At 75.7% G+C, this 54,592-nt stretch carries 62 protein-coding genes; 22 read left to right on the forward strand and 40 right to left on the reverse strand.

The features are described 5' to 3' along the window. Positions 1-234: 234 nt before the first annotated feature. The 11 genes from ACI78V_RS04780 to ACI78V_RS04830 all read right to left on the reverse strand — a co-directional run bounded on the left by ACI78V_RS04780 (position 235) and on the right by ACI78V_RS04830 (position 12,764). On the reverse strand, positions 235-537 hold the full coding sequence (locus ACI78V_RS04780; RefSeq protein WP_456849439.1) for a CDGSH iron-sulfur domain-containing protein: 303 nt from the start codon (positions 535-537) through the stop codon (positions 235-237). 60 nt (positions 538-597) lie between these two features. Continuing rightward, complete coding sequence (locus ACI78V_RS04785; protein WP_456849441.1) at positions 598-870, reverse strand: hypothetical protein; 273 nt, start codon at positions 868-870, stop codon at positions 598-600. Positions 871-947: 77 nt separating this feature from the next. Continuing rightward, positions 948-4,049, reverse strand: coding sequence for a bifunctional [glutamine synthetase] adenylyltransferase/[glutamine synthetase]-adenylyl-L-tyrosine phosphorylase (locus tag ACI78V_RS04790; protein WP_456849443.1), 3,102 nt, complete (start codon positions 4,047-4,049; stop codon positions 948-950). A gap of 7 nt (positions 4,050-4,056) precedes the next feature. After that, the gene (locus tag ACI78V_RS04795; protein ID WP_456849445.1) at positions 4,057-4,788 is read right to left on the reverse strand and encodes a type 1 glutamine amidotransferase; all 732 of its coding nucleotides are present in this window, start codon (positions 4,786-4,788) and stop codon (positions 4,057-4,059) included. An 86-nt stretch (positions 4,789-4,874) separates the two neighbouring features. Then, positions 4,875-6,215 (reverse strand): glutamine synthetase family protein, encoded by a 1,341-nt coding sequence (locus tag ACI78V_RS04800; protein ID WP_456849447.1) that lies wholly within the window; start codon positions 6,213-6,215, stop codon positions 4,875-4,877. Positions 6,216-6,326: 111 nt separating this feature from the next. Then, positions 6,327-7,565: an NAD(P)/FAD-dependent oxidoreductase gene (locus ACI78V_RS04805; RefSeq protein WP_456849449.1), complete on the reverse strand. Its 1,239-nt coding sequence runs from the start codon at positions 7,563-7,565 to the stop codon at positions 6,327-6,329. Positions 7,566-7,584: 19 nt separating this feature from the next. Next, positions 7,585-8,211, reverse strand: coding sequence for a GTP cyclohydrolase I FolE (folE, locus tag ACI78V_RS04810; RefSeq protein ID WP_456849451.1), 627 nt, complete (start codon positions 8,209-8,211; stop codon positions 7,585-7,587). Next, positions 8,208-8,387 (reverse strand): hypothetical protein, encoded by a 180-nt coding sequence (locus tag ACI78V_RS04815; RefSeq protein ID WP_456849452.1) that lies wholly within the window; start codon positions 8,385-8,387, stop codon positions 8,208-8,210. Before ACI78V_RS04815 ends, folE begins: the two co-directional genes overlap by 4 nt. A 72-nt stretch (positions 8,388-8,459) precedes the next feature. Next, a complete protein-coding gene (locus ACI78V_RS04820; protein WP_456849454.1) occupies positions 8,460-9,149 on the reverse strand; it encodes a helix-turn-helix transcriptional regulator in 690 nt (229 codons plus the stop codon). Positions 9,150-9,158: 9 nt separating this feature from the next. Continuing rightward, entirely contained in the window at positions 9,159-9,404 is a 246-nt protein-coding gene (locus tag ACI78V_RS04825; RefSeq protein WP_456849456.1) for a DUF488 domain-containing protein, read from the reverse strand. A 132-nt stretch (positions 9,405-9,536) separates the two neighbouring features. Then, entirely contained in the window at positions 9,537-12,764 is a 3,228-nt protein-coding gene (locus ACI78V_RS04830) for a heavy metal translocating P-type ATPase (RefSeq protein WP_456849458.1), read from the reverse strand. A 153-nt stretch (positions 12,765-12,917) separates the two neighbouring features. Here ACI78V_RS04830 and ACI78V_RS04835 point away from each other — a divergent pair, with 153 nt between their 5' ends. From ACI78V_RS04835 to panB, 7 genes are all read left to right on the forward strand, one after another. Next, positions 12,918-13,448 carry a DinB family protein gene (locus ACI78V_RS04835; protein WP_456849460.1) on the forward strand — a complete coding sequence of 177 codons (531 nt, stop codon included), beginning with the start codon at positions 12,918-12,920 and terminating at the stop codon, positions 13,446-13,448. After that, positions 13,445-14,224 carry an SDR family oxidoreductase gene (locus ACI78V_RS04840; RefSeq protein WP_456849462.1) on the forward strand — a complete coding sequence of 260 codons (780 nt, stop codon included), beginning with the start codon at positions 13,445-13,447 and terminating at the stop codon, positions 14,222-14,224. Before ACI78V_RS04835 ends, ACI78V_RS04840 begins: the two co-directional genes overlap by 4 nt. A 149-nt stretch (positions 14,225-14,373) precedes the next feature. Then, complete coding sequence (locus ACI78V_RS04845) at positions 14,374-14,604, forward strand: heavy-metal-associated domain-containing protein (RefSeq protein ID WP_456849464.1); 231 nt, start codon at positions 14,374-14,376, stop codon at positions 14,602-14,604. A 28-nt stretch (positions 14,605-14,632) separates the two neighbouring features. After that, positions 14,633-15,064, forward strand: a complete 432-nt coding sequence (locus ACI78V_RS04850) for a hypothetical protein (RefSeq protein ID WP_456849466.1) — start codon at positions 14,633-14,635, stop codon at positions 15,062-15,064. Between the two features lie 137 nt (positions 15,065-15,201). Continuing rightward, positions 15,202-16,068 carry a slipin family protein gene (locus ACI78V_RS04855; RefSeq protein WP_456849467.1) on the forward strand — a complete coding sequence of 289 codons (867 nt, stop codon included), beginning with the start codon at positions 15,202-15,204 and terminating at the stop codon, positions 16,066-16,068. 58 nt (positions 16,069-16,126) lie between these two features. Continuing rightward, positions 16,127-17,959: an NAD+ synthase gene (locus tag ACI78V_RS04860; RefSeq protein ID WP_456849469.1), complete on the forward strand. Its 1,833-nt coding sequence runs from the start codon at positions 16,127-16,129 to the stop codon at positions 17,957-17,959. Beyond that, positions 17,956-18,786 carry a 3-methyl-2-oxobutanoate hydroxymethyltransferase gene (panB, locus tag ACI78V_RS04865; protein ID WP_456849471.1) on the forward strand — a complete coding sequence of 277 codons (831 nt, stop codon included), beginning with the start codon at positions 17,956-17,958 and terminating at the stop codon, positions 18,784-18,786. The genes ACI78V_RS04860 and panB overlap by 4 nt, the downstream gene beginning before the upstream one ends. Positions 18,787-18,863: 77 nt before the next feature. On the opposite strand, the gene ACI78V_RS04870 is transcribed toward panB, so the two are convergent. From ACI78V_RS04870 to ACI78V_RS04885, 4 genes are all read right to left on the reverse strand, one after another. Further along, complete coding sequence (locus tag ACI78V_RS04870) at positions 18,864-19,790, reverse strand: type IV toxin-antitoxin system AbiEi family antitoxin domain-containing protein (protein ID WP_456849473.1); 927 nt, start codon at positions 19,788-19,790, stop codon at positions 18,864-18,866. A gap of 174 nt (positions 19,791-19,964) precedes the next feature. Then, a complete protein-coding gene (npdG, locus tag ACI78V_RS04875; protein WP_456849475.1) occupies positions 19,965-20,660 on the reverse strand; it encodes an NADPH-dependent F420 reductase in 696 nt (231 codons plus the stop codon). Positions 20,661-20,776: 116 nt separating this feature from the next. Continuing rightward, positions 20,777-20,959 carry a hypothetical protein gene (locus ACI78V_RS04880; protein ID WP_456849477.1) on the reverse strand — a complete coding sequence of 61 codons (183 nt, stop codon included), beginning with the start codon at positions 20,957-20,959 and terminating at the stop codon, positions 20,777-20,779. 59 nt (positions 20,960-21,018) lie between these two features. Beyond that, positions 21,019-21,492: a cupin domain-containing protein gene (locus ACI78V_RS04885; protein ID WP_456849479.1), complete on the reverse strand. Its 474-nt coding sequence runs from the start codon at positions 21,490-21,492 to the stop codon at positions 21,019-21,021. A 117-nt stretch (positions 21,493-21,609) separates the two neighbouring features. On the opposite strand from ACI78V_RS04885, the gene ACI78V_RS04890 reads away from it, so the two are divergent. Together ACI78V_RS04890 and ACI78V_RS04895 are read left to right on the forward strand one after the other, a co-directional pair. Next, entirely contained in the window at positions 21,610-22,737 is a 1,128-nt protein-coding gene (locus tag ACI78V_RS04890) for a diguanylate cyclase domain-containing protein (RefSeq protein ID WP_456849481.1), read from the forward strand. A gap of 80 nt (positions 22,738-22,817) precedes the next feature. Next, on the forward strand, positions 22,818-24,128 hold the full coding sequence (locus ACI78V_RS04895) for a M24 family metallopeptidase (protein WP_456849483.1): 1,311 nt from the start codon (positions 22,818-22,820) through the stop codon (positions 24,126-24,128). Between the two features lie 4 nt (positions 24,129-24,132). Here ACI78V_RS04895 and ACI78V_RS04900 read toward each other — a convergent pair whose 3' ends face one another. From ACI78V_RS04900 to ACI78V_RS04920, 5 genes are all read right to left on the reverse strand, one after another. Then, on the reverse strand, positions 24,133-24,567 hold the full coding sequence (locus tag ACI78V_RS04900) for a ChaB family protein (RefSeq protein WP_456849485.1): 435 nt from the start codon (positions 24,565-24,567) through the stop codon (positions 24,133-24,135). 76 nt (positions 24,568-24,643) lie between these two features. After that, positions 24,644-25,033, reverse strand: a complete 390-nt coding sequence (locus tag ACI78V_RS04905) for an acyl-CoA thioesterase (protein WP_456849767.1) — start codon at positions 25,031-25,033, stop codon at positions 24,644-24,646. Further along, a complete protein-coding gene (locus ACI78V_RS04910) occupies positions 25,030-25,260 on the reverse strand; it encodes a hypothetical protein (protein ID WP_456849487.1) in 231 nt (76 codons plus the stop codon). The genes ACI78V_RS04905 and ACI78V_RS04910 overlap by 4 nt, the downstream gene beginning before the upstream one ends. 1 nt (position 25,261) lies before the next feature. Continuing rightward, on the reverse strand, positions 25,262-25,519 hold the full coding sequence (locus tag ACI78V_RS04915; RefSeq protein ID WP_456849489.1) for a DUF2795 domain-containing protein: 258 nt from the start codon (positions 25,517-25,519) through the stop codon (positions 25,262-25,264). 28 nt (positions 25,520-25,547) lie between these two features. After that, positions 25,548-26,678 (reverse strand): baeRF2 domain-containing protein, encoded by a 1,131-nt coding sequence (locus ACI78V_RS04920; protein ID WP_456849491.1) that lies wholly within the window; start codon positions 26,676-26,678, stop codon positions 25,548-25,550. Between the two features lie 140 nt (positions 26,679-26,818). On the opposite strand from ACI78V_RS04920, the gene ACI78V_RS04925 reads away from it, so the two are divergent. Continuing rightward, positions 26,819-27,181, forward strand: a complete 363-nt coding sequence (locus tag ACI78V_RS04925; RefSeq protein WP_456849493.1) for a hypothetical protein — start codon at positions 26,819-26,821, stop codon at positions 27,179-27,181. A gap of 56 nt (positions 27,182-27,237) precedes the next feature. Here ACI78V_RS04925 and ACI78V_RS04930 read toward each other — a convergent pair whose 3' ends face one another. The 13 genes from ACI78V_RS04930 to ACI78V_RS04990 all read right to left on the reverse strand — a co-directional run bounded on the left by ACI78V_RS04930 (position 27,238) and on the right by ACI78V_RS04990 (position 39,298). Beyond that, a complete protein-coding gene (locus ACI78V_RS04930; RefSeq protein ID WP_456849494.1) occupies positions 27,238-28,125 on the reverse strand; it encodes a type II secretion system F family protein in 888 nt (295 codons plus the stop codon). Beyond that, positions 28,125-29,066, reverse strand: a complete 942-nt coding sequence (locus ACI78V_RS04935) for a type II secretion system F family protein (RefSeq protein ID WP_456849496.1) — start codon at positions 29,064-29,066, stop codon at positions 28,125-28,127. Before ACI78V_RS04935 ends, ACI78V_RS04930 begins: the two co-directional genes overlap by 1 nt. Next, the gene (locus tag ACI78V_RS04940; protein WP_456849498.1) at positions 29,066-30,490 is read right to left on the reverse strand and encodes a CpaF family protein; all 1,425 of its coding nucleotides are present in this window, start codon (positions 30,488-30,490) and stop codon (positions 29,066-29,068) included. The genes ACI78V_RS04935 and ACI78V_RS04940 overlap by 1 nt, the downstream gene beginning before the upstream one ends. Further along, a complete protein-coding gene (locus ACI78V_RS04945; RefSeq protein WP_456849500.1) occupies positions 30,487-31,677 on the reverse strand; it encodes an AAA family ATPase in 1,191 nt (396 codons plus the stop codon). The genes ACI78V_RS04940 and ACI78V_RS04945 overlap by 4 nt, the downstream gene beginning before the upstream one ends. 73 nt (positions 31,678-31,750) lie before the next feature. Continuing rightward, entirely contained in the window at positions 31,751-32,536 is a 786-nt protein-coding gene (cpaB, locus tag ACI78V_RS04950; protein ID WP_456849501.1) for a Flp pilus assembly protein CpaB, read from the reverse strand. A 9-nt stretch (positions 32,537-32,545) separates the two neighbouring features. After that, positions 32,546-33,562: a pilus assembly protein TadG-related protein gene (locus ACI78V_RS04955; protein WP_456849503.1), complete on the reverse strand. Its 1,017-nt coding sequence runs from the start codon at positions 33,560-33,562 to the stop codon at positions 32,546-32,548. Between the two features lie 29 nt (positions 33,563-33,591). After that, entirely contained in the window at positions 33,592-33,987 is a 396-nt protein-coding gene (locus ACI78V_RS04960) for a TadE/TadG family type IV pilus assembly protein (RefSeq protein ID WP_456849505.1), read from the reverse strand. A gap of 95 nt (positions 33,988-34,082) precedes the next feature. Continuing rightward, positions 34,083-34,301, reverse strand: coding sequence for a Flp family type IVb pilin (locus ACI78V_RS04965; RefSeq protein ID WP_456849507.1), 219 nt, complete (start codon positions 34,299-34,301; stop codon positions 34,083-34,085). A 231-nt stretch (positions 34,302-34,532) separates the two neighbouring features. Further along, the gene (locus tag ACI78V_RS04970; RefSeq protein ID WP_456849509.1) at positions 34,533-35,207 is read right to left on the reverse strand and encodes a prepilin peptidase; all 675 of its coding nucleotides are present in this window, start codon (positions 35,205-35,207) and stop codon (positions 34,533-34,535) included. A gap of 81 nt (positions 35,208-35,288) precedes the next feature. Continuing rightward, the gene (locus ACI78V_RS04975; RefSeq protein WP_456849511.1) at positions 35,289-36,251 is read right to left on the reverse strand and encodes an aldo/keto reductase; all 963 of its coding nucleotides are present in this window, start codon (positions 36,249-36,251) and stop codon (positions 35,289-35,291) included. Positions 36,252-36,349: 98 nt separating this feature from the next. Continuing rightward, the gene (locus ACI78V_RS04980) at positions 36,350-37,345 is read right to left on the reverse strand and encodes an ABC transporter substrate-binding protein (RefSeq protein WP_456849513.1); all 996 of its coding nucleotides are present in this window, start codon (positions 37,343-37,345) and stop codon (positions 36,350-36,352) included. 46 nt (positions 37,346-37,391) lie between these two features. Then, positions 37,392-38,588 carry a cytochrome P450 gene (locus ACI78V_RS04985; RefSeq protein ID WP_456849515.1) on the reverse strand — a complete coding sequence of 399 codons (1,197 nt, stop codon included), beginning with the start codon at positions 38,586-38,588 and terminating at the stop codon, positions 37,392-37,394. Between the two features lie 179 nt (positions 38,589-38,767). Further along, positions 38,768-39,298, reverse strand: coding sequence for a MarR family winged helix-turn-helix transcriptional regulator (locus tag ACI78V_RS04990; RefSeq protein ID WP_456849517.1), 531 nt, complete (start codon positions 39,296-39,298; stop codon positions 38,768-38,770). Between the two features lie 65 nt (positions 39,299-39,363). Between ACI78V_RS04990 and dhaL the strand changes: the two genes are divergently transcribed. From dhaL to ACI78V_RS05025, 7 genes are all read left to right on the forward strand, one after another. Next, positions 39,364-41,067 (forward strand): dihydroxyacetone kinase subunit DhaL, encoded by a 1,704-nt coding sequence (gene dhaL, locus ACI78V_RS04995; RefSeq protein WP_456849519.1) that lies wholly within the window; start codon positions 39,364-39,366, stop codon positions 41,065-41,067. A 179-nt stretch (positions 41,068-41,246) separates the two neighbouring features. Next, positions 41,247-42,326 (forward strand): sigma-70 family RNA polymerase sigma factor, encoded by a 1,080-nt coding sequence (locus tag ACI78V_RS05000; RefSeq protein ID WP_456849520.1) that lies wholly within the window; start codon positions 41,247-41,249, stop codon positions 42,324-42,326. Then, complete coding sequence (locus tag ACI78V_RS05005; RefSeq protein ID WP_456849522.1) at positions 42,323-43,228, forward strand: STAS domain-containing protein; 906 nt, start codon at positions 42,323-42,325, stop codon at positions 43,226-43,228. The genes ACI78V_RS05000 and ACI78V_RS05005 overlap by 4 nt, the downstream gene beginning before the upstream one ends. After that, positions 43,225-43,611 (forward strand): STAS domain-containing protein, encoded by a 387-nt coding sequence (locus ACI78V_RS05010; protein ID WP_456849524.1) that lies wholly within the window; start codon positions 43,225-43,227, stop codon positions 43,609-43,611. Before ACI78V_RS05005 ends, ACI78V_RS05010 begins: the two co-directional genes overlap by 4 nt. Then, positions 43,608-43,892, forward strand: a complete 285-nt coding sequence (locus ACI78V_RS05015; protein ID WP_456849525.1) for a phosphatase RsbU N-terminal domain-containing protein — start codon at positions 43,608-43,610, stop codon at positions 43,890-43,892. Before ACI78V_RS05010 ends, ACI78V_RS05015 begins: the two co-directional genes overlap by 4 nt. A 147-nt stretch (positions 43,893-44,039) precedes the next feature. Beyond that, a complete protein-coding gene (locus tag ACI78V_RS05020) occupies positions 44,040-44,312 on the forward strand; it encodes a hypothetical protein (protein ID WP_456849527.1) in 273 nt (90 codons plus the stop codon). Then, positions 44,309-44,452 carry a hypothetical protein gene (locus tag ACI78V_RS05025; RefSeq protein ID WP_456849529.1) on the forward strand — a complete coding sequence of 48 codons (144 nt, stop codon included), beginning with the start codon at positions 44,309-44,311 and terminating at the stop codon, positions 44,450-44,452. The genes ACI78V_RS05020 and ACI78V_RS05025 overlap by 4 nt, the downstream gene beginning before the upstream one ends. A gap of 118 nt (positions 44,453-44,570) precedes the next feature. On the opposite strand, the gene ACI78V_RS05030 is transcribed toward ACI78V_RS05025, so the two are convergent. After that, positions 44,571-45,173, reverse strand: a complete 603-nt coding sequence (locus tag ACI78V_RS05030; RefSeq protein ID WP_456849531.1) for a hypothetical protein — start codon at positions 45,171-45,173, stop codon at positions 44,571-44,573. Between the two features lie 229 nt (positions 45,174-45,402). Next, positions 45,403-45,960 (reverse strand): hypothetical protein, encoded by a 558-nt coding sequence (locus ACI78V_RS05035; protein ID WP_456849533.1) that lies wholly within the window; start codon positions 45,958-45,960, stop codon positions 45,403-45,405. A 196-nt stretch (positions 45,961-46,156) separates the two neighbouring features. On the opposite strand from ACI78V_RS05035, the gene ACI78V_RS05040 reads away from it, so the two are divergent. The 4 genes from ACI78V_RS05040 (at position 46,157) to ACI78V_RS05055 (ending at position 50,277) form a co-directional block, all read left to right on the forward strand. Further along, positions 46,157-48,124: a hypothetical protein gene (locus ACI78V_RS05040; RefSeq protein WP_456849535.1), complete on the forward strand. Its 1,968-nt coding sequence runs from the start codon at positions 46,157-46,159 to the stop codon at positions 48,122-48,124. 101 nt (positions 48,125-48,225) lie between these two features. Further along, entirely contained in the window at positions 48,226-48,789 is a 564-nt protein-coding gene (locus ACI78V_RS05045; RefSeq protein ID WP_456849536.1) for a dihydrofolate reductase family protein, read from the forward strand. Between the two features lie 120 nt (positions 48,790-48,909). Further along, positions 48,910-49,290 (forward strand): hypothetical protein, encoded by a 381-nt coding sequence (locus tag ACI78V_RS05050; protein WP_456849538.1) that lies wholly within the window; start codon positions 48,910-48,912, stop codon positions 49,288-49,290. Between the two features lie 66 nt (positions 49,291-49,356). Next, positions 49,357-50,277, forward strand: a complete 921-nt coding sequence (locus ACI78V_RS05055) for a DUF6910 family protein (RefSeq protein ID WP_456849540.1) — start codon at positions 49,357-49,359, stop codon at positions 50,275-50,277. Positions 50,278-50,312: 35 nt separating this feature from the next. Here ACI78V_RS05055 and ACI78V_RS05060 read toward each other — a convergent pair whose 3' ends face one another. Then, positions 50,313-50,945: a LysE/ArgO family amino acid transporter gene (locus tag ACI78V_RS05060; RefSeq protein WP_456849542.1), complete on the reverse strand. Its 633-nt coding sequence runs from the start codon at positions 50,943-50,945 to the stop codon at positions 50,313-50,315. Positions 50,946-51,018: 73 nt separating this feature from the next. Here ACI78V_RS05060 and ACI78V_RS05065 point away from each other — a divergent pair, with 73 nt between their 5' ends. Beyond that, on the forward strand, positions 51,019-51,924 hold the full coding sequence (locus tag ACI78V_RS05065) for a LysR family transcriptional regulator ArgP (RefSeq protein WP_456849544.1): 906 nt from the start codon (positions 51,019-51,021) through the stop codon (positions 51,922-51,924). A 37-nt stretch (positions 51,925-51,961) separates the two neighbouring features. Here the strand turns inward: ACI78V_RS05065 and ACI78V_RS05070 are convergent, their stop codons facing one another. The 4 genes from ACI78V_RS05070 to ACI78V_RS05085 all read right to left on the reverse strand — a co-directional run bounded on the left by ACI78V_RS05070 (position 51,962) and on the right by ACI78V_RS05085 (position 54,537). After that, positions 51,962-53,161 (reverse strand): RNA polymerase sigma factor, encoded by a 1,200-nt coding sequence (locus ACI78V_RS05070; protein WP_456849546.1) that lies wholly within the window; start codon positions 53,159-53,161, stop codon positions 51,962-51,964. A gap of 7 nt (positions 53,162-53,168) precedes the next feature. After that, positions 53,169-53,579 carry a YciI family protein gene (locus ACI78V_RS05075; RefSeq protein WP_456849548.1) on the reverse strand — a complete coding sequence of 137 codons (411 nt, stop codon included), beginning with the start codon at positions 53,577-53,579 and terminating at the stop codon, positions 53,169-53,171. 149 nt (positions 53,580-53,728) lie between these two features. Continuing rightward, the gene (locus ACI78V_RS05080; protein ID WP_456849550.1) at positions 53,729-54,238 is read right to left on the reverse strand and encodes an SRPBCC domain-containing protein; all 510 of its coding nucleotides are present in this window, start codon (positions 54,236-54,238) and stop codon (positions 53,729-53,731) included. Further along, positions 54,235-54,537, reverse strand: coding sequence for an ArsR/SmtB family transcription factor (locus tag ACI78V_RS05085; RefSeq protein ID WP_456849552.1), 303 nt, complete (start codon positions 54,535-54,537; stop codon positions 54,235-54,237). The genes ACI78V_RS05080 and ACI78V_RS05085 overlap by 4 nt, the downstream gene beginning before the upstream one ends. Positions 54,538-54,592: the final 55 nt, after the last annotated feature.

Raw genomic sequence — 54,592 nt, forward strand, 5'->3', positions numbered from 1 at the left:
CGCCGCCCCCCGCACCCCCCCGCGGACGGCCCCCGCCCCCGCGGCGCCCCCCGCCCGCCCCCCCCGCGGGGGGGCCGCCCGCCCCCCCGCCCCCCCCCGGACCCGACCGGGGACCGCGGCAGCACGCAGCGGGTGGCCGACCAGATCACCGGCATCCAGACCAGCACCGCGTCGGTGTCGGCCGGCCTCCATGCGACCAGCGAAGGCGTTCAATGCCCGGGGCTGAGGGGCGGGTCAGCCCGGTGCGCCCTCGCCCACGATGCGGGCGGCCGGCCGGGGGCGGGCCGGCGCGCTGGGGGCGGTGAACCCGGCGCGCTTGTGCGTGCCGTCGCAGAAGGGCTTGATGCCGGACCTCCCGCACCGGCACAGCGCCACGGTGTCCCGGCCGGGGTCGATGTCCACGCCGTCCTGGTCGACGAGCCGGAAGTCGCCGCGCACGATCAGCGGGCCGTCGCGGTACGGGGTGATCGTGGCGCCCTCCCCGCCGGCCGGGACGTCGTCCGCGGGCAGGTCGGGGTCGGGCCGGGGGTGCGACACGCTCCTCCCCTGCCCCGTCCGGCCGGACGTCACACCCGGGTCACCGGCCCGGGTGGGCGGTCAGCGCCGGTCCTCGCCCCACCGCACCCACGAGGTCAGGAGCGGGTGCTCGGCGGCGAACGCGTCCTCCCGCCGCCTGCGCTCCGCGGCCCGGCGCTCGGGACGCTCGGGGTGGTGCAGCTCCTCCTCGCACCTGCTGTGGCTCAGGTAGTGCTGCAACGCGGCCGCGGGGTCCACCCGCCGGCCCCGGGCGGCCACGTCGTGGCGGGCCTCCCACTCGCACATCAGCTTCTCCGCCGGCGACATGGGGACCGGTTCGCGTGCGACGGTCATCGCGATCTCCTCCCGTTCGCAGAGGCCTGCTCCCATGGTCGGCTCGGCCGTCGGCCCGCGGCAAGTACCGGCCGCGGTCAGCCGCCGGCCGGCCGCCCGTAGAAGACGGTGTCGACGACCGCCCGCGCGTGCCGGGTGGCGCGGCCGTAGTCGTCGAGGAAGCGCCCGGGGTCGGTGTCGGGGCCGTAGCCGCTGGCGCGGGCGACGCCGGCCAGCTCCGTCCCCGGTCGCGGCAGCTGGTCGCTGGGCCGGCCGCGGACGAGGAACACCGCGTTGCGCGCGCGGCTGGCCAGCTCCCACGCCGTCCGCAGCGCCTCGGCGTCGTCGGCGCCGAGCAGGCCGGCCTCCCGCAGCGCGGTGAGCGCGCCGACCGTCGAGGGCACCCGCAGCGCGGGTTCCTCGGCGGCGTGCTGCAGCTGCAGCAGCTGCACGGTCCACTCCACGTCGGCCAGCCCGCCGCGACCGAGCTTGGTGTGCGTGGCCGGGTCGGCGCCCCGGGGTAGCCGCTCCCGCTCCACCCGGGCCTTGATCCGGCGGATCTCGGCCACCTGCTCGGCGGTCAGCCCCTGCGCCGGGTACCGGATCGGGTCGACCAGCTGCACGAACGCCGCCCCCAGGGCCTCGTCGCCGGCGACGGGGACGGCACGCAGCAGCGCCTGCACCTCCCAGACCGACATCCACCGCTCGTAGTACTCGCGGTAGGAGTCCAGGCTGCGCACCAGCGCGCCCTGCCGGCCCTCCGGCCGCAGGTCGGCGTCGACCTCGAAGGCGGGATCGGGCGCCGGTTCGCCGAGCAGCCGGCGCAGGGTGTGCGCGATCGCGTTGCCCGCGGCGGTCGCCTTCGCGTCCTCCGCGCCCGGCCGCGGCCGGTGCACGAACAGGACGTCGGCGTCGGAGCCGTAGCCCATCTCGCCACCGCCGAGCCGGCCCATGCCGATGACCGCGACGTCGGTCGGGAGGTCGGCGGGCCCGACGCCGGCCTCGGCGGCGTGCACGCGGATCGCGGCGTCGAGGCCCACCTGCAGGGTGGCGACGGCGATGTCGGTGAGCGCCCGGCCGACCTCGTGCACGTCCAGCATCCCGAGCAGGTCCGCCGCGGCCACCCGGAGCAGCTCGGAGCGGCGCAGCCCCCGGAGCACCCGGACGCCGTCCTGCGGGTCCGCCGCCCGGGCCGACGCCTGCCGCCACGCCCTGGCCAGGGTCGCGGCGGTGCGCGGCTGCAGCTCGGCGTCGTCGGCGAGGATCCGCAGCGCCTCGGGGGTGCGGGTGAGCAACGAGGCGACGTACTCGCTGGAGCCGAGCAGCTGGGCCAGCCGCTCGGCGACCTGGCCCTCGTCGCGCAGCAGCCGCAGGTACCACTGGTTGCCGCCGAGGGCCTCGCTGACCTTGCGGTAGGCCAGCAGCCCGGCGTCGGGGGCGGCGCTGTCGGCCAGGGTCTGCAGCACCACCGGGAGCAGGTACTTCTGCATCGAGGCCGAGCGGGACACCCCGCCGGTGAGCGCGGACATGTGCCGCAGCGCGCCGTCCGGGTCGGCGAAGCCGAGGGCGCGCAGCCAGTCGGCGGCGGCCCCCGAGCCGAGCTGGGCCGCCTCGGCCGGCACCTTCGCCACCGCCGACAGCAGCGGGCGGTAGAAGAGCTTCTCGTGCAGCCGGCGCACCTCGCGGGTGTGCAGCGTGAGCTCGGCGTCGAGCACGGCGACGGCGTCGCCGCGGGCGTCGGGCTTGTAGCCCAGCGCGCGGGCCAGCCAGCGCAGCTGCTGCTCGTCGGTGGGCAGCAGGTGGGTGCGGCGCAGCCGGAGCAGCTGCAGCCGGTGCTCGACGGTGCGCAGGAAGCGGTAGGAGGCGACCAGGGTGGCGGCGTCGTCCCGGCCGACGTAGCCGCCGGCCGACAGCGCCATCAGCGCCGGCACCGTGCCGCCGACCCGCAGCGAGGGGTCGACCCGGCCGTGCACCAGCTGCAGCAGCTGGACGGCGAACTCGACGTCGCGCAGCCCGCCGCGGCCGAGTTTGAGCTCCCGCTCGGCCTGCGCCGGCGGGATGTTCTCCAGCACGCGGCGGCGCATGGCCTGCACCTCGGCGACGAAGCCGGGCCGGTCGCCGGCCTTCCAGACCAGCGGCCACAGCTCCTCGACGTAGGAGCGCCCGAGGTCGGGGTCGCCGGCGACCGGCCGCATCTTCAGCAGCGCCTGGAACTCCCAGGTGCTCGCCCACTGCTGGTAGTAGGCGGCGTGCCCGGCCAGGGTGCGCACGAGCGCACCCGCCTTGCCCTCCGGGCGCAGCGCGGCGTCGACCTCCCAGGCCGCCTCCCGGCAGATCCGCATGAGGGCGGCGGCCACGCGGGTGGCGCTCCGGATCGCGGCGGTCTCGGCCTCGGAGGGGTCGACCGGCTCGCCGACGAAGACGACGTCGACGTCGCTGACGTAGTTGAGCTCCCGGCCGCCGGTCTTGCCCAGCGCGATGACCGCCAGCCGGCAGGCCGCGGCGTCGGCCGGCTGCTCGGCGACGGCGAGGGCGAGCCCCGCGGTGAGGACGGCGCCGGCGACGTCGGCCAGCTCCGCGGCGACCTCGTCGGCGGTCAGGCCCTCACCGAGGTCCCGCCCCGCGAGGGAGAGGATCGCCCGCCGGTAGGCCAGCCGCAGCTCGCCGATCCGCTGCGGGCTCGCGTCGGGGGCGGCCTTGCCCAGGCGCACGCCCCACGGCGGGTCGTCGGGGTCGGCGCCGACGGCGACGAGCATCTGCCGCTGCAGCGCGTGGGGAGTGGGCCGGGACGGACCGCGACCGTGCTCGTCGAGGACCGTCCAGTCCCCGGGGTGGGCAGCGAGGTGGTCGGCCAGGCCGGAGCTGGCGCCCAGCACCGCGAGCAGCCGGGCCCGCAGCGGCGCCGAGCCCCGCAGCCGGGCCAGCAGCGCGGCGGCCGAACCACCGGCGGGGTCCTCACGGTCCAGGGACTCGACCAGCCGGCGCAGGGACCGGACGGCGAGGTCGGGGTCGCCGGTGCGGGCCAGCGCCGAGACCACCGGCCCGGCCTCGGGGTCGGCCGGCTCGTTGCGCTCGAGGTCCCACAGCCCCATGGCCGGCTCGGACAGCAGCCGGGCGGCCCGCTCGCCGTCGAGGAAGCCGAACCGCACCAGCCGGACCACCGCCCGGCGGGGGACCTCCGTCGCGTCGCTGGTCGTCACGGCGCGCTCAGGCCGCGGCGCGTGCGCGGGCGCGCACGAGGTCGGCGAAGCGGGCGGCGAACGGCGCCCACACCTCTTCCAGGTCCGGGTGCACCGCGGCGGCGCGCTCGGCGACGGTCGCGGCGTCGAACGGCGTGGACGCCACCCCGGCCGGGTCGCTCCCGGCCCAGCGGCGGACGACGTCGGGGTCGGTCTCGATGTGGAACTGCAGCGCGTACCCGTGCCGGCCGAGCCGGAAGGCCTGGTACGGGTAGCGGGGGCTGCTCGCCAGCAGGGTCGCCCCCGCCGGCAGCTGCGCGATCTCGTCGTGGTGCCACTGGACGACGTCCGGGCTCAGCGGCAGCGGGCCGAACAGCGGGTCGCGGTCGGCGGCGTCCCGCTTGGCGACCAGCGACGCCCCCACCTCCGGCCCGTCCACCCCGACCCGCACGGTGCCGCCGCCGGCCTGCGCCATCAGCTGGGCGCCGAGGCAGATGCCCAGGGTGGGGGCGTCGGCCGCGATCGCCTCGCGCAGCAGCGCCCGGACCCCGACCAGCTCGGGGGCGACGTCCTCGGCGTCCAGCGAGGACTGCGGGCCGCCGAGCACCAGCAGCCCGTCGTGCCCGGAGAGGTCCGCCGGCAGGCCGTCGCCGGCGCCCAGGTGGCGCTCGTCGAGCTCCAGGCCGGCGGCGCGCAGCCAGTCGCCGAGCCGGGCGGGTGGAGCGGTCTCGCTGGGGACGACGACGAGCAGGCGGGCCACCCGACGAGCGTAGTTCGCCCGCGCCGCCCGCTCCGGGCACGTCCGCGGATCCGCACCGCGCGGGGTCCACGGACGTGCCCGCGGTGTCACAGGCCGGGGAGGTACCGGGTGAGCTCCCACGGCGTGACGTTCTGCCGGTAGGCGTTGAACTCGGCCCACTTGTTGCGCAGGAAGAACTGGAACACGTGCTCGCCCAGCGTCTCGGCGACCAGCTCGCTGCCCTGCATCGCGGTCAGCGCCTCGCCGAGGGACACCGGGAGGTCCTCGTAGCCGGCCGCGCGCCGCTCGGTGTCGGTGAGCGACCAGACGTCGTCCTCGGCCTCCGGGGGCAGCTCGTAGCCCTTCTCGACGCCCCGCAGCCCGGCGGCCAGCAGGACGGCGAAGGTGAGGTAGGGGTTGCACGCGGAGTCCGGCGAGCGCACCTCGACCCGCGCCGACTGCGCCTTGCTCGGCTTGTACGACGGCAGCCGCACCAGCGCCGAGCGGTTGGCCCGCCCCCAGGTCGCCGCGGTCGGTGCCTCCGTGCCGGCCAGCAGCCGCCGGTAGGAGTTGACCGTCTGGTTGGTGACGGCGGTGTACTCCCGGGCGTGGACGAGCAGGCCGGCGATGAACTGCCTGCCCGTCGTCGACAGCCGCATCGGGTCGGCCGGGTCGTGGAAGGCGTTGCGGTCGCCCTCGAACAGCGACAGGTGGGTGTGCATCGCCGAGCCGGCCAGCTCGGTGAACGGCTTGGGCATGAACGTGGCGTGCACGTCCTGGGCCAGCGCCACCTCCCGGACGACGTGCCGCAGCGTCATGATGTTGTCGGCCATCGACAGCGCGTCGGCGTAGCGCAGGTCGATCTCCTGCTGGCCGGGCGCCACCTCGTGGTGGCTGAACTCGACCGAGATGCCCATCGCCTCCAGCGCGAAGACCGCCTCGCGCCGGAAGTCGTGGGCCACGTTGTGCGTGGACAGGTCGAAGTAGCCGCCGTTGTCGGCCGGCTGCGGCGCGCTGCCGTCGGTGGGGAGGTCCTTGAGCAGGAAGAACTCCACCTCGGGGTGGGTGTAGAAGGTGAAGCCCATGTCGGCGGCCTTCGCCAGGGTCCGGCGCAGGACGTGCCGCGGATCGGCCCAGGACGGCGAGCCGTCGGGGAGCGTGAGGTCGCAGAACATCCGGGCGGTGTCGCTGGGCCGCCCCTTGGTCGCCGGCATCACCTGGAACGTGGCCGGGTCCGGCTTGAGCAGCATGTCGGACTCGTAGACCCGCGCGAACCCCTCGATGGCCGAGCCGTCGAAGCCGATGCCCTCGGCGAACGCCGCCTCGATCTCGGCCGGCGCGACGGCGACCGCCTTCAGGTAGCCCGAGACGTCGGTGAACCACAGCCGCACGAAGCGGATGTCGCGCTCTTCCAGGGTGCGCAGGACGAACTCCTGCTGTCGGTCCATGCTCGGCATGATCGCGTCCAGTCGTTTCCGGGTCGTGACGTCGCCCCCAGCCTGCCCTCTGAGGGCGACGGGCACACCGGTCGGGGCCCCGATTCGTCCCCGTGTCGCGCCTCAGCCGGCCGGGGCGGCCACCTCGGCCAGCGGGACGTCGGGGTCGGCGAGCCGCTCCGGGTCCACAGGACGGCGGGACCGGATCAGCGCCTGCACCGGCTCGGTCAGGTCCCACACGTTCACCGTCATCGCGGCGGTGACCCGGCCGTCGGCGGTCCAGAAGGCGGTGAAGGCGTCGTCCCCGGGGGTGCCCCGGCACACCACGGTGTCGTCGGGCGAGGCGAGCCCGGAGTACTCCATGCCGAGGTCGTACTGGTCGGTGAAGAAGTAGGGCAGCCGGTCGTGGACGACGTCCTGGCCGAGCATGGCCCGCGCGGCGGCCGGGCCGCCGTGGAGCGCGTTGGCCCAGTGCTCGACCCGCACGTGGCGGCCGTAGAACGGGGTGAAGGACCCGGCGACGTCGCCGGCGGCGAACACGTCGGGCGCCGAGGTGTGCAGGGTCTCGTCGGTGAGGACGCCGTCGTCCACCTCGAGCCCGGCCGCGACGGCGAGCTCCGTCCGCGGCGCGGCGCCCACGCCGACGACGACGAGGTCCGCGGGCAGGCCGGCGTGCCCGTCGGTGACCACGGAGGCGACCCGCCCGCCGTCCCCGCGCAGCTCGCGGACCGTGCTGGAGGTGAGCAGCACGACACCGTGGTCGCGGTGCAGCTGGGCGAAGACGGCGCCCAGCCGCCGGCCGAGGGCGCCGGACAGCGGGGCGGGTTGCGGCTCGACGACGACCACCTCGTTGCCCAGGGACCGGGCCGCGGCGGCCACCTCCATGCCGATCCAGCCCGCCCCCACGACCACGACCCGCCGTCCCCCGCCGGTCAGGTCGGCCCGCAGCCGGTCGGCGTCGGCGAGGGTGCGCAGGTACCGGACGCCGTCGAGGTCGGCACCGGGCACCGGCAGCCGCCGGGGAGCCGAGCCGGTGGCGAGGAGCAGCCGGGCGTAGGGCAGCTCCTCCCCCGTGTCCAGCCGGACCCGGTGGCCGGCCGGGTCGAGCCGGGTCACCGTGACGCCGGTGCGCAGCTCGACGTCGTGCCCGGCGTACCAGCCCGCGTCGTGGACGAAGGCCGTGTCGCGCTCGGCGCTCCCGAGCAGGTACTGCTTGGACAGCGGGGGCCGCTCGTAGGGGCGCTCGGGCTCGGCCCCGAGGAGCACGACCGGCCCGTCGTAGCCCTCCTCCCGCAGCGTCTCGGCGGCCTTGGCGCCGGCCAGCCCGGCGCCGACGATCACGAACGGGTTCGGGGTGGACATGGCGACCTCCCGGGGCGGGTCAGGCGGTGGTACCGGTCAGTGCGAAGAACTCGGCGCGGGAGCGGGCGTCGTGCCGGAGGACGCCGTGCAGCGCCGAGGTGACGGTGCGGGCGCCGGGCGCGCGGACGCCGCGCAGGGACATGCACAGGTGCTCGGCCTCGAGCACGACCCCGACGCCGCGCGGGGCCAGGTGCTCCTGCAGCCAGTCGGCCACCTGCTGGGTCAGCCGCTCCTGCACCTGCAGGTCGCGGGCGAACAGCTCCAGGACCCGCACCAGCTTGGACAGCCCGAGGATCCGGCCGGCGGGCAGGTAGCCGATGTGGGCGACGCCGGAGAACGGGAGCAGGTGGTGCTCGCACAGCGACTGGACCGGGATGTCGCGGGCGATGACCAGCTCGTCGTAGCCCTCGTCGTTGGCGAAGGTGGTCAGCTCGAACGGACGCCCGGTCAGCAGCTCGGCGTAGGACTCCGCGACCCGCCGCGGGGTGTCGGCCAGGTGCGGGGACGCGGGGTCCCGGCCCAGGGCACGCAGCAGGTCGGCCACCGCCCGCTCGGCGGCGGGGACGTCGACCGCGGCCGCCGGGCGGACGGCGTGCAGGTGACCCGATCGCCGCGCCGGGGCGGGGACCACCTCGGGCGTGGTCATGCGCCGGCCGCCGTCCCCGGGGCCGGGGCGTGGCCGGGCCGGTCGGTCAGCAGGCCGGCGGACCCGTCCGGGCCGGAGGCGATCGGCGCGACGGTGGAGACCGTCCGCAGGAGCACGAACGCCCGGTGCACCGGGTCGGCCGCGGTGGCCCGGGGCCGGATGAGGTGGACCGGCATGTCGACCCTCCTTCTAAAACCAACAATGACTAGAAGTACAGACCTGCGTCACCGGCCTGTCAACACCCCGCGCTACGGTGCCGCCGCGGGCTCCAGGCGGACGCAGCACCGGTCCGGCCGGGGCGCGAGGCGGGCCGTCCACCCGGTCCCGGGGACCGACTCCAGCAGGCCCTCGAGCAGCCGCAGGTTCATGCCGCACACCAGCTCGGCGTGCTGCTGCGCCAGGGCGTGGAACGGGCAGTTGGCCAGGCCGACCGCGTCGCCCTCCTCCCGGGGTTCGAAGCCGGCCTCCTCCAGGGCCGCCACCACGCTGTCGCGGGCGGGGGCGTCGCCGCGGCCCGCGACCGCGCCGATCCCCCGGCCGCGCGCGCGGGCCCGCCGGCCGAGCACGGCCCTCGGCGGCTCGCCGGACGCGTCGGCCTCCTCCAGCGCACCGGCCAGCAGCTCGCCCGCCAGGTCGTAGCGGCGTTCGGGGAAGGAGACCCCCACGGTGCAGGCCGCCCGCCGGTAGAGCTTGGCGGGACGCCCCGCTCCCGGGCCGGTGCGGCCGGAGCGGCGCTCGAAGGAGACCTCGAGCAGCCCGTCGGCGACCAGCCGGTCGAGGTGGAACGCCGTGGTGGCACGGGGTACGCCGAGGGCGCCGGCCGCCTCGTCGCGGCTCACCGGACCGGGCTGGCGCACCACGTGGTCGTAGAGCCGGCGCCGGGTGGGTTCGGCCAGCGCCGCCACCGCGGCGACCCGCGCACTGCGGTCGGCATCCATGCCGCGATTCTAGGACTCATCCCTGTTCGCGAAAGAGTCCGAGAGCCGGTCGAGCAGGTGCTCCCGCAGCACCACCGCGCTGTCGTGCTCCCGGTCGCGGGCGCTGTAGAGCAGCGTGACGTCGCCGGCGCGGGCGGCGTCCACGGGCAGGTCCTCACGCCGGACGCCGCGCGGCCAGAGCCGTTCCACCAGGAACCGGCGGCCGGCGGTCCCGGCCCCCGGGTCGTGGACGCGTGCGAGCCGGATCGTGCCCACGCCGACCCCCTCGGTCCCGGGGCGCAGCGCGCCCCTCCCCGGACGATCACGGGGTCGTGCCCGCGGGACACGCCAGCGATGGGCGCGTCGCGGGGCACGACCCCCTGACCAGCGGAGGACGGTGCCAGGGGCTCACCGGGCCTCGACGGTGAACGGGACGGTGAGCACCCGCCCGTCGGCGGTCCGGAACTGGCCCCACAGCCGGTACACGCCGGGGGTGGCGAACTCGGCGTGCACGTCCAGCTCGGGGCCGAACTCCTGGCCGGGCAGGGCGAACACCGGGTCGCCGTCGGCGTCCTCGACGTCGGCGTGCTCGTGGGCGAAGGTCGTCCCGTCGCCGCGCATCACCACCACGTGCCCGGCGGCGGCGAGGTAGGGCCGCAGGTCGTCGACCGGTCGGCCGGTGCGGGCGTCGGTGAAGGTGAACGCCAGGTCGCCGGTCTCGCCCGCCACCGCCTCGCCGGTGAGCTCGACCCGGACGCCGTCCACCACCTGGCTGCGCGGTCCCGGCGCGACGGGGGACGGCGCCGGCGCGGTCCCGGCGACGGTCAGGTACGCGACGTCGTGCACGTCGCCCATCTGGCCCTGACGGCGGAACTCGGTGTCGATGCGGTAGGTGCCCGGGGTCGGGAAGGTCAGCTCGACGGCGAGCTCGCCGGGGCGGCCGGTCGGTTCCGGGTGGACGTGGGCGAAGGTGCCGAGGTCGGTGCGGGTGGCGATCAGGTGCGCCCACACCTCGTGGCTGCGGGTCAGGTCGCGCACCGGTCCGCCGGTGCCGACGTCGACCAGCCGGACGACGACCCGCGCCGGCTCACCGGGCCGCAGGTCGGCCGGCACGTCGAGCCGGACGTCGACCGCGGCGTCGACCGAGGAGGTGGGCTCCACCTCGGCGGTCATCATCGTGCTCATCGCCGGCCGCATCGGCATGCCGGTGGACTGGGTCCAGGCGAGAACCCCGTTCATCCCGCGCTGCGCGGCGTCGGTGCGGCTGAGCGCGGTGAGCCCGGCCCCGATCGCCAGCGCCAGGACGGCGACGCCGGTCAGGAAGGCGTACTGCCCGAGCCGGCTGCGCAGTGACGGGCGCAGGACCTCCGCGACACCGGCCGGCCGCCGGAAGCGGCGCAGCCGCAAGGCGTTGGTGACCACGCTGACCGAGCTCATCGCCATCGCGGCCGCGGCGAGCACCGGGTCCAGCAGCAGACCGTCCCACCAGTAGAGGGCGCCGGCGGCGACCGGGACGAGCAGCACGTTGTACCCGAACGCCCAGGCCAGACCCTGGCGGATCGTGGTCACCGTGCGGCGGGACAGCGCGATCGCGGCCACGATGCCCCGCAGGTCCCCGCCGACGAGCGTGACGTCGGAGGAGGCGATCGCGACGTCGGTACCGGTGCCGACGGCGATGCCGAGGTCGGCCCGGGCCAGCGCCGGCGCGTCGTTGATGCCGTCGCCGCACATGGCCACCACGTGCCCGTCGGCCTGCAGCGCGGCGACCGCCCCGGCCTTCTGCGCGGGCCCCACCTCGGCGCGCACGTGCTCGATGCCCACCTGCGCGGCGATCGCCCGGGCGGTGGCCTCGGTGTCGCCGGTCAGCATCCAGACCTGCAGGCCCAGCGCCCGCAGCTGGGCGACGGCCTCGGCCGACTCCGGCTTGACCGGGTCGGCGACGGCCAGCACCGCGACCGGCTCGCCGTCGACGGCGACGTACACCGGGGTCGCGCCGGCACGGGCCGCGGCGTCGGCCGCCGCGGCGAGGCCGGCAGCGTCCCCGACCAGCGCCCGGTTGCCGACGCGCAGCGCCCGCCCACCGACGGTGGCGGTGATCCCCCGGCCGGGCAGCGCCTCGAACGCGGTCACCGCGGGCAGGGCGAGGCCGCGCTCGCGGGCGGCGGTGACCAGGGCCTCGCCCAGCGGGTGCTCGCTGCCGGCCTCGGCGGCCGCGACCAGCGCGAGGACCTCGTCGGACGACCAGCCCCCGCGGGTGGTCACGCCGGTGACGGCGGGCCGGCCGCGGGTGATGGTGCCGGTCTTGTCGAGGACGACGGTGGTCAGCCGGCGGGCCTGCTCGAGGGCCCGACCGTCGCCGACCAGGATGCCGAGCTCGGCGGCCCGCCCGGTGCCGACCATGACGGCGGTCGGCGTGGCCAGCCCCAGCGCGCACGGGCAGGCGATGATCAGGACCGCGATCGTCGTGCCGATCGCCATCGTCAGCCGCCCCGTGTCGGGTCCGAACAGCGCCCACACGGCGAACGTCGTCACCGCCGCGACCAGGACCGCCGGCACGAACACCGCCGACACCCGATCGGCCAGGCGCTGCGCCGGCGCCTTCGACCCCTGCGCCTCGGCGACCAGTCGCACGATCGCGGACAGCGTCGTGTCCGCGCCCACGGCGGTGGCCCGGAGCACCACCGAGCCGGTGCGGTTGAGGGTCGCGCCGATGACCGGGTCGCCCGCGGCCTTCTCCACCGGCACCGGCTCGCCGGTCAGCATGCTCTCGTCGACGGTGGTCGCCCCGGCGGTGACGACGCCGTCCACCGGCACCTTCTCCCCCGGCCGCACGCGGACCAGGTCGCCGACGGCCACCTCCTCCACCGGCACGTCGAGCTCGGCGTCGCCACGCACCACCCGGGCGGTCCGGGGCGCCAGGCCCACCAGCGCGCTGATCGCGGCGGTGGTGCGCTTCCTCGCCCGGGCCTCCAGGTCCCGGCCGAGCAGCACCAGCGCGACGATGACCAGCGAGGTCTCGAAGTAGACGTGCAGCGGCAGCCCCCACCGCTCGGCCGCGGCCGGCCATAGGGTGACGAAGGCGCTGTACCCGTAGGCGACGGCGGTGCCGAGCGCGACGAGGGTGTCCATCGTGGTGGCCCCGTGCCGGGCGGCGGCCCAGGCGGCGGCGTAGACGCTGCGCCCGGACCACCACTGCACGACGGTGGCGACGACCAGGATCGCCGGCATCAGCCAATCCATGGCGTCCAGCGGCAGGGGCACGTACATGAGGACCATCAGGCCGAGCCCCGCGGTGAGGGCGACCTGCCAGCGCCGCCGCAGCCCGCGCCCGCCGTCGTCGGCCTCGTCGGGCTCCGCGGTCGCGGGCCGGGCCGCCGGCCCCTGCGGGGTCGCGGTGTAGCCGGCCGCCGCGACCGCCTCGGTCATCCGGGCCGGCGTGACCGCGGCCGGGTCGAAGTCCACGGCGGCGGTCCCGGTCGCCAGGTTGACCCGCGCGTCGAGGACGCCGTCGAGCCTGCGCAGCGCCTTCTCCACGCGGCCGACGCAGGAGGCGCACGTCATGCCGCCGATGTCGAGGGCGCAGGTCTCCGGGGTCGGCGCGGTCGGCTCCGGCGCCGCCGGCAGGGTCGTCGTCATGGCCCCGACCCTCGGCGACGGGCGCCCGGCTCGCGCCGGGGAAACCACCGGGGTCGTCGCCGGCCCCACCGGCGGGCAGTGACGAGGACCACACTTCCACCGGAGGAGAACGGCCCTGGTCACCGCCGCCCGGGTGGGCCAGGCTCCCGCGCCATGACTGCCGTACGCGACCTCGTGGCCGAGACTGCCGACACCCTCGCGCGCCACCAGGCCCGCGTCGACCTCCTGGTGACCCGCGCGGTCGCCGACGGCGGGTGGGAGGTCCGGCCGTCCGCCGCGGACCGCGCCCGCCTGCTCGGGCTCGGCCACTTCCCCGCCCACGCCGCGGAGCTGGACTGGACACCGCGGGAGGTGGCCGGGCACCTGCGCGACAGCGCGCTGGTCTTCACCGAGCGCATCTACCGGCTGCGCACCGAGTCCGTGCCGCTGCTGCCCGACTTCGTCCCCGACGAGCCCGGCCGCGTCGCCGGCTACCGCACCGTCCCCCCGGTCCAGCTCGCCGAGCAGCTGCGGACCGCGCAGACCGCCCTGTTCGACAGCGTGGCCGGCCTGCGCCCGGCCGACCTCGACCGCGCCGGCGTCCACGAGGTCGACGGCCCGGTCACCCTCGCCGACGTCCTCGCCTTCCTGCCCGCCCACCAGCGGGACCACGCCGACCAGCTGGCCGCCCTGCTGGCCCGGTGAGCCGCCCGCTCGACGGGCGGGTGGCCCTGGTCACCGGTGCCAGCCGCCGGATCGCCATCGGGGCGGCGATCGCGCGACGGCTGGTGGCCGACGGAGCCGCGGTGCTCCTGCACTCGTGGTCCCCGCACGACGCCGAGCAGCCGTGGGGTGCCGACCCCGGCGGCGCGGACGCGCTGGCCGCCGAGCTGGGCGCCGCCGGCGGCCGGGTCGCGCACGTCGCCGCGGACCTCGCCGACCCCGAGGCCCCGGGGCGCCTCGTCGACGCCGCGTGCCGGGAGTTCGGCCACCTCGACGTGCTCGTCGCCAACCACGCCCGCAGCAGCGCGCAGTCCCTCGAGCAGCTCACCGCCGCCGAGGTGGACCTGACCTACGCGGTGAACACGCGGGCCACACTGCTGCTCGTGCAGGCCTTCGCCGCCCAGCACGACGGCCGGCCCGGGGGGCGGGTCCTCACCTTCACCTCCGGGCAGTACGCCGGCGCCATGCCCGGGGAGCTGCCCTACATCGCCTCCAAGGCCGCCCTGCACCAGCTCACCCGGAGCCTCGCGGTCCACCTGATGCCCCGGGGGATCACCGTGAACTGCGTCGACCCGGGCCCGAACGACACCGGCTACGCCGACGCGGAGCTGCGGGCACGGGTCGCGGCGGCCAGTCCCGGCGGGCGGTGGAGCACCCCCCAGGACACCGCCCGACTGGTCGCCTGGCTGGCCGGCGACGAGGCCGGGTGGGTGACCGGTCAGGTCATCGCCTCGGACGGCGGCTGGTCGGCGCGCTGAGGAGGAGGCCGCCCGTGCACGTCCACGCCGGGCGGCGCCGGGAGCGGGGACCCCGGCGGACACCCCGGTGGTCTTCCCGGCGCGAGCACCGGCGTCCCGGCCGGAGGCTCTGGACCGTCCGATCCGCCACTCCCCCGGGAGCCCCCGTGATGACAAGCACCCCCCGCACGTTCGTCGGCACCACCAGCTTCCAGGTCCGCGGCCTGACCTGCGCCCACTGCGAGCGCGCCGTCACCGAGGAGATCGGCCGGGTGGCCGGCGTCCGCACCGTGGCCGTCGACCTCCCCACCGGGACCGTGACCGTCTGCGTGGACGCCGCCGTCGACCGGGCCGACATCGCCGCCGCCGTCGACGAGGCCGGCTACGCCCTCCTCCCCTGACCGCCGCACCGAGCCCCAGGAGCACCCCGTGACCACCACCACGCACACCCCCACCCCCGGCGCCCCGCACCGTTCCCGGCGCGCCCGCAAGCTCGTCCTCCACTACCTCGAGATGGTCGTCGCGATGGCCGTCGGGATGGTCGCCCTGCACCCGGTCTGGGAGCTGGTCCTCGACGCGTTCGGCGTCGGCGCCGTCCTGGACCGCACCGAGCCGATGGCCCTGGTCATGGCCACCAACATGACGATCGGGATGACCCTGGTCATGCGGTGGCGGAGGCACAGCTGGCGGGCCTGCGCCGAGATGGGCGCCGCGATGTACCTGCCGTTCGTCGTCCTGTTCGTCCCGCTGTGGGCCGGGCTCCTCTCCCCCGGCGGCCTGATGCTGTGGGGCCACGTGCTGATGCTGGTCGCGATGGCCGGCGCGATGGCGCTGCGCCCGTCCGAGTACGCCCACTGCTGAGCTCCGGCCGCCGTCCCACGCACGGAGGTCACCGCCTCCCGGCGACCCGGATCTAGCATGTGAGCGCCATCACGAGGGTGCCGCGGCCACGGACGCGACCTGCGCGTCCGGCCGCGGCGCCGGTGGCGGAGGGCGAGATGGACGTCGTTCTCGCGGTGCTCGTCATCGTGGTCCTCGGCCTGGCCGTGCTGGTGGCCTCCAGCGTGCGCGTGGTGACCCAGTACGAGCGCGGGGTGGTCCTGCGGTTCGGCCGGCTGCTGGGCGAGGCCCGTCCGCCGGGGCTCACCCTGATCGCGCCCGGCATGGACCGCATGCACAAGGTGAACATGCAGATCGTCACGATGCCGGTGCCGGCCCAGGAGGGCATCACCCGCGACAACGTCACCGTCAAGGTCGACGCCGTCGTGTACTGGCGGGTCTTCGACCCCGTCCGCGTGGTCGTCGACGTGCAGAACTACCAGGCCGCCATCGGGCAGGTCGCCCAGGCGTCGCTGCGGTCGGTCATCGGCAAGAGCGACCTCGACGACCTGCTGTCCAACCGCGAGCGGCTCAACCAGGGCCTCGAACTCATGATGGACAGCCCGGCCGTCGACTGGGGCGTGCACATCGACCGCGTCGACATCAAGGACGTCGCGCTGCCGGAGTCGATGAAGCGGTCGATGTCCCGCCAGGCGGAGGCCGAGCGGGAACGCCGGTCCCGGGTGATCACCGCCGAGGGCGAGCTGCAGGCCTCCCAGAAACTGGCCCAGGCCGCCGAGGTGATGTCCGCCCAGCCGGCCGCCCTGCAGCTGCGGTTGCTCCAGACCATGGTCGAGGTCGCCGCCGAGAAGAACTCGACGGTGGTGCTGCCGTTCCCGGTCGAGCTGCTGCGGTTCCTCGAGCGGTCCACCCGCGCGGAGGTCGCCGCCCCCGCGGAGGTCGCCGCTCCCGCGGAGGCCGCCGCTCCCGCCGAGGCCGCCGCCCCCGCGGGCGCGACCAACGGGGTGCCCGTCCCGCGGTCGTGATCGTGCGGCCGGCCTCCCCGCCTGGCCGGGGGGACGGGACGACCGCGAGACTGACCGGGTGACTGGACAGCAGGTACAACTCCGGGTGGCCCTGGCCCAGGTCGACACCCGCGTCGGCGACATCCCCGGCAACGTCGACCTGGTGACCCGCTGGACGGCGAAGGCCGCCGAGGCCGGGGCACACCTCGTCGTCTTCCCCGAGATGACCCTCACCGGCTACCCGCCCGAGGACCTCGTGCTCCGGGAGTCCTTCGCCCGCGTCAGCGAGCACGCGCTGGTCGACCTCGCCGCCTCACTGGCCGACCAGGGCCTGGGCGGCATGGCCGTCGTCGTCGGCTACCTGGCCCACACCGAGGGCACGGGCCCGGCGGCGGTGGAGTCCATGCCCGAGGGCGACCGCCCTGCCGACGCCAACCCCCGCCAGGGCGCCCCGCGCAACGCCGCGGCGCTGCTCCACGGCGGCGAGGTCGTCGTCCGCTACTACAAGCGGCACCTGCCGAACTACGGCGTCTTCGACGAGGCCCGCTACTTCGTGCCGGGCACCGAGCTGCCGGTGGTGCGGCTGCACGGCGTCGACGTGGCCCTGACCGTGTGCGAGGACCTCTGGGTCGAGGGCGGGCCGTGCGGCGTCGCCGGGGAGGCAGGAGTCGACCTCGTCGTCTCCCCCAACGCCTCGCCCTACGAGCGGGCCAAGGACGACCTGCGGCTGCCGCTGGTCCGCCGCCGCGCCGCCGAGGCGCGGGCGACGATCCTGTACTGCAACCAGGTGGGCGGCCAGGACGAGCTGGTCTTCGACGGCGACTCGATGGCCGTCGCGCCGGACGGGCAGCTGCTGGGACGGGCTCCGCAGTTCGTCGAGCACCTGCTGACCGCCGACCTCACCGTCGACCCGTCGTCGGTGCCCGAGCGGCGGGACGGCCGGATCGGGCCGATGACGGTCACCCGGCACGTGGTGTCCGAGCAACCGCTGCCGGCCTTCGAGGCCCGACCGCCGTCGGTCGCCGAGCCGCTGGAGGACTGCGAGGAGGTCTGGCGGGCGCTGGTCCTGGGCCTGCGGGACTTCATCGACAAGAACGGGATGCCCTCGGTGGTGCTCGGCCTCTCCGGCGGCATCGACTCCGCCGTCGTCGCCACCCTCGCCGTCGACGCCCTGGGCCCCGACCGGGTGTACGGCGTGGGCCTGCCGTCGAAGTACTCCAGCGAGCACTCCCTCGCCGACGCCGAGGACCTCGCGAAGCGCACCGGGCTGCACTACTCGGTCGTGCCGATCGCGCCGATGGTCGACGCCTACCACGGGTCGGTGGAGCTCACCGGCGTCGCCGCGGAGAACCTGCAGGCGCGGGTGCGCGGCACCCTGCTGATGGGGCTGTCCAACCAGTCCGGGCACCTGCTGCTGACCACGGGCAACAAGAGCGAGGTGGCGGTCGGCTACTCCACCCTCTACGGCGACTCCGCCGGCGGCTTCGCGCCGATCAAGGACGTGCCCAAGACGCTGGTGTGGGAGCTGGCCCGTTGGCGCAACGCGTACGCGCGCGACCGCGGCGAGACCGAGCCGATCCCCCAGAACTCGATCGACAAGCCCCCGTCGGCCGAACTCGCCCCCGGCCAGGTGGACACCGACTCGCTGCCCTCCTACGAGGAGCTCGACGCGGTCATCGCCGACTACGTCGACCGCGACCTCGGGATGGCCGACCTGCTCGAGCGCGGCCACGACCCCGAGGTCGTCGCCCGGGTGCTCCGGCTGGTCGACGCCGCGGAGTTCAAGCGCCGGCAGTCGGCGCCGGGAACGAAGATCAGCCTCAAGGCGTTCGGCCGGGATCGGCGCCTGCCGATCACCAACCGCTGGCGGGAGTCCCTGCCCAGCGTCCGCGAGGGAGCGGCACAGTCATGAGCGAGTCGGTGCTCTACGGCGGAGCCTCCTCCGCCCGGGTGCGCGTGCACCACCTGCAGCAGGCCAAGGAGCGCGGCGAGAAGTGGGCCATGCTCACGGCCTACGACACGGTTAGCGCGTCGGTATTCGAGGAGGCCGGCATCCCGGTGCTCCTGGTCGGTGACTCGGGCGGCAACGTCGTCCTCGGGCTGGACAGCACGGTCCCGGTGACGCTGGAGGACATGCTGCTGATGACCCGGTCGGTCACCCGCTCCACCAGGCGCGCGCTCGTCGTGGCCGACCTGCCCTTCGGCAGCTACGAGGCCGGCCCGCAGCAGGCGCTGGCCAGCGCCGTCCGGCTGATGAAGGAGGGCGGGGCCCAGGCGGTCAAGCTCGAGGGCGGGGTGCGCGTGGCGCCGCAGATCCGGGCGCTGACCGAGGCCGGCATCCCGGTCATGGCGCACATCGGGTTCACGCCGCAGAGCGAGCACGCCCTCGGCGGTTTCCGGGTGCAGGGCCGCGGCGCCGGCGCCGAGCAGCTGCTGGCCGACGCGCACGCCGTCCAGGAGGCCGGGGCGTTCTCGGTCGTCATGGAGATGGTCCCCGCCGAGATCGCCGGCCAGGTCACCAAGGAGCTGGCCATCCCGACCATCGGCATCGGCGCCGGTGCCGACTGCGACGCCCAGGTGCTGGTCTGGCCCGACATGGCCGGGATGACCGGCGGGCGGGTGCCGCGGTTCGTGAAGAAGTACGCCGACCTCCGGGGCGAGCTGCTGCGCGCGGCCCGCGAGTACGCCGACGACGTCCGCTCCGGCACCTTCCCCGGCCCCGAGCACTCCTTCGAGTGACCCTGTGCCGGTGTCCCCGGTGCTCTGCGGGCGGGATGCCGCCCGCAGAGCCCGGAGGGCGCCGGCAGAGCCGGGTCTCAGCCACTCTGCCTCCGCCCTCGGGCCAGGGCCCTGCGCACCCGGGGGCCGAGGACGCCGGGCACGAGGTCGCCCCACGTCCACCGGACCACACCCCAGCCCTCGTCGCGCAGCGCGTCCTCCCGCCGCTTCTCCTCGAACACGACGTCGCCGGGCTGCTGCCCCGGCCGCAGCAACCGCCCGTACTTGACCCGCCCGTCGAACTCGCCGAGCACGCGGTGCTCCTCCCAGCCGAAGTCGGCGCGGCCGACCGGGCGACCGGAGGCGGTCCGGACGTCGAGCTGCAGCGTGGACGGCGGCAGATCGAGCCGGTGCAGCAACACCCGGCTGCGGCTCTCGCCCACGGATCCGCTGCGCCCGTCGGCGAACCCGACCACGCGGGCCGCCACCCGGCTCCCCGGCGTCCCGGTGACGTCCGCGAGCCGGCGCTGCACGTCCACCCGCGGGACGCCACCCGGTCGCATGGCGGCGTCTGCCGCGACCACCGCGGGCTCGAACGGCAGGGTCCGCGCCAGGTCGACCACAGTGCGGGCCGGGTCCGTCACGAGCACCCCCTCCACGGTCACCACCTCCGCGTCGGAGAGCCGGGCGACGTGACAGCGCAGGTGCCGGCCGACCTCACTCGAGGCCGGCGGCTCACGGGTGACGTGCACCCGGTCCAACCGCACCCCCCAGAGCGGCCACCCGTGGAGCACCGCGGCGGACTGGTGGCTGACGACGGCCGGACGGCGCAGTGCGGCGAGCGTGGCGGTGACCAGGTGACGGTGCCGGAGGGCGGGATCGGGCGGTGCCTCGAACAGGTAGGCACCCGGTCGCAACCGGGTCAGGTCGCCACGCCGCAGCCGTCGAACGAGCTCGTCGTCCGACCAGCCCGCGGCCAGGGCGCGGCGACGCAGGACCAGCTCGGGAGGCAGGGATGAGTCCATGCCCGCAACCCCACCGGTCGGCGCCGGGCTCGGCGGTCGACCCGACGGATCGGTGGACGACCGGCCCGGCTGTGGACGCCACCCGCTCCGCCGGCGGAACCGGTGCTCTGCGGGCGGGATGCCGCCCGCAGAGCCCGGAGGGCGCCGGCAGGGCAGCCGACGCCCGCGGCGCGGTCAGACGTCGGTGATGCGGATGCCGGCGTGCGCCTTGTACCGGCGGTTCACCGACACCAGGTTGATGGTGAGCGCCTCCACCTGGCGGGCGTTGCGCAGCCGGCCCGCGTAGACCCCGCGCATCCCCGGCAGCCGGCCGGCCAGCGCCTGCACCGTGTCGGTCGCCTCGCGCACGTCGCCCACGACCATGACGTCGCCGTCCAGGGTGGGCCTGGAGAGGTCCTCCAGCAGCACCGCCGACAGGTGGTGGAACGCGCCGACCACGTGCGAGTCGGGCAGCAGGGCCGCGGCCTGCTGGGCCACCGACCCCTCGGGCACGTCGAGGACGTAGGCGCCCAGCTCGTCGAACGCCATCGGGACGACGCAGTCGACGACGACCTTCCCGGCCAGGGGGGTGGCCAGCTCGGCGAGGGTGTCGGCGTGCCCGGCGAAGGGCACCGCCACGATCACGACGTCAGCGGCCCCGGCGACGTCGACGTTCGACCCGCCCTGCACCGAGACCTCCACGCCCCCCGCCGCGGCGGCCGCCCGGGTGGCGACCTCGGCGGCCACCTGGGTGCACCGCTCCGGGTCCCGGGACCCGAGCAGCACCCGCTGTCCGGCGGCGGCCAGCCGGACGGCGAGCCCGCGTCCCTGGGGGCCGGTACCGCCGAGCACCCCGACGACCAGGTCCTCCACCGAACGTCCGTCTGCCACGTCGCCACCTCCTGGGCACCGGACCGCCCGGCGTCCCGGGGTCGATCATGCCCGGGCGGGCGGGCGGCCCCGCCCCGAGGCCCCGGCGGGGCGTGCGAACGGGGAGGGGCCCTCCCTCAGTCGCCCTCCCAGGCACGGTCCTCGTTGGTCAGCCGCTCCTCGCGCTCGGCCACCGATTGCAGGGCGCGCTCGGCCTCCTCGCGGGTGGCGTACGGGCCGAGCCGGTGCCGCTCCGCGCAGCCGTTCCTGTCCTCGACGGTGTGGTGCTTGAGGCAGTAGAACCACGGTCCCTGCGCCATGTGCGGCCTCCTCACGATCGGCTGGTCGCACCCACCCTGCCACCCGGCGCGGCCTCCGGTCAGACGTCGACCATCACCTGGTCGTGCCGGGCGTAGAACGCGGTCATCTCCTCGGGGGACAGCTGCCGGCCGCTGCGCCGCAGCTCGGCCATCTCCGCGAAGAAGTGCTCCCGGGCGATGCCGGGCGCGAACAGGATGAGGAAGGACACCGGCTCGTCGCCGTCGTTGCGGAAGCCGTGGACGCCGCGCTCGTGGACCAGTGCGAAGTCCCCGGCGGTGTGCGGCCGCCAGGCGCCGCCGGCGTACACCGTGAGCTCCCCGGAGAGGACGAAGAAGGCCTCGGAGAACGTCGAGTGGTAGTGCGGGGCGGCACCCCGGCTGCGCGGCGCGACCGAGTACTCGACCAGGCCGTAGCGACCGGCGGTGACCGACCCGGGCGCGACCATGCGCAGCGCGCTGGTCTCGCCGTTGGCGACCATCGGGTGCTCGGCGAGGGTGCGGACGACGACCAGCCCCGGCTCCGGGTGCGACATGGCGGCCACCCTGGCACCGTGCTCGGGGCGCAGTCCACCGGCCGTCGGCGCACCCGTGGGTGAAACCGGCGACGTCGGGCGATGCGGTCACCACGGCGGGTAGGGCATGCTGGCTGCGTGAGCGGGTGGCGACGCAAGGACACCGACACACCGAGCGGCCTGACCGGTCCCGCGGTGAGCCAGGGTCCGGAGCACCGGGTGGCCGTGATGACCCTCGCCGTCCTCACCTTCCTCGGCGGGCTGGTCGGCTCCGTGGCCCTGCTGGTCGACGGCACGGTGCACCCGGGCACCGCGCGGGTCTGGTACGCCGTCGTGATGCTCACCTGCCTGGGCGTCTCCCTGCCGCTGGCGGTGCGGCAGCGGGCCGGCCCCTGGGCGACCTTCGGCCTGGTGCTCCTGGGCCACGTGGTCTACGTCGTCGCCGTCCTCAGCATCGAGGAGCCCCGGCACGCTCCGCCGCTGCTCCTCCTGTTCCCGTCCTTCGTCGCGGCCTGGTTCCTCGGTCCGTGGATGGTCGGGGTGAGCATGGTGATGACGGTCCTCTCCTGTGCGATCGCGCTGACCCACGCCGGGGACTCCCCGCTGGGGATCGTCCTCCAGCTCGCGATCGCCGCCGGGGTGCTCAACGCCGCGTCGTTCGGCGTCTACGTGCTGCGCCGCCGCGTGCAGCGGCTGCTGGAGGCGACCCAGGCGCTGTCCCACCAGGACCCGCTCACCGGCCTGGCCAACCGCCGGCACCTCGTCGAGCACGCCCCGCGGGTGTGGCGTCAGGCCCGCCGCGAGGGCACCCGGGTGGCGGCCATGGTGCTCGACCTCGACCACTTCAAGCGGCTCAACGACGCCCACGGGCACGCCGCCGGCGACGCCGTGCTGCGCGCGGTCGCCGCCTCGCTGTCGGCCACCGTCCGCCCCACCGACGTGCTGGCCCGCATCGGTGGCGAGGAGCTGGTCGTCCTCGGCCTGGTGAGCGACCCGGCGGAGGCCGGCCAGCTGGCCGAGCGGCTGCGGTCGGCGGTCTCCGCCAGCCGCAGTCCCGCCGGGCACTCGGTCACCGCCTCGATCGGCATCGCGCTGGTCCGGCCGGTCGACGGCGAGGACGCCGTGGCCGCCGCGTGGCGGCTCATCGACCGCGCCGACGGCGCCATGTACGAGGCCAAGCAGGCCGGTCGCGACCGGGTGGCCGCCGTCCTGCCGCGGCAGCGCACCGCCGGGGACCACCTCCCGGCGGCCGGCGAGCCCGCCTGACGGCGGGCCGCGGCGGGGTCGTACAGGAGGCCTCCGGCGTTCGACCGGTGGGGACGCCGGTTCTCTGCTTCCCTGTCCTCATGACCCTCGTCGCGCCGGACCCGACCCGCACGGTGCCGCTGCCGCTGCGCGAGCAGGCCGACGTCCGCGACCGGTGGTTGACCCAGCGGGTGCTGGACCTGCTGCCCGGTCTCATGGACCGGGCCGGCATCGACCTGTGGCTCGTGGTGGGGCGCGAGTACAACGAGGACCCGGTGCTGGCCACGCTGCTGCCGGCGACGTGGCTGTCCGCGCGGCGGCGCACGATCCTGGTGCTGCACCGCAGTGACGACGGCGTCACCGCGGCGGCGGCCTCCCGCTACCCGGTGGGCCAGTTCCTGCCGGCCTGGTCCCCCGAGGACGCCGGGGACCGGCCGGCCGAGCAGGCGCAGTGGGCCGAGGTGCGGCGGATCGTGGAGCAGGCCGGTCCGCGGCGCATCGGGATCGACGTGTCGGCGGACTTCGCGCTGGCCGACGGGCTCTCGCACACCGAGCACCGGCAGCTCACCGAGGCCCTGGGCCCCTACGCCGACCGGCTGGTGTCGGCCGAGGAGCTCGCGGTGAGCTGGCTGGAGACGCGGCTGCCCGAGGAGATCGCTGCGCTGCACGGGCTCAACCGGCTCGTCGGCGACGTCGTCGAGGAGGCGTTCTCCCCCGCCGTCCTCACCGTCGGCGACACCACCGCCACCGACCTCGCCTGGTGGATCCGGCAGCGGCTGACCGACCTCGGCGTCGACCCCTGGTTCCACCCGGTGGTCGACCTGCAGCGGGCCGGCGTGCCCCCGGTCGAGGAGTGCGGCGCCCTGCTGCCCGCCGTCCCCTACGACTCCCCGGTGCGGCCGGGCGACCTCGTGCACTGCGACGTCGGGGCGTCCAGCCTGGGGTTGCGGTCGGACAGCCAGCGGACCGGGTACGTGCTGCGCCCCGGCGAGCGCGACGCCCCGGCCGGGCTGCGCCGGGCGCTGGCCACCGGCACCCGGCTGCAGGACCTCACGACGGCCGAGCTGCTCGTGGGCCGCACCGGCAACGAGGTGCTGGCCGCCACCCGGGCCGCCGCCGCGGTGGAGGGCATCGACGGCGACGTCTACTCCCACCCGGTCGGTTTCCACGGCCACGGCGCCGGCCCGGCGATCGGCCTGTGGGACGACCAGGACGGCGTGCCCGGCGCCGGCGACCGGGTGCTGCACCCCGACACCGTCTACGCCCTGGAGCTCTGCGTGCGGGTGGCGGTGCCGGAGTGGGGTGGCCAGCCGGTGCGCATCGCCCTGGAGGAGGGGATCGCCCTGACCGACGAGGGCGTGACCTACCTCGGCGACCGGCAGACGGAGTTCCTCCTGATCCCCGGCACCTGACCGGTCACCTCCCCTTCTTGCGCGCCTCGGCGGTCTTCTTGCCGTTGGCCTTCTGGATGGCGTCGACGAGTTCCTTCTTCTTCATCTTCGAGCGGCCGGAGACATCCAGCTTCTTCGCCAGCTCGAGCAGGTGGTCCTTGGAGGCGTTGGCGTCGACGCCGCCCTTGGTCGGCCTGTTCGTGTCCCGGCCGCCGGCGGCCTGCGCGTCCGACGGGCCCTTCCTGCCGCCCTCCTTGGCCGCCCAGCGGTCGCCGACCTTCTCGAAGCTGTGCTTGACCGCCGCCCAGGCGGTCTGGGCGGCGCGCTGCTCGTCGTCGTAGGACTCCATGGCCGAGTCGTAGGCCTTGGTGAAGGTCCGCTGCGCCTTCTTCGGGGAACGCTGCAGCGTGCTCGGCAGCTCGTCCTGCTTGGCGGTGCCCTTCTTGGTCGTCTTCGGCATGGCGCTGGCCTACCCCGGGCGCGCCGTCCGATCACACCCGGTGGCACGGCTCGGTGGGGCCGGGAGCGCCACCGGCTCAGGCGGGGGTGAACTGCGACCAGTGGGCCCGCTCGGCGTCGCTCATCGCCCGGCTGGTGTCGGTGCCGAAGTCGAACAGCACCATGACGACGTCGGCCCGGATGGCCACCTCGCCGTCCTGGAACAGCTCCTGGCGGACGGTGACGGACCTGGTGCCGAGCCGGGTGACGGTGCTGCGCACGCACAACCGCTCGCGCACGCGGTAGTACAGCTGGCGGAGGTAGTCGACCTCGAGCCGGGCCAGGATGACGCCGCCGTCCCCCGGCGCCCCCTCGGCCATCGCCAGCCGCGCGTCCTCGATGAGCGACAGGGCGCGCGCGTGGTTGACGTGGCCGAGGGAGTCGGGGTCCGACCAGCGCAGCTGGACCTCGTGCTCGTGGGCGGTCAGGGCAGGTCCGCGGTCTCGGCCGACTGCCGGTGCGCGCCCTGCGCGTCGTCGGGGTCGGTGTGGACCGTCCGCTCCTCGGACTCGGCGAGGATCACCTCGGCGGCGACCTCCTCCATGCCGCTGCCCTGGAGCTCCTCCTCCTCGGGCAGCAGCTGGGACCGGGTGCGGACGTTGCCCTCGGTGACGTTGGCCAGCGCCTCGGGGCTGGGCTCCTTGTTCGTCGTCATGTCAGAAGCGCTCCTGCTCCGTGCCGATGCCCAGCGCGCGGGCGACCTCCTGCACGTTGGCGAACTGCTGCCCCTCGGGCAGCCGGCGCAGGTCGGACAGCACCCGGTCGGGGGTGTTGCCCTCCTGCGCCTTCGCCACCAGCGTGTCGCGGTCGGCGGGCCACACCTCCTTGCCGAGGGCCTCGGCGATCGCCGCGCGGCGTTCGACGTCGGCCTCGGTGGTGCCGGGCGAGGTGGCGGGGGTGTGCGGGTCGGTCATGGGAGCTCCTTCGTCGTCAGGGTGTGGGTCACTGCGCCGACGGCGTGGACTCGTCGGTGTAGCGGAGGATCGCGGCCACCGGGACGTCCTCCGGCATCGCCGCGCGCGGGACCACGACGACGCCGGCGCTGCTGGCGACCGAGGCGGCCAGCAGCGCCCGGTCGGCCGGGACGACGGTGCCGTGGGTGCCGAGGGCGTCCATGTCGTGCTGGTCGACGCCGAGCTCCAGGGGCGAGTTGCCCACCAGCAGCGTCGCCTCGTCGGGCTGGTCGGCCAGGACGAGGGTCTCGACCTGGCCCTTGCGCAGCGCCTCCACGACCGCGGGGGTGCCGGTGACCGCCAGGCCGTGCGCGCCGGCCGACGCGATCTTCTCGACGACGTCCGCCTGCTCGTGCGCGTCGTGCTCGGCGACCAGTTCGGCGGCCCGCCGGTCGACCGGGTCGCGGTCGGCGCCGGCCGCGCGCCCGCCCTCGTCCATGGAGACGATGAGGTCCTTCCACAGGTCGCTGGCGCGGTCGAGGAGGATCTGCCGGGCCCGCATGTCGCCGGCCATGAGGACGAAGCGCGGCGACAGCCGCCGCACCATCGACGCGATGTGCGAGGCCACCTCGTCGGCGTTGTGGACCCACTTGTTCTCGGCGTTGTGCTGGTAGCGGTGGTGCGCCCAGCCGCCGCCCTGGAACTTGCGGATCTGGAAGCTGTCCCCCTCGACCTGCTGTTCCTCGCCCTCCTGGCCGGGCATCCCGACGTAGGTGATGTCGGCACCGACGCGGTCGGTGAGGACGACGATGTGCGGGACCCGGCCCGGCAGCTGGCGCAGGACCGGCAGGAGGTCGGCCTGGGGCGCCCACTCCGCCACCTCCTGCCGCGGCGCGTCGATCAGCGGCTGGTCGAGGACGACGCTGCCGTCGGCCGCGACGACCAGGGCCCGGCCGCGCAGCGTGGCGATCTCCCCGCCGGCGTTGGCCTCGAGCAGCCGGCTGCGGACCGCCTCGACGACCCCCTCCGGCGCGCCCTGCTCGGTGAGCTTCTCCGCGATGGCGCGGACCCGCAGCTCGACCTCGGTGTCGGCGTTCTCGGTGGTGTGCGTGACGTCGGCGCACACGGTGGCGTAGGGCCCGGAGGCGCTGAAGACCGGCTCCAGGAAGGACACGTCCATGGGGTGGGGACCACTCCTCGATCGCAGGCGGAAGAAGGACCGCGGGGCCCTGGCCGGGCACTCCCGCCTCCGCCGCCTACCCACCGACCGTCCCCTCACACCCGGTGTCGGATCCGCAGGGCAGGGGTAGGCGGGCTGCCATGACCGAACACGACCAGCTGCCGCTGCCCGACTACGACCACCTGCCGGTCGACGGCCTCACCTCGCGGATCCGCACGCTGGACGCGACGGGCCTGGAGACGCTGCTGGAGTACGAGCGCGCCCACGCCAACCGGCTGCAGGTGGTGACGATCATGGAGAACCGCCTGAGCTCGCTGCGCGAGGGCGCCCAGCCCTCCGGGGGCGACCCGGCCGCCGCGGCCGTCGACGACCCGGTGCCCGCCACGGCCGGCTCCAAGGTCTCCGAGGCCACCAGCGGCCCGGCGATGAACCCGCCGTCGCAGGGCGACCCCACCAACCCCGCGCAGCCGCGCTCCAGCGGCTCCCACAAGAAGGGCGGCTGACCGCTGCGCGCGGCGCGGTGTGGGAGTGCGGGTCCCCCCGCACTCCCACACCGCGCTCAATCGCTGAACGCGTCCACGATGTCCATCGCCGCGGGGCCGAGCAGGACGATGAACAGCGTCGGCAGGATGCACAGGATCAGCGGGAAGATCACCTTGACCGGGATCTGCATGGCCTTCTCCTCGGCCCGCTGCCGCCGCTTGAGCCGCATCTCCGCCGCCTGGGTGCGCAGCACGTCGGCGATGGAGACGCCGTAGGCGTCGGCCTGGACCACCGCGCGGATGAAGCGGCGCAGGTCGGGCACCGCCGTCCGCTCGGCCAGCGCCAGGTAGGCCTCCCGGCGGGGCTGCCCGACGCCGATGTCCTGCAGGGTCCGTACCAGTTCCTCGGCCAGCGGGCCGCGGCCGTTGCGCCCGGCCCGCGCCATGGCCGACTCGAAACCCAGACCCGCCTCCACCGCTATGGTCATCTGGTCGAGGGTGTCGGCCAGTTCGAGGGCGATCGCCTGCTGCCGCTCCTGACCGCGGCTGTAGAGGAGCAGCTCGGGGACGACGTAGGCCACGCCGGTCACGACGACGGCCAGGAGCACGGTCAGCGGCCCGGGGCGGGCCGTCACCACCAGCAGACCGAGCGCCGCGGCGACGGCGGCGAGCACCAGCTTGGCGGCCACCAGCCGGGGCACCGGCCACTCCGCGGGGCGGCCGGCCGTGGCGGCCAGCCGGTTGAGCCGGGCCACCGTCCCCGCCGGGGTGAGGGCACCGGTCAGCCGTGGCAGCAGCGCCGGGCGCGGTCGGGCGGCGGCCGCACCGGGCAGGTCCAGGCCGCGGGTCAGGTTGGACCGGGCGCGGCCGGCGGCGTCCTGTGGGCGGGCCAGCAGCGCCCAGCCCAGCAGCGGGACGGCGAGGGCGACGGCCAGCGCGGCCGCGAGCACGGGGGTCGGCGGCATCAGAACCGGATCGCCACGGTCTTCTTCAGCCACAGGCCGCCGACGACCAGCAGGACCGCCGCGACGCCCAGCATGAGGTAGCCGGCGAGGCTCTCGGTGAAGGTCGCGAGGTACTCGGGGTTGGCCGTGGCGATGAAGCCGGTGACGCCGAACGGCAGCGCCATGAGCACCACCGCGGACAGCCGGCCCTCGGCCGAGAGGGCCTTGACCTGCCGGCGGATGGCGTTGCGCTCCCGGATGGTGTGCCCGACGGTGTCGAGCACCTCGGCGAGGTTGCCGCCGACCTCGCGGTGGATGGCGATGGCCTGGGCGGTCCACCGGAAGTCGTCGCTGCCCATCCGCTCGGCCACCTCGTCGAGGGCGTCGCCGAGGTCGCGGCCGACGCGCGTCTCGTTCACGATGCGGGCGAACTCCTCCGACGTGGGCGCCGCGGCCTCCAGGGCGACCGCGTCCACCGCGCGCAGCAGGCTGTGCCCGGCCCGCAGGCTGCTGGCCATGAGCTGCAGCGAGTCGTCGAGCTGGTCGGCGAAGGCCGTCCGCCGCCGGGCGGTGCGCACGGCCAGCAGCAGCCGGGCGCCGGCCGGGGCCAGGACCGCCAGGAGGAGGCCCACGAGCACGCCGCCCAGCAGGAGCCCGAGCGCCCCGAGGACGACGGTCGCCAGCCCCACCAGCAGGACGAGGTCCGGCAGCGCGATCGCCAGCCCCGCCCGCTCCAGGGCCGCCGCGCCCGACGCCACCCGGCCGCGGCGGGTCAGGGCCCGCTCGACCGCGGCGCCCGCCGCGGCCGAGGCGCCGGCCAGCGCCGAGGCCGGCGGCGTGACGGAGGGGTCCAGTCGACTCAGCGGCACCCGCGTGGACCCGGCCGGCAGGACGACCAGCGCGACGAGCAGCAGGGCCCCGGTGAGGGCGAGCAGGCCGGCCAGCAGCAGCGCCGGGGACATCAGGCCCACCCCCGCCGCGCCGGCTCCACGACCCCGAACACCCGCGGGGACAGCGTGATGCCGAGCTCGTCGAAGCGGTCGGTGAACCGGGGGCGGATGCCGGTGGCCACCGGCTTGCCGAGGAACCGGCCGCCGGCGTCCACGCCGGCGGAGTAGTCGAAGAGGAAGGCGTCCTGGAGGGTCACCGTCTCCCCCTCCATGCCCTGCACCTCGGTCACGTGGGTGACCCGGCGGGTGCCGTCGCGCAGCCGGGTCAGCTGGACGACGACGTCCACCGCCGAGGCGATCTGCTCCCGGATGGCACGCAGCGGCAGGTCCATGCCGGCCATGAGGACGAGGGTCTCCAGCCGGGCGATGGCGTCGCGCGGGGAGTTGGCGTGCACCGTCGACAGCGAGCCGTCGTGGCCGGTGTTCATCGCCTGCAGCATGTCCAGGCTCTCACCGCCTCGGCACTCCCCCACCACGATGCGGTCCGGCCGCATCCGCAGCGAGTTGCGGACCAGGTCCCGGATGGTGACCGCGCCCCTGCCCTCGATGTTGGGCGGCCGCGACTCGAGCCGGACCACGTGGTCCTGCTGGAGCTGCAGCTCGACGGCGTCCTCGATGGTGACGATCCGCTCGTCCTCGGGGATGAAGGAGGAGAGCACGTTCAGCAGCGTCGTCTTCCCCGTGCCGGTGCCCCCCGAGACGATGATGTTCAGCCGGGCCTCGACGCAGGCATGCAGCAGCTCGGCCATCTCCGGGCTCAGCGTGCCGAAGCCGATGAGGTCGTCCACGCCGAACGGGTCCTTGGCGAACTTCCGGATGGTCAGCGTCGACCCGCTGAACGCCAGCGGCGGGATGATGGCGTTGACCCGGGAGCCGTCGGCCAGCCGGGCGTCCACCAGGGGCGAGGACTCGTCGATGCGGCGCCCCACCCGGGAGACGATGCGGTCGATCACCCGGCGCAGGTGCTCCTCGGAGGTGAACCGGGCACCGGAGCGGACCAGCTTGCCGCCCTGCTCGACGTAGACGTTGTCCGGTCCGTTGCACATGATCTCGGTGACCGTCGGGTCGTCGAGCAGCCGCTGCAGCGGTCCGAACCCGAGCACGTCGTCGGCGAGCTCGGCGGTCAGCCGCTGCCGTTCCTCGGTGCTGAGCGGGACCCGCTCGTCCTCGACCACCTCGTCGAGCTCGCCGAGCACGATGGTGCGCAGCGCCTCCTCGGACAGCGTCGGGTCGTTCATCCGGTTGCCCATGCGCTCGAACAGCGCCTTGGCGACCCGGTCCTTGAGCCTGGTCAGCGCGTCGCCGGGCGGGGTGGGTGGGGACGAGGACAGGGCCGGGGTCACGGGCCGGGGCTGCGGGACGACGGTGGGCGCGGCCGGCACGTCGGCCGGGGCGTGCCGGCCCTGCGCCGCCGCGAGGCGGGAGGCGAGGTTCACGACGCCGCCCGGTGCTTGGCGCGGTAGCGGCCCGGCTTCATCAGCGGGGTCGCGGCGAACCGGGACACCAGCCGGCGCAGCTCCTTGACCGCGGGGTCCTTGCGGCCGCTGGCGAGGATCGGCACGCCCTGGTTGGTCGACGGCGGCACCGCGGCCGAGCGGGGGATGACGACGTCCACCCCGGTGCCGATGGCCGTCTCGACGTCGCGCACCGACAGCCCGCCCTTGGGGTCGGCGAGGTTCATGACCACGTGCCGGCCCGCCGGGATCATGCACAGCTCCCGCAGCACGTCGAGCTCCTTGCGCAGCCCCCGCACGCCCGGGACGTCCATGCTGCTGAGCATGACCACGTCGGTGGCGCGGTCCAGCGCCGCGAGGGTCTGCTCGGACAGTCCGGGCGCGGTGTCGACGACGACGTAGCGGAACTCCCGCGCCAGCGCGGTGAGCAGCCGGGTGACGTCGGCGCCGGTGACCGTGTCGCCGGCGGCCGGCGACTCCGCGCCGCAGACCGCGTACAGCCCGCTCGGGTGCTGGGTGAGGAAGGTCTTGAGGACCATGGTGTCCTCGCTGGCCGGGCCGTGGACGGCGTCCGGCAGCGTGTACTCGGGCAGCAGGCCGAGCGCCGAGGCGACGTCACCGAACTGGACGTCGAGGTCGACCAGCACGGTCGACTGCGGCGCCGCCGCGGTGAGGCCGAGGGCGAGGTTGGACGCGATCGTCGTCTTGCCCACCCCGCCCTTGGGCGAGGCGATGGTGATGACCCGCCCCGTGTAGCGGGCGGTCTCCTCCACCGGTCGCAGCACCCGACGCCGGCCCTCCGCGGCCGAGCCGGCGCGCTCGACGGCGGCACGGATCTCCTCGCTGCCGGCACCGGGCGCCAGCAGGTCGCGGATGCCGGCGCGCATGGCGGCCTGCAGCATCTCGGCCGACGGCTGGGCCAGGAGCACCACGCTGATGCCGGGGCACTGGACGTCGAGCCGCTGGGCCAGCGTGAGCACCTCGTGCGGCGGTGCCAGCGGGCCGATGAGCAGGACGTCGGGGAGCTCGCCGTCGAGCAGCTGCTCGAACAGCCGCGCCGGGTCGCCGGGCAGCCGGCCGGGCGGCAGCACCTGCACGTCGCCGTCGGCGGCGGCGTGCACGCGCGTGGCCAGGTCGTCGTCGGCGGCGGCCAGGACCACGCGGCTCATGCCCGCTCCTCGCCGGCGCTGGTCGCCGGCACCGGCCGGGCCGCTCCGTCCACCGGTGCGGTCGCACGCTCGCTCACTCGGTACCTCCGTAGACGCTGCCGAGGCCGGCGAGCACGTCGCCGTACACGTTGCCCTGGGTGACGATCCTGGTGCCGCCGGAGTCCGCGCCCTCGGGTTCGAGGGCCAGCCACACGCGGCCGTGTTCCATGCCGAAGACGACCAGTTCGGCGTCCCGTGCCGGCACCGCGACCGTCACGACGAGGTCGCCCTCGGGAACGCTGCCCGAGGAGACCGTCTCCGTCCCGCCGTCGGTCGCCTGCGCCGGGGCGCCCTGGACCTGGGTCACCAGGACGCCGTGCAGGGTCGCGTGCGTGGCGCCGATCTTCTTGCCGGCGTCGTTCTCGAGGTCCATGGAGACGTAGACGCCGATCTCGTCCCCCGCCGCGAGCCGGCCCCCGACGGCGCGCTGCGCCTCGAGCCGGATGCTGACCTCGGAGGTGCCCGCGGGCGGCGGGACGGTGCCGGGGACGCCGAGGTCCTCGGGGGCGGCGAACCGGGTGGACAGCAGCTGCTCACCAGGCTGGAGGTCGACCGTGGCGACCTGGCCGGCCAGCGCGGACAGGTCGGTGACGATCCCCTCGGCGGCCGCCTTCGCGGGCAGTTGCTCGGTGCGCACGAGCTCGCCGAGCTGGTCGCCCGGCGTCCCCTCGGGGACCACCTGGTCGACCACGAGCACCTCCACGGTGCGCACCCCGGCCAGGGCGCGGGCGTCGGCACCCCGCACGTAGGTCAGGAGGACCGCGGTGCCGGCGACGGCGAGGACGAGCGCCGCGAGGGCGGCGAGCAGTCGGCGTCTCACGAGTGGCCCCTATCGGATGAGTCGGAGGACCCAGGCGCCCAGCTGGGGGGCATCGGAGTCGTAGTCGAAGGCCTCGCCGAGGTCGACGAAGCGGGTGAAGTAGCCGGTCACGCAGCGCTGGCTGCCGCCGCACGGCTGCGGGCTGGAGCTGAACTGGCCGCCCAGGTGGTAGCCGGTCAGCCGGAAGGCCGCGTAGCCGTAGACGCGGTACCAGGCGTTGTTCCCGGTCCCGCCGAACTGGTCGAAGATCGGCAGCAGGACGGTCCGCCCCACCCACGAGGCGAAGTGGCCGGCGGAGCACTCGCTGGGCGGGGTGTTCCCGGTCGAGGAGTACGAACGTTCCGCGACCGCGCTGGAGGCCCGGCAGTCGCCCGGGTCGCTGACCAGGTACCCGAAGCCCCCCGGGACGATGTTCTCCGACGGCCCGGTGCAGTCCACCGTCTCCGAGGACTTGGTCAGGTAGACGGTGTGCTCGGTGGTGCCCGAGGGCAGCCCGCCTCCCGTCTGCTGCTCGAACTCGCACCAGGAGAAGGCGAGCGGCAGCACGGCGGTGCCCCCGCTGGGGCCGCCCCAGGCCACCGTCGCGGTGGCCGAGACGGTCGTCGCGTCGTGCCCGATCAGCGGTGCGAACCAGTGCTCCTGCGGGGTGCGGCCGGAGACGGTGACCCGGTGCGGGTCCGACGCCAGGACGGGCGGGGCGGCGTCGGCGCCACCGGTGTTGGCGTCGACCATGCTCTGCGCGGTCGCCTGCATGTCGCCGCACGCACCGCGGGCGCAGTCCTGGGCGACGGCGAGCGCGGCGGCGTCGGCCGCGGTCTGCAGCCGGGCCTTCTCCGCGTAGAGGGCGCCGATGTCGACCGCGATCGCGGTGAAGCCGAGCAGGGGCACCAGCAGCAGCGCGATGAGCACCGCCGACGCGCCCCGCTCGTCGGCCAGCCGCCCCCGGACGGTCGTCCGCCCGCCCCGCGGCCCCGTGCCGGCCACCGCCCTGAGCCCGCGACGGGCGGGGAGGACGGGCTCCTCCACCGGGCGGTGGTGGGCAGTGCGGTCCCTCCTCAGCCGTTGCACCGCATGACCCCCGTCCCGGTGAGGTCGACGGTCGCCCCGAAGAAGCCGGTCAGGAACGGCATCGGGTAGTCGATGGTCACGCGCACGTTCGCAGAGCCGGCGCCCGTCATGGGGCAGGCGGCCGGCGTGACGGCGATCTGCGCGTCGGAGATCGCCGGGTCGAGCGTGGGAGCGGCGTCGCGGACGGCGGTGCGCGCCGCGGCCGGGTCGTTCTGCAGGGCCATGACGCGGGCGCCCTCGCGGGCGGCGGCCGAGATCGTCCCCTGCACCTGGAAGGCCCGGCCGAACTCGGCGATGCCGAGGACCAGGACCAGCAGCAGGGGGACGATGAAGGCGAACTCCACCGCGGCCGCGCCGCGCTCGTCGAGCACCCGGTTGCGCACGGTCCCCCACCTCCTCCCTGGTCGTGTGTCCGGCCGGTGTGCCGCGGCGCAGCAGCCCCGGGGGGACGGGGCTGCCGCGCCGCGGCGTGTCGTGGTCAGGGGGCGGGGGTGCTGGCCTCCTCCAGCTCGCCGCCGATGCTGTCGAAGAGGCCGGAGAGCTCGTCGCTGAGGAACATGACCGCACCGATGATGGCGATGGCGATGAGGCCGACCATGAGGCCGTACTCGACGGCGGTGGCGCCCTTCTCCTCGCGCTCCAGGCGGTCCTTGGCCAGGGCGACGAGGGTGACGAGGGTCGCGAGCGGGTTGATCACGGGTACTCCTTGGGGGAACGGAGCCGGCCGGTCCGGATCGGGTGACCCGGCCTCGCGGCTTCGGGACCTCAGTCGGGCAGGAGGCGCGCCGACTTGAGGGGGATGCACCCCGTCGGCCGACACACGCCCCTCCTCGGGGTGAACGCCGCCGGGCGGGGAGCACGCTGGGTGACGGGGACCGCGCGACCCACACGGGACCCGGGCGCCCGCTGTCTGGTGCGTCTCACCCCGTCAGGGAAGGAACGCGGACCAGCCGATCGCCACGGCCGCGCCGGCCAGCATGGCCGGGCCGAAGGGGAGCTCCCCGCGCAGGCCGATCCGCCGCGCGGCGAGCAGGCCGAGCGCCACGACCGCCTGCACGACGAACCCCGTCAGCGCCCCGCCGAGCAGCGGGCCCCAGCCCAGCCAGCCGAGGTGGAGGCCGACGAGTGCGGCCAGCTTCACGTCCCCCATCCCCAGTGCCCCCGGCGAGGCCAGGGCCAGGACGAGGAAGACGGCGAACAGCGCCGCCGCCCCGAGGACGGCGCGCAGCAGGGCCGGCCAGGCGTCGTCCAGCGCGGCCGGCAGCACGAGCAGGGCCGCCCCGGCGGCGAGGGTCGGCAGCACCACCCGGTTCGGCAGCAGGCGGGCCCGCAGGTCGACGACGGCGAGCAGGACCCCGGCGCCGGCCAGGAGGAGGAAGGCCGGCAGCTCCCACGAGAGCCCGAACGCCAGGCCGACCAGCGCGAACAGCAGTGCGGTGCCGACCTCGAGCAGCGGTCGTGGGACGGCGGCCGCGCCCGGGGCGAGGACCTCGCCCAGCCGGACCCCCGCCGGCCACGGGAACCGGCCCGCGGCGCGGTTGGCCAGCAGGCCGACGGGCAGCCCGGCGACGGCGGCGACGAGGACGACGGCGGCGTCACTCACCGGGTCGTCCCTCGCACGCCGGTCACGATGGCACAGCCGGGGCCCCGGCTCCGGGAGCGCCACCTCACCCTGTCGGGGGAGTCACCGCCACGGCAGCCGGCTGCGCTCGGCCCAGTACCGGTGCGGGTCCTGTGGTTCGAGCAGGCTCGAGAGCAGGTCGTCGGCACCGGGGGCGCCGGCCAGGTCCCGTGCCCTCACGTTGGCGGTGAGCTGCTCGACCGACACCGCGCCGCTGAGGACGACGTCGGACCACGGGCGGGTCAGCGCCGCGGCCAGGGCGAGCGCGTCCACGCCCACCCCGTGCTCCCGGGCCGCCTGTGCCAGCCGGCTGCCGGCGGCGACGCCGCGATCGGTGAGCCGGCCGTTGGCCAGGGCCTCCTTGACCACGACGCGCCGCCCGGCCGCGTGCGCCTCGGCCAGTGCCGGGCCCACGGACGGCTCGGCCAGGTTCCAGGTGCTCTGCACGCTGCTGAACAGCGGCCGCCCGTCGACGACGACGTCCAGCGCCCTCCGGACCGCGTCGGCCTGCCCGGGGCCGGACGTCGACAGCCCGACCTCGACGCCGCCGTCGCGGACGCGGGCCAGTTCCGCCAGCACCGCACGGTCGTCCCACAGCGGGCTGTCGAGCGTCAGCGAGTGCACCTGGTACAGGCGCAGCCACGGGCCCAGCAGGCCCCGCGACTCCTCGAGCTGCGCGCGCAGCATGGGCAGGCCGTGGTCCTTGACCTCGTGCCGTACCGCGTCGGGGCGCCAGCCGGCCGTGTAGCGGTACCCCCACTTGCTCGCGACGAACGGCGGCGGCCCGGCCCGGCCACGCAACCACGAGGCCAGGAACTCCTCGGCCAGGCCGTAGGAGCGGGCAGCGTCCACGTAGCGCACGCCCAGCCGCGAGGCGGCGTCGAGCAGCTCGTGCGCCCGGGCCCGGAGCGCGTCCGGTGACCGGTCGGCGGGCAGGTCGGCGTCCCGGCCGGCGGTGATGTAGGCCGGCCGGCCGACGGCGGCCAGCCCCAACCCCAGCTCGGCGCCGTGCGGCGTCCGCTCCATCCGGTGCCCTCCTCGCGGTGCGGACCGATCATGCGACGTGGGGCGGGGACCCGCACCGACGTGCGTGTCCCCGCCCCGGTCGCCCGGCCGGCGGGCGCTCAGCCCTGCTCGTGGTGGGCCAGCAACCCGTCCAGCGCGGCGGCGCCGTCCTCGAGCACACCGTTCTCCTCGGCGACCTGGGCGACCCGCTCCAGCGGCTCGCGGGGCAGGTCGCTGCTGAACCGGGTCAGCACCATGGTCGGGATCAGCGCCGGGTCGATCTGGGTGAAGTTGGGCAGTTCGGCCCGGACCTCGTCGGGGTGCCCGGCGGCGTACTCCATCGACTCCTCGACCGCGGCGGTGAACGCCTCGACCAGCTCGGCGTCCTCCTGGGTCCTCTGCTCCGTCGTCACGTACAGCGCGGTGATGAAGTCGGGGTCGGTCTCGACGAACTGCGAGGCGACCAGGCGGTTGCCCTGGGCCTTGGCGACGCCGAGGAAGGGCTCGCTGGTGGCGATCGCGTCGACCTGGCCGGCCGCCATGGCACCGGCCATGTCCTGCAGCGGCAGCTCCACGAACTCCACCGATTCCGGGTCCGCGCCGGCCGCCTCGACCGCCGCCCGGGTGGTCAGCTCGTGCAGGCCGAGCAGCGCGTTGACCGCCACCCGGCGCCCGGCCAGGTCACCGGCGTCCTGGATGTCGCTGGCCTCCGGCACGAGGACCCCACCGTGGTCGGCGCCCTCCTCGCCGGTCGACCGGCCGCCCTCGGCGACGGCGGCCAGGGGCAGCCCCTCGTCGCGGGCCTGCAGCAGGGTGACGACGTTGGCGTAGACGAAGTCGTAGGAGTCGTTCATGAGCCCGGGCACGAGCGCGGCGCCCCCGGTGCCGAACTGGATGTCGAGCTCGATGCCGCGGTCGGCGAAGAAGCCCTGGGCCTCGCCGACGTAGAGCGAGGCGACGTCGACGACCGGGACGACGCCGACGGTGACCGTCTGCAGCTCGCCGCTGCTCGGGCTGGCGGCGCTGTCCGCGGTGTCGCCGTCCCCGCCACAGGCGGACAGGGTGAGCGTGGCTACGGCCAGGCCGGCCAGCAGCGTGCGCGTGGGGGTTCTCATGTCGTACCTCCGTTGGTCGACGAGGGGTCGGGTGGTGCGGGGACGGTCAGGCGGCGTGGGCACGGACGGGCAGCGACTGCAGTCCGCGCAGCCAGTTGTTGGCGATCAGCCGGGGCTCGCCGGTGAGCTCGAGGCGCTCGACCCGGCGGGCCAGCGCGGCGAGCAGGCACTCGGCCTCGAGCCGGGCGATGAGCGAGCCGACACAGCCGTGGACGCCGGTGCCGAACGCCAGGTGACCGGTGGCCCGGCGGGTGATCCGGAAGGCGTCCGGGTCCTCCCACCGGCGGGGGTCGCGGTTGGCCGCGCCGAGGAACAGCAGCACCTTCTCGTCGGCCCCCAGCGGGATCCCGCCGAGCTCGACCGGGACGTTCGTCGTCCGCCCGATGATCGGGCTCGGGGCGGTGTGGCGCAGCCCCTCGTCGAAGGCGAAGCGGGCCAGCGTGGGGTTCTCCCGCAGCAGCTGCCACTGGTCGGGGTTCTCGATCAGCGACCGCAGGGTCAGCCCGATGCCGTAGATCGTGGTGTCGACGCCGGCGGACAGGATCGAGCGGACCATCATCGCGGCCTCGTGCTCGGTGACCTCCCCGGTGTCGGCGGCGGCGAAGATGTCCGCGGCCAGCCCGTCGGGCCGCAGCGCCTCCCGCCGCATCTGCCAGGCCACGTAGGCGGGCGAGTCGCCGGCCAGCTCCACGGCCTCCTCGTAGAGGTCGTTGCGCGGCCCCATGGCCTGGAAGTTGAGGTTCGAGTACGGCAGCAGGTGCCGGCGCCCCTCCGGCACGAAGCCGACGGCGTCGGGCAGCACCGTGAGGGGGAAGGCCTGCGCGAGGTCGGTGGCGGCGTCGAACTCGCCGCGGTCGACCAGCTCGTCGACCAGCCGCTCGGCGGTCGCCGCGAAGTCCGCGCGCAGCCGCCGGACGGCGGCGGGGCCGAGCACCCGGGTCATGACCGCCCGGCGGGGGGTGTGGTCCGGGGGGTCGGCCTCCAGCAGCACGCTGGGCTCGCGCCAGTTCTCGGCCCGGCGGGTGTTGGTCACCCCCGTGCCCGCGGTGGAGGTGAACCGCTCCCAGTCCTTGAACACCTGCTCCACCAGGTCGTGCCGCCCGGTCGCCCACAGCTGGTGGGCGGGCAGCCACACGACGGGCGCGGTCTCGCGGATCAGGGTGTCGACGCGCAGGGGCTCGGCCAGGGACTCCCGGCTGAAGGGGTCGACGTCCACGACGGGCCGTCCGGCGGTGCTGGTCATGACTGGGCTCCAGGGGCGTGACCGAGGTAACGAGTTGCTATATCAACTCGGGGTAGTGGACAGTCCCGGGGACGCCCTGTCAAGCTCGCGCAGCGTCGTGGTTGCAATGTCAACTCCGGCGGCGCAGCGACCGCGACGACCCCGACCGAGGAGGACCGATGCCGCCGGCGTCCCGTCGGTCACCGCTCCGGGGAGGGCTCCAGGGGTCCGTCCTCGAAGGCGGCGTCCGCGTCCCCGACCGGCGCGTCGGCCGCCTCGGAGATGTTGTCGTGCATGCGGCGGAGGAAGTCGCGCAGCTGGCCCAGCTCCTCGTCCGAGAAGCCACGCAGCATCCACCGCTCCCGCTCCAGGGCCAGGGGCAGCAGCTGGTCGTGGAGGGCCACGCCGTCTGCGGTCAGGTAGAGCCGGCGCTGGCCGTCGGCCCGCTCGATCGTCACCAGACCCCGCTCGGTCAGGCCGGCCACGCTGCGCGAGACCACCGACTTGTTGAGCCCGAGCACCGTGCACACCTCCCCAGCGGTCGCGCCGGGGTGGTTGCCGAGCGCCGAGACGACCCGCCAGTCGTTCACGCCCACGCCGAAGCGGCGCATGTACTGGAACGTCGAACCCCACGACAGGGCGTTGGAGACCAGGGACAGGTACGCGGGGGTGTACGCCTCGCGGTCGATGGTCACCGGCAGCTTCTCGCGGTGTGGCTGCGACCCGCTCACGTCGGCTCCCTCCCCGTCGTCTCCGTGCGCTCCCCCGTTCCCGAGTCCGTCGAGGAGACCATCCCATGAGCAAGCTGATCAACGAGCCCCGGACCGTCGTCGCCGAGGCCCTCGACGGCCTCACCGGGGCGGTGGCCGGCACCTCGCGCCTCGCCGGCTGGACGACGGCGGTGCGCAGCGACGTCGCCGCGGTGCGCGACGCCGGGCAGGTCGCCGTGGTGTCGGGCGGCGGCGCCGGCCACGAGCCCGCGCACGCCGGCTACGTGGGGGCCGGGATGCTGACCGCGGCGGTGGCCGGCGAGGTGTTCACCTCGCCGTCGGTGGACGCCGTGCTGGCCGCCGTCCGGGCCGTGGCGTCGCCGGCCGGAGTGCTGCTCGTCGCGAAGAACTACACCGGGGACCGGCTGAACTTCGGCCTGGCCGCGGAGCTCGCGCGGGCTGAGGGCACACCGGTCGAGGTGGTCGTGGTGGCCGACGACGTCGCCCTGGCGGCCAGCGTGGGTGCCGGGCGCCGCGGGATCGCCGGCACGGTCCTGGTGCACAAGGTCGCCGGCGCCGCGGCGGAGGCCGGCCTGCCGCTGGCGGAGGTGGCGGCCCGCGCCCGGGCCGCGGCCGACGCGGTGCGGACGATGGGGGTCGCCCTGTCGGCGTGCACCGTGCCCGGCGCCGACCGGCCGTCGTTCGAGCTGGCCGACGACGAGATCGAGTGGGGGCTGGGCATCCACGGCGAGGCCGGGGTCGAGCGCACCCCGGCCCGCTCCGCCGACGAGATCGCCGCCGGGCTGCTCGACCGGATCGTCGCCGACGGCGGCCACGGCGAGGGCACCCGCGTCGCCCTGCTGGTCAACGGGCTGGGGGCGACCCCGCCCCTCGAGCTGGACCTCATGGCCCGGGCGGCGCTGGCCGACCTGCGTCGCCGCGGGCTGGTCGTGGAGCGCGTCTGGGTCGGCAGCTTCCTCACCGCGCTGGACATGGCCGGCTGCTCGCTGAGCCTGTTGCCGGTCGACGACGACGTCCTGGCCGCCCTGGACGCCCCGACCACCGCACCGGCGTGGTCCGCGCACGGGGGCACCCCTCCGGCCGAGCCCGGCACCGTCGAGGTGCCGGAGACCGGCGTCCCCGCGGCGGGCGGCGAGCTGGGCCCCGGTGATCCGCTGCGGCGCGCGCTGGAGGCGGTGGCGACCCGGCTGCTGGAGGCCGAGGAGGAGCTGACCGACCTCGACCGGGAGGTCGGGGACGGCGACATGGGCACCAGCCTGGCGCGCGGCGCGCGGCAGCTGCTGGAGGACGTGGCCACCTACCCCGGTCAGGACGGGCCCGCCGCGGTGCTGCGGGCGGCGTCGGCGAGCGTCCGCCGGTCGGTGGGCGGCACCTCGGGGCCGTTGTACGCGGCGATGCTGATGCGCGCCGCGGCGACGCTGCCCGACGACGGCCCCGCCGGCGCCGCGGAGTGGTCGGCGGCGTTCACCGCGGCCGTGGACGGCGTGCAGGAGATCGGCGGCGCGGAGCCCGGTGACCGCACGATGGTCGACGCGCTGCGCCCCGCGGCCGACGCCCTCGCCCGCGGCGTGGCCGACGGGCCGGCTCCTCTGGAGGCGCTGCGCCGGGCGGTGACGGCGGCGCAGGAGGGCACCCGGGCGACGGCGGGGGTGCAGGCGAGGCTGGGCCGGTCCAGCTACCTCGGGGCCCGGGCGGTGGGTCACCCCGACCCGGGTGCGCACGCCGTCACGCTCTGGCTGGCCGCCCTCGCCGACACCCTCGACGGCTGAGGGCCGGGGCCGCTCGGTGCACTCGGTGCAGCCCCGCACGCGACCTCCCCGACCAGGTGAGGGCCCCCGCCGCCGTCCCGCCCGGCATGCGCCGCCGGCGGTGGCGTCCGGGCAGCGAGGGACCGGGACCGTGCCCCGCCGGCGCGCCGGACCGCTGCTCCGGGGGTACCGTCCGGCGGATGACGGCCGTCGGGCCGGTGGGCTCCCCGGATGAGGGCTGCGGGTCTCCGGACGTCGCGGCGCTGATCCCGCTCGTCCGCCGGGTCGTCGCCTCCAGGGTGCCGGACCAGGCGACCGCCGACGACCTGGTGCAGGAGACCCTGGCCCGGGTGCTGGCCGCGGCGGGGCGGATCGAGCCCGGGATGCTCGAGCCCTACGCGATCGTCACGGCGCGCAACGTCGTCGCCTCCATGTGGCGCGACCAGGACCGGCAGCGGCGGCACCAGCACCGCGTCGTCGACCTCCGGCCACCGCCGGCGCCGGACGAGGACCTCCTCGCCGGGGAGGACCGCGCCGCCGTCGCCGAGGCGCTGACCCGGTTGTCCGAGCGGGAGCGGACGACGCTGCTCGCGCACGAGGTCGACGGCCGGGACACCCGCTCCCTGGCCGTCGAGCTCGGGTCCACCGCCGGGGCCGTCGCCGCGCAGCTCAACCGGGCCCGCGCCCGGCTGCGCGTGGAGTACCTGCTGGTGTCCGAGCGGGTCGAGCCGCCCACCGAGCGCTGCCGGCCGGTGCTGCTGGCCCTCTCCAGCGGTGAGCGTCGCCGCCAGCGCGAGGTGGACGCCGCCCGCCACCTGCTCGAGTGCGCCGTGTGCGCCCGGCTGTCCACGCCGCTCATGGAGCGGGGACGCTCGCGGGACGACGCCGTGCGGGTCGTCGTCCGCGCCGACGCCGACATCGTCGCCGCCCGCCAGGCCGCCCGGGAGCTGGCCACGCGGCTGGGGTTCTCCCCCACCGACATCACGCTGATCGCCACCGCGGTGTCCGAGGTGGCCCGCAACATCGTGCGCTTCGCCGACTCCGGGGAGGTCGTGGTGGCGGAGGTGGAGGAGCCGCGCTGCGGCATCTCCATCGTGGCCCGCGACGCGGGCCCGGGAATCCCCGACGTCGACCAGGCCCTGCAGGACGGCTACAGCACCTACCAGGGGCTCGGCCTGGGGTTGCCCGGCGCCCGGCGGCTGATGGACGAGTTCGCGGTGGTCTCCGAGACCGGCCGCGGCACGACGGTGACCATGACCAAGTGGCGGGGAGAGGCATGACCCGGAACGAGAACCCGACGGTGACCGCGGCTCCGGTGGACGGTCGCCACCCCGACCAGGAGGGCCTGCTCCCCCAGCTGGTCGCACACCTGCGCGAGCACCGGACGCGGCTGCGCCAGGAGTGGGCCCGGCGCATCCAGGAGGCGCACCTGCTGCAGGCGATGACCTCGCAGGAGATGAGCGCGGAGACCACGCTGGTCTACGACAACTACGTCGAGGTGCTGGAGACCGGCAGCGTGGAGGCGCTGCAGCACTACGCCCGCGACCTGTCCGAGCGGATCATCCCGCGCGGCGTGGAGACCCACGAGGTCGTCGGGATCGTGCTGCTGCTGCGCGACGTCCTGGCCCGCTCGCTGTTCGAGAAGTACCAGCGGGACTTCTCCCTGCTCAACCGGGTGCTCGACGCCTACGAGCCGGCCGCCAACCGGATCGCCAACACCGTCGCGGTCAGCTTCGTCGAGGAGCGCGAGCGGGTCATCCGGCAGCAGCAGGACTCCATCCGGGAGCTGTCGACGCCGGTGCTGCCGGTGCGGGAACGGCTGCTCATCCTGCCGATCATCGGGGTGCTGGACCGGGAGCGGGCGCGGCAGCTGACCGTCCAGCTGCTCAGCGGGATCCGCACCCACCGCGCCAAGGTGGTCGTCGTCGACATCACCGGGGTCCCGGACGTCGACGAGTCCGTGGCCAACCACCTGGTGCGGACCGTCGACGCCTCCCGGCTGATGGGGGCCAGCGTGATCATCACCGGCCTGTCGCCGGAGATCGCCCAGACCCTGGTCACCATCGGGGTCGACCTGTCGAAGATGAACACCATCGGTGACCTCCAGGGCGGGCTGGAGGAGGCCGAGCGGCTGCTGGGGTACACCGTGGCCCGCGGTGAGAACGGGTCCGGTGGGCCGTGACAGCCCCGCGGCTGTTCTCGATCCTGCGGCAGGGCCCCTACCTGATCGCCTCGGTGCACACGGCCCTCGACGACTCGCAGCTCGTGCGGTTCCAGCGGGACCTGGTCGAGCGGATCGGCGCCGACCGGGCCCGCGGCGTCGTCATCGACGTGGCCGCGCTGGACGTCCTGGACTCCTTCGGGTCGCGCACGCTGCGCGACATCGCCGAGATGGCCCGGCTGCGCGGCGCCCTGACGGTGATCGTCGGCATCCAGCCCGACGTCGCGTACGCGATGGTGGAGCTCGGCATGGACACCGGCACGGTCACCACCGCGCTGGACCTGGAGGAGGGCCTGGCCGAGCTGGACCGGCGCCTCGCGGCATCGCCGGTGCCCGGGACGTGACGGCACAGGAGGACCTCCTCCGCGACTACCGGGCCGCGTTCCTGCGCTTCCTGGCCCGCCGGGAGGAGGCCGTGCTGACCGCCGGGTACCAGCTCGGCCGGACCGCGCTCGCCGCCGACCGCAGCCTGCTCGACGTCGTCCACGTGCACCACGTCGTCCTGGCGGAGGTGCTGCGGGACGGCCCGGCCGACGAGGTGCCGCAGGTCGCGCGCGCGGCGTCGGACTTCCTGGTCGAGGTGCTGGCCAGCTACGACATGGCCCGCCGCGGCCGCTCCTCCTGAGCTCCGCGTCATCCGCCGGCCCCGGGCGCGTCTTCCTCGGTGACAGCCGACCCCGACCGCGAGGAGGTGGCGACCGTGACCGCTGGCGGCGCCGTCCGACCCACCAGCCCGCCCGCGGCGTCCGCAGGCCGAGCGGCGGGGCGACCCGTGCCCCCGGCAGCCCCGCCGGTCCGGCTGTCGCCCCGCTCGCGTCAGGAGATCGTGGAGCTGCTGCGCCGGCTGGCCGTCTACGTGGAGACCGCGGCGGTGCTCGACCAGCGGGCCGCCAGGTGCACCAGCCCGCACCTCGCGGCGGTCCTGCGCCAGCGCGCCGAGACCCGCCGCCGGACGGCGGAGCGGGTGCGGGCCGATCTCGCCGCGCAGGGGGTCGTCACCGTCCTCCGCCGGCCCGATCCGGCCGCCGGACCGGTGCAGTCGTGACCGCGACGGTCTGGGTCCTGCTCGCCTGGCTCCTGGTCACCGTCACGGCCGCCGTCCAGTACCACCGCGCGCTGACCCCGCCCGAGGAACCGACCCCGGACCCGTGCGGGCCGGAAGCGCCCCGTCCCGGCCGCTGGTGACGGCACCGGCTCCCGCTGCAGCCGGGCCTGGGGCCCGACGGCGCGTCGGAGCCGGCCGTCGGGCCCGGCGTCCATGGGCTACCCGGCCGGACCGCGGTCCGGGTTGCGCCCGGCGCGGTCACGGCTGCGCCCGGCACCACTCCTGCAGCGCCTCCCGGGCGTCCCGCCACTGGTCGGCGTCGCTCTCGTCGAGGGTCACGCGGGTGGCGAGGCCGTCGTGCAGGACCGTGACGGCGGCCATCGCCGGTGCGGCCGCCGCGGGCAGCCCCCCGCCGACCCGGTTCGCGGCCTCCTGCGCCCGCCGCCACGCCGTCCGCATCTCCGCGGCGGCGGCCGCGCGGTTCCCGCCGCCACCGCCCTCGGCCAGCGCCGCGACCTCGTAGCGGGCCACCGCGTCGGTGAGCGCGTCGACCACGTCGGCACAGGCCACGGCCGTCGGCGAGACGGTGACCGAGGCCTCGCGGGCGGCCTCCTCCGACTCGGCCGCCGCGACGGCCCCGGGATCGGGCGCCGGGTCCGGTGGCGCGGGGTCCGGTGGCGCGGGGTCCGGTGGCGCCGGGTCCGGAGGAGCCGGGTCCGGTGGCGCCGGGTCCGGTGGCGCGGCGTCGGCCGTCGCCGGGCTCGTGCCGGCGGCGGGGCTCGCCGTGGGGTCCTCGGCGCTGCAGCCGCACAGGACCAGGACGGCGAGCGCCGACCCCACCAGCGGTCCGCGACTGCGCACACCCCACCGTGCCACCGCTGGGGGGTCCGCGCAGCAGGTGGACGACCCCCCGCGGGCGCTCCCGTCGCGCCGTCACCGAACGGCGGGGCGGTGCCCACGGCCACGACACCGCGCGGCCCGGCGTACGGCGGAGCCGGCGGGGTCCGCGCGGCGGCGGGTCCGGAGCGGGTCCCCGCGCGCCGCCTGCGCGGGGACCCCTGGCGTGGGCTCCGGTCGGGACCCGCCCGCCCTACAGGAGCAGTTCGGCCACCAGACCGGCGAGCGGCTTGCCGAGGGAGCCCCACCAGTTCGGGCTGCTGGTCCAGCCGACGTCGGCGACCCCGGGATGGCGGTCCAGGTGCACGAGGAAGTCCGCCGTCGGCCTGACGGCGACGTTGAGCAGCGCGACGGGCGTGCCGGTCGGGATGGGCTCGCCCTTCTCGCCGGTCGGCCCCCAGATGCGCCACTCCGGCCGCTGCGCCCCGCTCCACTTGAGGTTGATGCCGGCGGTGCGCTCCGCGTAGTGGAGGAAGGCGTCGCCGCCGCCGATGCCGAGCGAGACCGCCTCACCCGTGAGGACGTCGCGCTCCCTGCCGTCGGGCAGGCGGAGGTGCACCTTCCGCTCCTGGGGGTTGCTCGTGAAGGCGAGGTTGATCCCCGCCGGCTGCTCCCCGTACGTCAGGTAGGACCCGGTCGACCGGCAGAGGAGGTTGTAGCCGCTGTGCGCGGTGTAGGAGTTCTGCGCCCTCAGGTTGCCCGGCTTGCCGCCGAACTGCCAGATCAGGACCGGGGCGGGGATCGCGGTCATCTCGGTACCTCTCGTCGGGATCGTGGACTCGCGCCGGGCCCGGGAGGCCGGCGGGGAACGGGGTTCCACCCGGTACGGCGTGACGAGCCGTTCCACGCCGTTCCACGCCGGCGACGAGCCCTCCCGCGGTATCACCGTGGGGTCCGGGGGCCTCTGTCCCTCCGGAGCGGCGGTCACGGAGCAACCGGGGGGCTGGGTGGGCACGCCTGCAGGCTCGACCCGGACCGCGGGCCCGGCGGTCCAGGGGCTGCCCGACCCCGGCGACGACGTCCGGGCCCTGCTGCGGCTCGGTGAGCAGGCGCTGCACGTCGAGGGGTCCCTGACGGCCGGCCGGCGGTGGTTCGACGCGGCGTACCGGGCGGCCCGGGCCCAGGGGCGGCCGGAGGAGACGGCCCTGGCGACGCTGGGGCTCGGCGGGCTGTGGGTCCACGAACGCCGGGCCGCGGCGGACGCCGCCGAGGTGGAGATGCGCCAACGCGAGGCGTTGCGCGACCTCGACCCGCGGTCCCCGGTGGCCCTCCGGCTGCGCGCCCGGCTCGCCGGTGAGGCCGACTACCGCGGAGGCGGGCACGCCGCGGTCCTGGCCGCGCTGGAGGAGGCCCGCGCGGCGGGCCACCCGGTCGCCCTCGCAGAGGCGCTCAGCATCGCGCACCACTGCCTGCTCGGGCCCGAGCACACCGGGCGCCGGCTCGACCTGGCCGACGAGCTGCTGCGCGTCGCCTCGCGGACCGGTCGGCGCGGCGACGTCCTCATGGGCCTGGCCTGGCGCACCGTCGACCTGTTCCTGGCCGCCGACCCGCAGGCCGAGCGGTCGCTCGCCGAGCTCGACTCCGCCCTGGCCGGCCGGCCGCACCAGGCCGTCGGGTTCATCGCCGCCGCCTGCCGGGTGATGCTGTGCATCCGCGACGGCCGCTTCGACCAGGCGGAGGTCCTCGCGGCGGACTGCGCCGAGCGGGGCGCCGCCGCCGGCGACGCCGATGCCGTGGGCTGGTACGGCGCCCAGCTGGCGGCGATCCGCTGGTTCCAGGGGCGCAGTGCGGAGCTGGTGCCGGTGCTCGCCGACCTGGTGCACTCCCCCACGCTGAGCGCGGCGGACAACGCCTTCTTCGCCGCGCTCGCGGCGGCAGCCGCGACCGCCGGCGACCGGCGGCAGGCGACGTGCGCGCTGGGCCGGTTGCGTGGGCGGGGCCTGACCGACCTGGTCCACTCCAGCAGCTGGCTGGTGGCGATGTACGGCGCGGTGGAGGCCGCCCACCTGCTGGACGACGCGCCGACGGCGGCCCGGGCGTACTCGCTGCTGCTGCCGTTCGCCGAGCTCCCCGTGATGGCCAGCCTCGCCGTGGCCTGCTTCGGGTCCACGCACCACACCCTGGGCGTGGCGTCCATGACCGTCGGGGAGCTGGACCGTGCGGTCGCGCACCTGCAGGCCGCCGTCCGGGCCGACGAGGCGCTGGGGCACTGGCCGGCCGCCGTCCTGTCCCGGCACCGCCTGGGCGAGGCGCTCGGCCGCCGGGCCGGGCCCGGCGACGGCGCGGCGGCCGCGGCCGAACTGGCGGCCGCGGCCGCCGAGGCGGCGTCCCTGGGCATGGCGCTACCGCACGTCGGCCCACCGTCGGGGGCGATGAGCACCGCCCCACCCCGGTGCCGGCGCCGGGGGCGCCGGTGGGAGGTCCGGCTCGGGCACCGGACCGCCGTCGTGGACGACAGCGTCGGGATGCGGTACCTGGACACGCTGGTCACCCACGCGGGCCAGGAGATCCCCGCCATCGACCTCGCCCAGGGTGCGTTGCCGGCCGGCACGCCGAACCCGGCGCGAGCGGTCGCGTCGAGACAACCGCAGCTGGACGAGGTGGCCCGGCGGGAGTACCGCCGCCGCCTCGCCGAGCTGCAGGCGGAGATCGACGAGTACGACGCCATGAACGACCCGGAACGCGCCGCCAGGGCCCGCACGGAACGCGACTGGCTCATGACCGAGCTCCGGGCCGCTGCCGGGTTGTCCGGACGGGTGCGGCACTTCCCCGGCGACGCCGAACGTGCCCGGATCGCGGTGACCAAGGCGATCCACCGCGCCCTCGACCGGCTGGAGGCGGCCGACACGGCGATCGGCGCCGAGCTGCGCCGCCGGGTGCAGACCGGCCTGCGCTGCTGCTTCCACGTGGAGTGACCTGCCGCACCGATGAGAACCGGCGCCGGTCATGGTCTCCTGCACGACACCGATTCCACCGGCACGGGTCCCACCCGCGCCGATCAGCTGAGGAGCACGCATTGGGCGCCATCAAGGTCCACGAGTTCACCACCGTCGACGGGGTGGTCGATGCCCCCATGTGGACGGTCGACTACGGCTTCCCCGAGGACCTCGCCGCCTCCATCGGCGCCCTCACGGCCTCCTCGACGGGCATCCTCCTGGGCCGCACGACGTTCGAGATGTTCGCGCCGGCCTGGTCGACCCGGACCGCGGAGGACGACGAGGGCGCTCCGTTCTTCAACGACACCCGCAAGTACGTGGTCTCCTCGACCCTCACCGACGCCGAGGCCGTGTGGTCCAACTCCACCGTCGTCGGCGGCTACGACGCCGGCCGCCTGCGGGCGCTCAAGGACGAGGTGGACGGCGACCTCTACGTCAGCGGCAGCGCCACGCTCGTGCGGGCCCTGCTGGGAGACGGCCTGGTCGACGAGCTGCACCTGTACGTGTACCCGCTGGCGGTCGGGACGGGCCTGCGCCTGTTCCCGGACGGCGCACCGCGGACGCCGCTGTCCCTGCTGGGTGCCGAGAGCCTCAGCAACGGGGTGGCGCACCTGACCTACGGCCCCGCACCCGCCGCCGGCTGACCGGGACCGCGTCGGAGGGCCGGGCTCCCACGGGGTCCGGCCCTCCGGTGGTCCCCGGGTGCCGCTCCGCCGGCGCGTCGGCACCGGCGGACTGTCGGTAGCGGCGGAGAGGATCGGCGCATGGCTGCCTTCTTCCTCCCGCGGGCGAGCGACGACGAGCAGGCGGAGCGGCTCTACGACGCCCTCGCCGAGTTCGCCGGCTGCGAGCCCGCTCCCCCGGGTCAGCGTGTCCGGTCGATCGCCTTCACCCAGGACGGCGTCCGGTGGGTCGCCGAGGTCGGGGAGGAACTGAGCGGGCAGCGGACGACGCAGCAGCTGCGTCGCGGCGAGCTGGTCGAGCGCACCGAGACCCTCACCTCGACCTCCCGGGTGCTCGCCGTCTACCCCGGGACGCCGTTCGTGGTCGTCACCGACGCAGCGCCGATCACCGGCACGCCCTCGGAGTGGGCCAACCCGTTCTCCGCCCGGCCGGACCAGGTCACCTACTTCGACGCCCCGTGACCCGGGCGGCCCGTGGTCCCGCTGCTGAGCGGGCAGGCCGCCGTTCCTGCGCGCACAGTGGGCCCGGTGCGGGTCTTCGTGGACGGGATGAGCGCCCTGCGCTTCGACGACGGGACGCCGGTGACCGCGGCCTCCGGCATCGCGCCGCTGGGCGACGGCTGGCTGATCCCACAGGACGACGCCACCTTCGCCGCCTGGCACCGCGGTGGTGGGATCAGCCGCGTTCGCGTGCTGCCGCCGGTCGAGGGCCTCGATCGGTTCACCGAGGCGCAGGGGACCAAGCGGCTCAAGCCGGACCTCGAGGTCGCCTGCCCGGCCGAGGTGGACGGCGAGGCGGCCGTCCTGCTGCTCGGGTCGGGTTCTGCGGCGCGGCGCATGCGGGGCGTGCTGGTGCGACTGGCGGACGAGCGGCCCGTCGTCCTGGCCGCCGACCTGGGGCCGCTCTACCAGCACGTCGCCCGGCAGCTGGGACTGACCATGGACCAGCTCAACCTCGAGGGCGCCAGCCGGCACGGCGCCACGGTCCGCTGGTACAGCCGCGGCAACCTGGCAGCAGGGGTCGACTCCGGCAGCGTGGACATCCCCCTGGAGGCGCTGGTCGCCGCCGTCCTCGGCCGGGTCGAGCCCGCGTCGGTGCCGGTCGGGCAGCCGCGCCTCTACCGGCTCGGGGAGGTCGAGGGAGTCGGCCTGGCGGTGACCGACGCGATCGCGCTCCCGGACGGGCGGGAGCTCCTGAGCGCTGCCGCGGAGGACAGCCCCAACCCCGTCGACGACGGCCCCGTCGTCGCCACGGCCCTCGTCCTGGTGGACGGTGGGACGGTGCTGGACGTCGCCCCGATCCCCGAGGTGGACGGCTCCGTGCACAAGGTGGAGGGACTGGCCCTGCGGAGCGTTCACGGCGACCAGGTGCAGCTGCTGGCCGTCGTGGACGCCGACGACCCGGCCGCGCCGTCGGCGGAGCTGGAGCTGCGCGTCGACCTGGGGTGAGGCTCGGCGCGCTCCGGAGCGGGCTGCCCCCCGGCTCACGCCCCGCTGAGGCCGCGGACGGCCAGGGAGACGGCCAGGACTGCCATGACCACGGCGATGCCGCCGTCGAGGACCCGCCAGGCCGCCGGCCGGGCGAACACCGGCCGGAGCAGGCGGGCGCCGTAGCCCAGCCCGGTGAACCACAGCAGGCTGCCCAGACCCGCCCCGGCGGCGAACTGCCACCGGTGCTCGCCGTAGGTCGAGGCCATCGAGCCGAGCAGCACCACCGTGTCCAGGTACACGTGCGGGTTGAGCCAGGTCAGCGCCAGGCACGTGCCGACGGTCACCGCCAGCCCGGTGCGGGCGCCTGCGGCGTCGGGCAGCAGCGCGCCGGGTCGCAGCGCCCGCCGCGCGGCCAGCACGCCGTAGCAGAGCAGGAACGCCGCCCCGGCGAAGCACACCACCGGGACCAGCCACGGCACCTGCGCCAGGGCCACCCCGGCACCCAGCACGCCGGCGGCGATCAGCGCGACGTCGGAGAGGGCACACACCGCCACCACCGCGGCCACGTGCTCCAGCCGGAGCCCCTGCCGCAGGACGAAGGCGTTCTGGGCGCCGATGGCGACGATCAGCCCGAGGCCGAGCGCGAGCCCGGACGCGACGGCGAGCAGCGCCGGGGTGGTGAGCACACCGGCGACGCTACGAACACATACCAGTCGTGGTCCAGCTCAAGATCCTGACGCATCATTAGCATCGCTGTCCATGGAGCTGGACCTGGCGCAGTTGCGGGCCCTGGATGCCACCGTCCGCGGCGGCACCCTGGAGGCGGCCGCGCGCGCACTGCACGTCACCCCCTCGGCGATCAGCCAGCGGCTGCGCGCGCTGGAGGTGGCGACCGGCCGGATCCTGCTGGTGCGCACCAAGCCGGTGCGGGTCACCGAGTCCGGGCAGGCGGTGCTGCGCCTGGCGCGGCAGGTCGACCTGCTCACCGCCGACGTCGCCCGCGAACTGGGCGGCGACCCGTCCCCCGGACGCGTGCCCACGCTGCCGCTCGCGGTCAACGCCGACTCGATGGCCACCTGGGTGCTGCCCGCGTTGACCCCGCTGGCCGCTGACGTCTGCTTCGACCTGTACCGGGAGGACCAGGAGCACACCAGCGCCCTGCTGCGCGCCGGCACGGTCATGGCGGCGGTGACGGCGGACGCCGAGCCGGTGCCCGGCTGCACCTCCACCCGGCTGGGCGGCATGCGCTACCGGCCGATGGCCACCCCCGGCTTCGCGCGCCGCTGGTTCCCCGCCGGCCCCACCCCCCAGGCCCTCGCCCGGGCCCCGGTCGTCGTCTTCGACCGCAAGGACGACCTGCAGCACCGCTACCTGCACGGGCGGACCGCCGGCGGCGACGTCGCCGCACCGGTGCACTACGTGCCCGCCTCGGCGGACTACGTCGCCGCCGTCACCCTCGGCCTGGGCTGGGGCATGGTGCCCGACCTCCAGGCGCGTGGGGTGCCGGCGGAGCTGCTGGTCGAGCTCGACCCGGGCGGAGCGGTGGACGTCGTCCTGCACTGGCAGCAGTGGCGGTTGCGCTCGGCCACGCTCGACCGGGTCCGCGAGGCCGTGCTCACCGCCGCAGGGCGGGAGCTGGACCAGCCCGACGGGTCCAGGCGCTGACCGTCGAGGCGGTGGTCGACGGTGCCGGCCGGAGCCCTCAGCCGAGCTGCTCCGCTGCGGCCCGCGCCCGGGCGGCGGAACGGACCAGGTGGTCGCGCTCGGCCACGTCGGTGGCCCGGCGGGCGGCCTCGGCGTACGCCGTGGCGGCGGCGGGGAGGTCGCCGCCGAGCTCGTGCAGGTGGCCGCGGACGGCGTGCCACCGGTGCCGCTCGCCGAGCACCTCCCGCAGCCGGTCGGTCTCGCGCAGCCCGGCGGCGGCGCCGAGGACGTGGCCGACCGCGACCGCGCGCCCGAGCACCGCGGCGGGGTCCTGATGCACCGGGTCGCCGGAGAGGGCGACGAGGTCGTCGTACCAGGCGAGGATCTGCGGCCAGTCGGTCTCCTCGGCGCTCGCCGCGTCGTCGTGCAGGGCGGCGATGGCGGCCTCGATCTGGTAGCGGCCGGGGCGCTGGGCCGCCAGCGCCGACTGCAGGACGCGCACCCCCTCGGCGATCTCGCGGGTGTCCCACAGGCCGCGGTCCTGGCGGTCGAGCGGGACGATGCGCCCCGCCGGGTCCACTCGCGCCGGGAGACGGGCGTGGTTGAGGAGCATCAGCGCGAGCAGCCCGCGCGCCTCCGGCTCCTCGGTGGCGAGGGTGAGTTGGCGGGCGAGCCGTATCGCCTCGCCGGCCAGGTCCACCCGGCCCGCGTGGCCGGCGGTGTAGACGAGGTACAGCACGCGCAGCACGACCGCGAGGTCGCCGGGCCGGTCCAGGCGTCGTCCTCGCAGGGCGCGCTTGGCCCGGCTGATCCGCTGCGCCATCGTCGCCTCCGGCACGTAGAAGGCGTCGGCGATCTCCCGGGTGGTCAGGCCCCCGACGGCGCGCAGGGTCAGCGCCACCTGGGAGGCCGGGGCCAGCTCGGGCGAGCAGCAGCAGAAGAGCAGGAAGAGGGTGTCGTCGCCCTCCTCGGTGGCGCCGGGCGGCGGCTCGGCGTACGCCACCTCCTCGCGGCGGGACCGGGCGGCCTCGCTGCGGCGCGCGTCGACGAGCCGCCGGGTCGCCACCGTGACCAGCCACGCGCGCGGGTCACGGGGCGGGTGCTCGGGCCACACCCGCAGCGCCTCCAGCAGCGCCTCCTGCAGCGCGTCCTCGGCGGCGTCGAAGTCCTCACCCCGGCGGACCAGGCCCGCGAGCACCCGCGGGACGAGGGCGCGCAGCGCGCCCTCGTCCAGCGGTCGCGTCGACTCGTCGACCACGTCGGGGTCAGTCGGTGGACGGCGCCCCGGACATGACCTCCCGGACGTCGATCCACTCGTACAGCGGTTCCCCGCCCGGCCCGGGCTCGGAGGAGATGTAGGCCGCGATCTCGACCGCGCGCTCGCGCGACTCGACGTCGACCATGTACCAGCCGGCCACGAGGTCGCTGGTCTCCGGCAGCGGGCCGTCACTGGTGACCGGCGCGGCGTCCGGGCCGCCGTAGCGCACCCAGGTGCGCGCCGGCGTGAGCGCCTGCACGTCCACCAACTCGCCCTTCGCCTGGAGCAGCTCGTTGACGTGCTCGAGGAAGGCGAAGTGCGCCTCGACGTCCTCGGGGGCCCACTGGTCCATCGGCGGGAAGGGACGGTGCGGCTCCGGGCCGCCGCGGTAGTGCTTGAGGAGCAGGTACTTCGGCATGGTCGTCTCCTGGCGTCGTGGGCCGCGCCTGTCGTGGCCCTCCGCCTGGTGAGCGGAGCCGGTCGACGTCTCTCGACGTGCAACCGCCCATCGAGCTCGGGGTGGGCCACCCGGGGACCGGCTGACGCGACGCGGCCCCGGGCCCGTCCTCAGTGACCGGCGCGCATCTGCGCCAGGAAGCGCCGCCCCGGCTCCGGATCGACGTCGAAGCGCTCGGCGTAGCGTTCGTGGACCTGCTCCCACGGCGCGTGCGCCTCCTCCTCCGACAGGTGGCCACCGGCGAGGTGGGGCTCCAGCCGGGAGAGGTAGGCGTCCCAGCCGGCGGCGGTCTGCGCGGCGGCGGAGCGGTCGTCGAAGACGTGGGTGAAGACCAGCCGGCAGCCGCCGTCGTGTTCGGTCAGGTCGAAGGCGTACTGGTCGCCGGCGAAGGTCCAGGCCAGGCGGTGCGGCGGGTCGACCACGGTGACCTCGCCGGTCATGCCGCCGACCTCCAGGACCTCGCCGACCGCCGGTGTCCAGTCGGCCGCCGCCGGGAACCACTGCTCCAGCTCTGCCGGCACGCTCACCGCCCTCCAGACGCGTTCGACGGGGTGGGCGAGGACGCGCTCGAAGCGCAACGCGGGGCGTCCGTCGACCGTCTCCAGGGTTCCGTCGCTCACGAGTCCTCCTGCAGGTGTCGTTCGAGGGCGTCGAGTCGGCTCGACCAGAGCATCCGGTAGGGCTCCAGCCACTGCACGACCTCGACGAGGGGCTCGGGCCGCAGCGCGTACACGCGCTGCTTCCCCTGCGTGCGCGCCACCACGAGCCCGGCCTCGCGCAGCACCTTGAGGTGCTTGGACACCCCGGGCTGGCTGAGCCCGACGTGCGTCACCAGCTCGGCGACCGGTCGCTCGCCGTTGCGCAGCAGGTCGAGGATCTGTCTGCGGTGCGGTTCGGCGAGGGCGGCGTAGGCGCTCACGGCTTCATATTGCCGAACGGTCATGCGTCTGGCAAGCGACCCGCTGCGGTCGCGA

This window comes from Geodermatophilus sp. SYSU D00742, from assembly GCF_054049935.1.

What these genes read in the sequence shown, in the direction of transcription:
- ACI78V_RS04785 (WP_456849441.1), bottom strand. Translation starts at nt 870, where the DNA reads ATGACCGTCGCACGCGAACCGGTCCCCATGTCGCCGGCGGAGAAGCTG.
- ACI78V_RS04800 (WP_456849447.1), bottom strand. Translation starts at nt 6,215, where the DNA reads ATGGACCGACAGCAGGAGTTCGTCCTGCGCACCCTGGAAGAGCGCGAC.
- ACI78V_RS04805 (WP_456849449.1), bottom strand. Translation starts at nt 7,565, where the DNA reads ATGTCCACCCCGAACCCGTTCGTGATCGTCGGCGCCGGGCTGGCCGGC.
- folE (WP_456849451.1), bottom strand. Translation starts at nt 8,211, where the DNA reads ATGACCACGCCCGAGGTGGTCCCCGCCCCGGCGCGGCGATCGGGTCAC.
- ACI78V_RS04815 (WP_456849452.1), bottom strand. Translation starts at nt 8,387, where the DNA reads ATGCCGGTCCACCTCATCCGGCCCCGGGCCACCGCGGCCGACCCGGTG.
- ACI78V_RS04820 (WP_456849454.1), bottom strand. Translation starts at nt 9,149, where the DNA reads ATGGATGCCGACCGCAGTGCGCGGGTCGCCGCGGTGGCGGCGCTGGCC.
- ACI78V_RS04830 (WP_456849458.1), bottom strand. Translation starts at nt 12,764, where the DNA reads ATGACGACGACCCTGCCGGCGGCGCCGGAGCCGACCGCGCCGACCCCG.
- ACI78V_RS04835 (WP_456849460.1), top strand. Translation starts at nt 12,918, where the DNA reads ATGACTGCCGTACGCGACCTCGTGGCCGAGACTGCCGACACCCTCGCG.
- ACI78V_RS04845 (WP_456849464.1), top strand. Translation starts at nt 14,374, where the DNA reads ATGACAAGCACCCCCCGCACGTTCGTCGGCACCACCAGCTTCCAGGTC.
- ACI78V_RS04855 (WP_456849467.1), top strand. Translation starts at nt 15,202, where the DNA reads ATGGACGTCGTTCTCGCGGTGCTCGTCATCGTGGTCCTCGGCCTGGCC.
- panB (WP_456849471.1), top strand. Translation starts at nt 17,956, where the DNA reads ATGAGCGAGTCGGTGCTCTACGGCGGAGCCTCCTCCGCCCGGGTGCGC.
- ACI78V_RS04870 (WP_456849473.1), bottom strand. Translation starts at nt 19,790, where the DNA reads ATGGACTCATCCCTGCCTCCCGAGCTGGTCCTGCGTCGCCGCGCCCTG.
- ACI78V_RS04880 (WP_456849477.1), bottom strand. Translation starts at nt 20,959, where the DNA reads ATGGCGCAGGGACCGTGGTTCTACTGCCTCAAGCACCACACCGTCGAG.
- ACI78V_RS04885 (WP_456849479.1), bottom strand. Translation starts at nt 21,492, where the DNA reads ATGTCGCACCCGGAGCCGGGGCTGGTCGTCGTCCGCACCCTCGCCGAG.
- ACI78V_RS04895 (WP_456849483.1), top strand. Translation starts at nt 22,818, where the DNA reads ATGACCCTCGTCGCGCCGGACCCGACCCGCACGGTGCCGCTGCCGCTG.
- ACI78V_RS04900 (WP_456849485.1), bottom strand. Translation starts at nt 24,567, where the DNA reads ATGCCGAAGACGACCAAGAAGGGCACCGCCAAGCAGGACGAGCTGCCG.
- ACI78V_RS04910 (WP_456849487.1), bottom strand. Translation starts at nt 25,260, where the DNA reads ATGACGACGAACAAGGAGCCCAGCCCCGAGGCGCTGGCCAACGTCACC.
- ACI78V_RS04915 (WP_456849489.1), bottom strand. Translation starts at nt 25,519, where the DNA reads ATGACCGACCCGCACACCCCCGCCACCTCGCCCGGCACCACCGAGGCC.
- ACI78V_RS04920 (WP_456849491.1), bottom strand. Translation starts at nt 26,678, where the DNA reads ATGGACGTGTCCTTCCTGGAGCCGGTCTTCAGCGCCTCCGGGCCCTAC.
- ACI78V_RS04925 (WP_456849493.1), top strand. Translation starts at nt 26,819, where the DNA reads ATGACCGAACACGACCAGCTGCCGCTGCCCGACTACGACCACCTGCCG.
- ACI78V_RS04930 (WP_456849494.1), bottom strand. Translation starts at nt 28,125, where the DNA reads ATGCCGCCGACCCCCGTGCTCGCGGCCGCGCTGGCCGTCGCCCTCGCC.
- ACI78V_RS04935 (WP_456849496.1), bottom strand. Translation starts at nt 29,066, where the DNA reads ATGTCCCCGGCGCTGCTGCTGGCCGGCCTGCTCGCCCTCACCGGGGCC.
- ACI78V_RS04945 (WP_456849500.1), bottom strand. Translation starts at nt 31,677, where the DNA reads ATGAGCCGCGTGGTCCTGGCCGCCGCCGACGACGACCTGGCCACGCGC.
- ACI78V_RS04975 (WP_456849511.1), bottom strand. Translation starts at nt 36,251, where the DNA reads ATGGAGCGGACGCCGCACGGCGCCGAGCTGGGGTTGGGGCTGGCCGCC.
- ACI78V_RS04980 (WP_456849513.1), bottom strand. Translation starts at nt 37,345, where the DNA reads ATGAGAACCCCCACGCGCACGCTGCTGGCCGGCCTGGCCGTAGCCACG.
- ACI78V_RS04985 (WP_456849515.1), bottom strand. Translation starts at nt 38,588, where the DNA reads ATGACCAGCACCGCCGGACGGCCCGTCGTGGACGTCGACCCCTTCAGC.
- dhaL (WP_456849519.1), top strand. Translation starts at nt 39,364, where the DNA reads ATGAGCAAGCTGATCAACGAGCCCCGGACCGTCGTCGCCGAGGCCCTC.
- ACI78V_RS05000 (WP_456849520.1), top strand. Translation starts at nt 41,247, where the DNA reads ATGACGGCCGTCGGGCCGGTGGGCTCCCCGGATGAGGGCTGCGGGTCT.
- ACI78V_RS05005 (WP_456849522.1), top strand. Translation starts at nt 42,323, where the DNA reads ATGACCCGGAACGAGAACCCGACGGTGACCGCGGCTCCGGTGGACGGT.
- ACI78V_RS05035 (WP_456849533.1), bottom strand. Translation starts at nt 45,960, where the DNA reads ATGACCGCGATCCCCGCCCCGGTCCTGATCTGGCAGTTCGGCGGCAAG.
- ACI78V_RS05050 (WP_456849538.1), top strand. Translation starts at nt 48,910, where the DNA reads ATGGCTGCCTTCTTCCTCCCGCGGGCGAGCGACGACGAGCAGGCGGAG.
- ACI78V_RS05065 (WP_456849544.1), top strand. Translation starts at nt 51,019, where the DNA reads ATGGAGCTGGACCTGGCGCAGTTGCGGGCCCTGGATGCCACCGTCCGC.
- ACI78V_RS05075 (WP_456849548.1), bottom strand. Translation starts at nt 53,579, where the DNA reads ATGCCGAAGTACCTGCTCCTCAAGCACTACCGCGGCGGCCCGGAGCCG.